Annotated in this window: 37 protein-coding genes, 1 tRNA gene and 1 pseudogene (2 of these 39 cut by a window edge); 7 read left to right on the plus strand and 32 right to left on the minus strand. The window is 41.8% G+C overall.

Annotated elements, in window-relative coordinates; translation table 11 throughout:
• The 11 genes from ACULLH_RS08265 to ACULLH_RS08315 form a co-directional block, all read right to left on the minus strand.
• On the minus strand, positions 1 to 5 hold the beginning of the coding sequence (locus ACULLH_RS08265) for a glycoside hydrolase family 17 protein (protein WP_454088271.1). It extends 883 nt beyond the left edge of the window; 5 of the gene's 888 nt are visible here — the first part of the coding sequence; the start codon lies at positions 3 to 5; its stop codon lies beyond the left edge, outside the window.
• Positions 6 to 39: 34 nt separating this feature from the next.
• Positions 40 to 1,467: an MFS transporter gene (locus ACULLH_RS08270; protein WP_454088272.1), complete on the minus strand. Its 1,428-nt coding sequence runs from the start codon at positions 1,465 to 1,467 to the stop codon at positions 40 to 42.
• A gap of 24 nt (positions 1,468 to 1,491) precedes the next feature.
• A complete protein-coding gene (locus ACULLH_RS08275; protein WP_454088273.1) occupies positions 1,492 to 2,487 on the minus strand; it encodes a glycoside hydrolase family 2 TIM barrel-domain containing protein in 996 nt (331 codons plus the stop codon).
• Between the two features lie 8 nt (positions 2,488 to 2,495).
• Entirely contained in the window at positions 2,496 to 3,800 is a 1,305-nt protein-coding gene (locus tag ACULLH_RS08280) for a glycosyl hydrolase family 17 protein (protein WP_454088274.1), read from the minus strand.
• The gene (locus tag ACULLH_RS08285) at positions 3,797 to 7,240 is read right to left on the minus strand and encodes a hypothetical protein (protein WP_454088275.1); all 3,444 of its coding nucleotides are present in this window, start codon (positions 7,238 to 7,240) and stop codon (positions 3,797 to 3,799) included. The genes ACULLH_RS08280 and ACULLH_RS08285 overlap by 4 nt, the downstream gene beginning before the upstream one ends.
• A 40-nt stretch (positions 7,241 to 7,280) precedes the next feature.
• A complete protein-coding gene (locus ACULLH_RS08290; protein ID WP_454088276.1) occupies positions 7,281 to 8,822 on the minus strand; it encodes a sugar porter family MFS transporter in 1,542 nt (513 codons plus the stop codon).
• 131 nt (positions 8,823 to 8,953) lie between these two features.
• On the minus strand, positions 8,954 to 10,645 hold the full coding sequence (locus tag ACULLH_RS08295) for a family 16 glycosylhydrolase (RefSeq protein WP_454088277.1): 1,692 nt from the start codon (positions 10,643 to 10,645) through the stop codon (positions 8,954 to 8,956).
• A gap of 11 nt (positions 10,646 to 10,656) precedes the next feature.
• Complete coding sequence (locus ACULLH_RS08300; protein ID WP_454088278.1) at positions 10,657 to 12,741, minus strand: hypothetical protein; 2,085 nt, start codon at positions 12,739 to 12,741, stop codon at positions 10,657 to 10,659.
• Positions 12,742 to 12,761: 20 nt separating this feature from the next.
• Positions 12,762 to 14,213, minus strand: a complete 1,452-nt coding sequence (locus ACULLH_RS08305; RefSeq protein ID WP_454088279.1) for a RagB/SusD family nutrient uptake outer membrane protein — start codon at positions 14,211 to 14,213, stop codon at positions 12,762 to 12,764.
• Positions 14,214 to 14,247: 34 nt separating this feature from the next.
• Positions 14,248 to 17,283: a SusC/RagA family TonB-linked outer membrane protein gene (locus ACULLH_RS08310; protein ID WP_454088280.1), complete on the minus strand. Its 3,036-nt coding sequence runs from the start codon at positions 17,281 to 17,283 to the stop codon at positions 14,248 to 14,250.
• Positions 17,284 to 17,605: 322 nt separating this feature from the next.
• Complete coding sequence (locus ACULLH_RS08315) at positions 17,606 to 20,422, minus strand: triple tyrosine motif-containing protein (RefSeq protein ID WP_454088281.1); 2,817 nt, start codon at positions 20,420 to 20,422, stop codon at positions 17,606 to 17,608.
• 630 nt (positions 20,423 to 21,052) lie between these two features.
• Between ACULLH_RS08315 and ACULLH_RS08320 the strand changes: the two genes are divergently transcribed.
• The 5 genes from ACULLH_RS08320 (at position 21,053) to ACULLH_RS08340 (ending at position 31,966) form a co-directional block, all read left to right on the plus strand.
• Positions 21,053 to 22,069, plus strand: a complete 1,017-nt coding sequence (locus ACULLH_RS08320; protein WP_454088282.1) for an interleukin-like EMT inducer domain-containing protein — start codon at positions 21,053 to 21,055, stop codon at positions 22,067 to 22,069.
• A 6-nt stretch (positions 22,070 to 22,075) separates the two neighbouring features.
• Complete coding sequence (locus ACULLH_RS08325) at positions 22,076 to 26,173, plus strand: hypothetical protein (RefSeq protein WP_454088283.1); 4,098 nt, start codon at positions 22,076 to 22,078, stop codon at positions 26,171 to 26,173.
• 19 nt (positions 26,174 to 26,192) lie between these two features.
• Complete coding sequence (locus ACULLH_RS08330; protein ID WP_454088284.1) at positions 26,193 to 29,927, plus strand: DUF6443 domain-containing protein; 3,735 nt, start codon at positions 26,193 to 26,195, stop codon at positions 29,925 to 29,927.
• Positions 29,928 to 29,944: 17 nt separating this feature from the next.
• Positions 29,945 to 30,385 (plus strand): hypothetical protein, encoded by a 441-nt coding sequence (locus tag ACULLH_RS08335; protein ID WP_454088285.1) that lies wholly within the window; start codon positions 29,945 to 29,947, stop codon positions 30,383 to 30,385.
• 1,017 nt (positions 30,386 to 31,402) lie between these two features.
• Complete coding sequence (locus tag ACULLH_RS08340; RefSeq protein ID WP_454088286.1) at positions 31,403 to 31,966, plus strand: tetratricopeptide repeat protein; 564 nt, start codon at positions 31,403 to 31,405, stop codon at positions 31,964 to 31,966.
• A 74-nt stretch (positions 31,967 to 32,040) separates the two neighbouring features.
• Here the strand turns inward: ACULLH_RS08340 and ACULLH_RS08345 are convergent, their stop codons facing one another.
• The 7 genes and pseudogenes from ACULLH_RS08345 to ACULLH_RS08375 form a co-directional block, all read right to left on the minus strand.
• Positions 32,041 to 33,045 carry a homocysteine S-methyltransferase family protein gene (locus ACULLH_RS08345; protein WP_454088287.1) on the minus strand — a complete coding sequence of 335 codons (1,005 nt, stop codon included), beginning with the start codon at positions 33,043 to 33,045 and terminating at the stop codon, positions 32,041 to 32,043.
• Positions 33,046 to 33,067: 22 nt separating this feature from the next.
• Complete coding sequence (locus ACULLH_RS08350; protein ID WP_454088288.1) at positions 33,068 to 34,099, minus strand: hypothetical protein; 1,032 nt, start codon at positions 34,097 to 34,099, stop codon at positions 33,068 to 33,070.
• Positions 34,100 to 34,110: 11 nt separating this feature from the next.
• A complete protein-coding gene (locus ACULLH_RS08355; protein ID WP_454088289.1) occupies positions 34,111 to 34,611 on the minus strand; it encodes a hypothetical protein in 501 nt (166 codons plus the stop codon).
• Positions 34,574 to 34,834: a hypothetical protein gene (locus ACULLH_RS08360; protein ID WP_454088290.1), complete on the minus strand. Its 261-nt coding sequence runs from the start codon at positions 34,832 to 34,834 to the stop codon at positions 34,574 to 34,576. Before ACULLH_RS08360 ends, ACULLH_RS08355 begins: the two co-directional genes overlap by 38 nt.
• A 16-nt stretch (positions 34,835 to 34,850) precedes the next feature.
• A pseudogene (locus ACULLH_RS08365) lies at positions 34,851 to 34,919 on the minus strand (hypothetical protein); the annotation flags it as partial.
• 9 nt (positions 34,920 to 34,928) lie between these two features.
• On the minus strand, positions 34,929 to 36,299 hold the full coding sequence (locus tag ACULLH_RS08370; protein ID WP_454088291.1) for a sterol desaturase family protein: 1,371 nt from the start codon (positions 36,297 to 36,299) through the stop codon (positions 34,929 to 34,931).
• A 195-nt stretch (positions 36,300 to 36,494) separates the two neighbouring features.
• Complete coding sequence (locus ACULLH_RS08375; RefSeq protein ID WP_454088292.1) at positions 36,495 to 39,602, minus strand: hybrid sensor histidine kinase/response regulator transcription factor; 3,108 nt, start codon at positions 39,600 to 39,602, stop codon at positions 36,495 to 36,497.
• 212 nt (positions 39,603 to 39,814) lie between these two features.
• On the opposite strand from ACULLH_RS08375, the gene ACULLH_RS08380 reads away from it, so the two are divergent.
• Complete coding sequence (locus ACULLH_RS08380; RefSeq protein WP_454088293.1) at positions 39,815 to 40,630, plus strand: phosphatase PAP2 family protein; 816 nt, start codon at positions 39,815 to 39,817, stop codon at positions 40,628 to 40,630.
• An 11-nt stretch (positions 40,631 to 40,641) separates the two neighbouring features.
• Here the strand turns inward: ACULLH_RS08380 and ACULLH_RS08385 are convergent, their stop codons facing one another.
• From ACULLH_RS08385 to ACULLH_RS08430, 10 genes are all read right to left on the minus strand, one after another.
• Complete coding sequence (locus ACULLH_RS08385; RefSeq protein ID WP_454088294.1) at positions 40,642 to 42,402, minus strand: efflux RND transporter periplasmic adaptor subunit; 1,761 nt, start codon at positions 42,400 to 42,402, stop codon at positions 40,642 to 40,644.
• Positions 42,399 to 43,115 (minus strand): PepSY domain-containing protein, encoded by a 717-nt coding sequence (locus tag ACULLH_RS08390; RefSeq protein ID WP_454088295.1) that lies wholly within the window; start codon positions 43,113 to 43,115, stop codon positions 42,399 to 42,401. Before ACULLH_RS08390 ends, ACULLH_RS08385 begins: the two co-directional genes overlap by 4 nt.
• Before the next feature lie 6 nt (positions 43,116 to 43,121).
• Positions 43,122 to 45,626: a heavy metal translocating P-type ATPase gene (locus tag ACULLH_RS08395; RefSeq protein WP_454088296.1), complete on the minus strand. Its 2,505-nt coding sequence runs from the start codon at positions 45,624 to 45,626 to the stop codon at positions 43,122 to 43,124.
• Between the two features lie 67 nt (positions 45,627 to 45,693).
• Positions 45,694 to 46,248 (minus strand): helix-turn-helix domain-containing protein, encoded by a 555-nt coding sequence (locus ACULLH_RS08400; protein WP_454088297.1) that lies wholly within the window; start codon positions 46,246 to 46,248, stop codon positions 45,694 to 45,696.
• Complete coding sequence (locus ACULLH_RS08405) at positions 46,238 to 47,014, minus strand: acetolactate decarboxylase (protein ID WP_454088298.1); 777 nt, start codon at positions 47,012 to 47,014, stop codon at positions 46,238 to 46,240. The genes ACULLH_RS08400 and ACULLH_RS08405 overlap by 11 nt, the downstream gene beginning before the upstream one ends.
• On the minus strand, positions 46,998 to 47,267 hold the full coding sequence (locus ACULLH_RS08410) for a heavy metal-binding domain-containing protein (protein WP_454088299.1): 270 nt from the start codon (positions 47,265 to 47,267) through the stop codon (positions 46,998 to 47,000). The genes ACULLH_RS08405 and ACULLH_RS08410 overlap by 17 nt, the downstream gene beginning before the upstream one ends.
• 11 nt (positions 47,268 to 47,278) lie before the next feature.
• The gene (locus ACULLH_RS08415; RefSeq protein ID WP_454088300.1) at positions 47,279 to 48,496 is read right to left on the minus strand and encodes a TolC family protein; all 1,218 of its coding nucleotides are present in this window, start codon (positions 48,494 to 48,496) and stop codon (positions 47,279 to 47,281) included.
• The gene (locus ACULLH_RS08420) at positions 48,493 to 52,257 is read right to left on the minus strand and encodes an efflux RND transporter permease subunit (protein ID WP_454088301.1); all 3,765 of its coding nucleotides are present in this window, start codon (positions 52,255 to 52,257) and stop codon (positions 48,493 to 48,495) included. The genes ACULLH_RS08415 and ACULLH_RS08420 overlap by 4 nt, the downstream gene beginning before the upstream one ends.
• 105 nt (positions 52,258 to 52,362) lie before the next feature.
• Positions 52,363 to 52,770, minus strand: coding sequence for an HYC_CC_PP family protein (locus ACULLH_RS08425; protein WP_454088302.1), 408 nt, complete (start codon positions 52,768 to 52,770; stop codon positions 52,363 to 52,365).
• Positions 52,771 to 52,885: 115 nt separating this feature from the next.
• Positions 52,886 to 52,959, minus strand: a tRNA-Pro gene (locus tag ACULLH_RS08430).
• A gap of 192 nt (positions 52,960 to 53,151) precedes the next feature.
• On the opposite strand from ACULLH_RS08430, the gene ACULLH_RS08435 reads away from it, so the two are divergent.
• Positions 53,152 to 54,621 carry a pyridoxal phosphate-dependent decarboxylase family protein gene (locus tag ACULLH_RS08435; protein WP_454088303.1) on the plus strand — a complete coding sequence of 490 codons (1,470 nt, stop codon included), beginning with the start codon at positions 53,152 to 53,154 and terminating at the stop codon, positions 54,619 to 54,621.
• Between the two features lie 27 nt (positions 54,622 to 54,648).
• Here ACULLH_RS08435 and ACULLH_RS08440 read toward each other — a convergent pair whose 3' ends face one another.
• The 4 genes from ACULLH_RS08440 to ACULLH_RS08455 all read right to left on the minus strand — a co-directional run.
• Positions 54,649 to 56,169, minus strand: coding sequence for a CRTAC1 family protein (locus ACULLH_RS08440; protein ID WP_454088304.1), 1,521 nt, complete (start codon positions 56,167 to 56,169; stop codon positions 54,649 to 54,651).
• On the minus strand, positions 56,166 to 57,047 hold the full coding sequence (locus tag ACULLH_RS08445; protein ID WP_454088305.1) for a phosphatase PAP2 family protein: 882 nt from the start codon (positions 57,045 to 57,047) through the stop codon (positions 56,166 to 56,168). The genes ACULLH_RS08440 and ACULLH_RS08445 overlap by 4 nt, the downstream gene beginning before the upstream one ends.
• A 102-nt stretch (positions 57,048 to 57,149) precedes the next feature.
• The gene (locus tag ACULLH_RS08450; RefSeq protein ID WP_454088306.1) at positions 57,150 to 57,473 is read right to left on the minus strand and encodes an ArsR/SmtB family transcription factor; all 324 of its coding nucleotides are present in this window, start codon (positions 57,471 to 57,473) and stop codon (positions 57,150 to 57,152) included.
• A gap of 87 nt (positions 57,474 to 57,560) precedes the next feature.
• Positions 57,561 to 57,671, minus strand: partial view of a hypothetical protein gene (locus tag ACULLH_RS08455; protein WP_454088307.1) — the final stretch only. The gene runs 186 nt beyond the window's last position; only the last 111 of its 297 coding nucleotides appear in the window; its start codon lies off the right edge, out of view — the gene reads right to left on this strand; its stop codon occupies positions 57,561 to 57,563.

Genomic DNA, 57,671 nt, shown 5'->3' on the forward strand with positions numbered 1-57,671 from the left:
GACATTTTTTACTTTCTAATTTGATGTGATGAATTTTTCTTACTCAGAGGCTTCATTCCGCGCTTCAAGCGCTTTCCTTATTTCTGCCGCACGCTCTTCGGTAACATCATAGTTTCTCATTACATATATGGCCACCAGTGTTCCCAAAATTGGAAATCCGGAATAGAACGCCCTTAAACCTGTAATTGCTCCTTCCGGTTGCGCAGCAGCTTCTGGGTCAAAACCTACGACCGTCATAATTGTTCCGGTCAATAATCCTGCTATAGCGAATCCAAACTTTACCATCCACCAATATATCGCTCCGAAAATACCTTCTCTACGAAGCCCTGTATTCAACTCATCCAAATCGATTACGTCGGCCGTCATGGACATCATCAGGGTAAATAGACTCCCGATTCCGAAAGAGAAGAAGGGCAGGGCGAAAATAAACATGTAAGGTTTTCCGGGAACGAACAAGAACCATAACATAATGTATCCGACAATAGAAATGGCTTGGGAAACGATAAAGGCTTTCTTTTTGCCCATTCTTTTGGACATCCCGGCAACTATTGGAATAACCAAGAAGGTGGTCACCAAAGCCCCAATACTACCAAAAAGCGTTGGCCATACACCAGCAGCACTGGCATCACCATTAAACAAATAATACACAACTATAAAAAATGAAAAACTCGCGATGGTATAGAATGTATTATAAATTAGGAATGTGGCAATACAGAGTTTTCTGAAAGGGACAGACTTAAATGCCTCTTTAAAACCATCTAAAATCTCTCTTAGACTACCTCCCATATTGCGAAGCGTTAGCGGTGCATAATTCTTTTCCAATGTGGATTCGCTCTTTAGAAATATCGCTGGAACCATGGCAAAAATCATACAGGTTATTCCAACCCAGATGGCCAACTCCCGGGTTGCTACATCGGCAGACTCAAACCAACCTTTGTCGTACATGATAACCCAAAACCATGGTGCAATCACCCATGCCCATTGTCCTATCCATTGAGCTACTGCCATAATATCCGTACGTTCATGAAAATCGTTGCTCATCTCATACCCCATGGCAACGTAAGGGACACTAAAAATGGTCAATCCCAAATAAAACACGAAAGACCAAAGCAGAAAATAAGTGAAGTTATAGTCAATCCCATTTTCTCGATACAGCTGCCACATTATCACGAATGAAACACCCATAATAATGGCTCCTATAAACACATACTGTCTTCGTCTTCCCCATTTTGACTTGGTATTGTCCGAAATGAAGCCCATAATAGGGTCCGTGATCGAATCAAATATCCTCGGAAGAAAAAACAAAACTCCCCACATCCAACCTGGGAAACCCAAATCTTGAACCAGTACCACCATAAAAATTCCCAGCACTGCAGGAAACATTTGGTTGGCGAGCATACCAATTCCAAAGGCTACCTTATCCCCAAAGGGAACTTTTCTAGTCGTTAAATTATCTGTACTGCTCATAATCGTTTGGTTTAATCGGTTATATTAATTGTACTTATGCTTCACCACATCAAAGGTTAATTTCTTGTTTCTTTCTATGTCCACGATTCCCCAATATTCCTCGTTGGGAGTTCCGTCATACGGTACGCCGGTACTATTGGGCGCCCAACCGCCTGGATCTTGTTCATTAGGATTTCCTGCTTTCCACCAACCATCGGTAAAGGAGAACAATGCGACACCTGAACAAACTTCACGATTATTGAAAACGGCTTCCAATATCTTTGCGTTGGCATCTGCCTGTGCTTTTTGATTTACCCCGGTTTCATATCCGTTTTTAGTAATGGTCATATAACTATCGCCACCTGCTTCAGACAGATACATGGGTTTATCACTTATCGATTTCCATTGCGCAAATATCTCGCCCGGGTCATCCCAGCGATATACGTTCATTCCCCAAACGTCAATATTCGGACAAGAAGCAACCGCAAGTGAGTCTGGAAGCTCCCCATGGGCGGTAGTCACCTGACGCGTATCATCCAGCTTATGAATTTTATTCGCGGAGTTGTTCAACACCTGATACCAGTTACGAATATCTCCATCGAACCACTTTGGGTGATAATTGTATTCATTGCCCAGCTCCCACATTAAAATTGCCTTATGGCTTTTATATTTTTTCACGTAATCAACAAAGGTTCCTGATTGAATATCATAATTGCCTCCTTGATTGTATCCAAACCCTATTATGACCTTTATTCCGGCCTTTTGAAAGTTATCCAATACCTCAACCTGCTGTATGGGTTCGTAAACCCTTACTGTATTGACCCCTGCCTCCTTCATTAAGACCAAGTCCTGTTCTAAGTCCGAAAAGTTTCTAACTGTGCTTCCCTTTGGGACAGGGTGATAGCAGATTCCTTTAATAAAATAAGGCTCTCCGTCAGCATAAATGGAACGATCAGGGGTGTCCGCATTATTTCCACCTCCAACACCCTTGCAGGCAAGCATTGAAATGGCAATTATGAGGAAGATCATTCTGTTGAACATGGTATTTATCAGTTTACAATTACTTCTTTTTTTATTGGAGGGGTCAGAACATCTTTCATCAATGCTTCTTTGTCTCCATCGTAGGTTTTGGTTATTGAATTGCCGTTTCGCTTTAAACCTTCAAAAATTCCCTGGTCAACCAAATCCCATAATGCATATTTGGCCTGCCCATCCAAAGTGAACAATCCAAAATGATTTTCAGATCCGCTTTGATTCTTTGCATCTTTCCATTTTTCATTAAAGGCTTCAAAATAAAAGCAAGAAATCCCTGCCGAGTTGGTCCACTCCCGCATATGTCTGTAGAACAGCGCTTCTTTGTATTCATCTGTTGCTCTGGAGCCCTCGGGCCCGTAATGACCATTGGAGACAGTGGCCCATCCGGTTTCTCCTATATGAATTGGCTTGTCAAGGCCTAAGGACTTCATATAATTTGAAACTCCTTGGTATTGGGAAACCGCATATTCCTTGGCACGCACCATTGCAGCTTCTATCTTCTTGGTTTCAGACAAGTTTTGCTCATCTTCGTTTATACCCCAAAATGCGGGATTATAATGGGTATCATGCATAGGATACGTGTGCATCGAAACATAATCCACAGCCCTCCATAACTTCTCCAAATCTTCCACATGATATTCTTGACTTCCCCCACCCCAAGATGCAAAATTATCCGAGCTTGTAATCCAAAGGTTTTTTGGCAATATCCCTTTTTTCTTAAGTTCTTGAAGATAGGTTACCCATTTTAGGATTACTCTGGGCTGCACATAGTAACTGGTAGCCCATTTAACCATGGCTTCATTGCCCACGGCGAGAACCTTTACGATATCCGGGTACTCCTGAGCCAACGCAACCGCTCTATCTATTTCTGCAGCATTTTTTTCGCTTTCAACATTGTGATCAGGTTCCAAACCGGTCCATGCATTTTTACAGTCAATCCAAGCTCCCAACATCACGTACATTTCAAATTGGGCATCTTCTTGCTTCAGTTCTCCTATGGCTTTCAACAAATTGGAGGCCTGTTGCAACTGTAGGTTGTAGGTTCTAACAATTTTGATTCCCATTGCAGATAGAATCTTCATGTCTTCCTTAAGTTCTTCAATAGTAGGTTGTATCTCACGGGTAATCTCCCTGTATCCACCATAAGAAATAGCCAAATAATTGGGATTGCCTAGAATGTCCTGTGCTGTCACTTCTTTTTGTATTTGGGATTTGTCTTCTTTACTGTTTTTCTTGTTTTCCTTACACGAATGAATAATGGATAAGACCATAAAGGCCAGTATAAATCGTATCCATGAATTCATCCAGTTCATTTTCATCTTAGGTTTTTGGCATTGATATTTACCCTTAGATGGTCTATCTCCCCAGTTCTTTTAAAAATTTTGTCACTTATTGCTTTATCTATTGACAAAAAGCCAAAATTTGATGTTGTGTGATTTTTATGAATAACAACAACTCCTTCCTCCTCGGACAGCCCATAAACTATAGGTACTTGACAATAGGTAAAGCAAAGTGAGTCCTTGCTAAGTTCCAATTGTTTCGGACTACCATCAAGATCTACATAGCTAAAAATCCTTGGTTCCTTTAAAAGCTCATTTTTACGTAACAGGTATGGTCTAAAGTGGAGTTTACCTTCTTTCACGAAGATTCCAAGTTCGCCAAGCCTACTTAAGATATCCTCTTTTACCTGACCTGTCATACCGGGTTGCTGTGCACCCTTTCCTGCTGGGGTATGGGAATATGGGTCGGTTGGAAATGCTCCATATAAGGATGGTGGTTTATGTACGCCAATGCCCTCATTGATTTCATAAAAATGCTCCATTAATCGACCAACTGTCTCAGCACTTTCCCCTTCTTCAACGGCTTTAACGCAGCACTCTTCAACGGCGAGTAAAAGTTTGGAAACCATATGCCAATAGATTGAGCCCAATCCTTCATAACCATAAAAGGTACCTGATCTTCCCGTAAAGGCTTTATGATCAAAAACATCCTCAAAAATCTGCAGTATGTTTTCTTTTTCAGAAGAAGCCAATTTGGCGTATTGTGTTTGGGCAAGTTTATCCAAAGCTATCTCTAGGTCACCGGCATTCTTAAAATTTCCATTAAAATGATAGTCCCCTGTAGCATCCTTCTCAATAATCAATGTATTGCGGTCCTTTAAAAGTTGAGGCAGTAGTTTTGTAGCGAGAACCGCTTCTTCCGGGATATTGTTCTTTTCCGAAAACAATGGTAATTGTTTGTTGGGGTACAACAAATAACTATACTGATCATCTCGGAACAGCTTACTAGCTTTTAAACCATCCAAAGTTTCAAGAGCTTCTTTGGACGACAAATATCTCGAGCTCAAAACGGCTACTTGACCTTCCAACATTTCGCTTAGATATGAGATTGAAACCTCATCATTACTTTCAACTGTCATTAAGTTATAAGCATGATATAGATTATCAACCCTTTTATTGGCCCTTAGGGAGTGTTCCAAATATTGAATTCCCAAATCGATAAACTGCTTCAGGTCTTCCAGTGAAATGTTTTCCTTCTCTCCGGAAAATGAACTTTCATAGATGTTCTCCCTAAAATTGCTTCCGGAATTTCCAAGACCATCCATAATCTGCCTGCGGGCCTTATCGTCAATTTTACCATCCAAATGGCCTTTATGCGCTTCCAGCGTTTTCCAAATTCCTTGGAAAAGTCCCGCCAGCTCGCTAGAAATGGCTACTTCCGAAGTGGTGGAATTGCCGAGCACTGTATTGAAGAAATTTAAAAATCGTCTTAAATAGTAGAGGGTAACCATGGATACCCCATTACCTACCAGCGCATTGTTGGCATCGTTCCATTCAGGACGTTGGGTGTTCATCCAAACCCCTCCTTCCGGGATGAAGTTTGACATTTTAGCCAATACAGTGGCCAATATCTTTTCTATGAAGTTAACCCTATAAATGTCACCACTTTGCTCCTGTAGAAGTGCCCCATCAGCTCCAATTTCCTCTCTTCGGTCTCTAATTTGCTTATCTGAATGATAATCAAACTCTATGGTGTCCTTAGGATTTTGCAGAATGCTTGCATAGTTTTTTATTCTGTACGGAACATTGGCATAAACAAACTGGTCCTGGGTAAAATAAGTTTCCATTTCTCCTGGGGAATGGTCCTGCATAAATTCCAGGAATTTTAGTAGGTATATGATCTGGTGATCCCCCCAATAACCAATGTAAGACCAAGGATCATCGGGTTCTATGATTTCCCAATCAAATCCATCTTTGGTAACCCTATATGGGTTATAACCATCAAAAGTACTGGCATTCAAAAACTTGCTTATCATACTTTCAATAAATTCGGGATATGAATGCGCCAGAGCTTCCCAGTTTTGGAATATATCCCGCCAATTCCCTTCATAGTCCAAAATTTTGGAACCGTCATTCTCGTTTCTTGTATTAATCGAGAATCTATTCCATGGCCTACTGGGATCTCCATGCCTTCTACTAAATTTCAAAGGCATGTATTCCAAACAAAGTCTTTTAAAGTCCTTATCGCCACTTTTTACAGCCAATTCTTTTAATGTGGCTAGCGAAAACGTCTCAGGAAGTTTTTGAGTTAGTCCCTTTGAAGTCTCGAAGACCCTTTTATTCGCTTTGGACAAATAATTGGAAAAATCCCAGTTCTCAATTTCATAGTTATTGTCGAAAATTCCACCTCGCATTATGTTATAAAGCGTGTTGGAAAAATGTCGCGTATCACGAAACCCATCCTCGGACATTTGCAATCCATCGGCAGCTCCCACCAATTGAATCAATCGTTGCGTGCCAAGCTCGACATCGGCCTCAACTTTTTGCTGGAGTTGTGCGTCCTTCTGTATTGCATCGGAAATCTTAACAATTGCTGAATGATTTTGATTGACGTTAGCCACAAACATCCATTTCTTTTCCTCTTTTGGAGGTACTTTCAATACTGTGTGCACAAAATATGCTCCTTTCTCTGCTTTTATATCCAATTCTTGCTGAAGGGGAATTCCTTTTCTAAAATTCGACAGTTGGAGTGATGATAGCAAGTGCATGGGGGTTTCCAAGCCCAGCGACCAAACGATATTGGCCTTTAGCGCTTCACTGGGTTCCGCCTTATCCACAATAATTGCGCTAAGGGCGTAGATTCCCAACCCTGAATCCTTAACGAGTTCACTTCTTTTATACGCATCGACCAAATTGCTCTGCTTGTTCTGAAGATCGCTTCCAACTCCATAAGGCAAAAGATTTTGCAAACCATCCAAGACAGAGATTTCCACATCACTATATCCATCATTCATCAAAGTACAATGTCTCACAAAACCATAAGTGTCACTGGAACTCCACTCATATCTGAAAGTTAATTCCAGATGATGATTGATCTCTTCAAATATGATCTTGTTTCCATGCACATTTTTGTACAGGTTCCGGCTGATCCAATGTACTCCTTGCAATCTATCCGAAAAGGGCTCCCAGAGCTGGGATTTGTCTCCTTGATCAACCCTAAACAAGGTTTTACAACCGGTTGTCTCTATAGCTTCGGTAATCTTATCATCTGTATAATATGGAAAAAGAGCGTATTCGGAATTTTTTCTTCCGGCGGTTAGTCCGCCATTGCTAGAAATGAACATCCAGTGGTTGGAGTCACTCACAATACTCATAAAAAATGGGCGAAGCGCATCGCTATTGGAAATTTTAAAATAGTACTCATTCCCTATTTTAACATGTTCCATTTCCTTTGTACCGTTCTCTTTTATTTCTTGCATTGTCGATTCTTGAATCATCTTAAGCGTTATTCTTCAAAATTTAAGTCCGTATCAAAGACTGTTCTACTTCTTCCAGCGTTTTACCTTTTGTTTCAACAACATATTTGTATACAAAGAAGAATGCCAGCAACGATAGCAATGCATAGATTGCAAATGTTATTGTAGGGCCCAAATTGGACAGTTCCCAAGGAAAAATCTGGGTTACCGAAAAACTAACCAATGAGTTGAAAAAACCAACCACCGATATGGCTATTCCTTTGATCTTACTTGGAAATATTTCTGAAATCAAGGTCCACATCACTGGCCCCAGTGAAATGGCAAATGCCGCAACGTATAGCAGAATTGCCACCAAAACCAATGTGGCATTTATATCAATGAAATTGGTAATCTCATTTCTCTTGAAATTTAAAAACTGCTCCGCATCGAGTTTTTCCTTTACCGCTTGAAACAGTTCCGATTGACCCGAATAGGACTTTCCTTCCATGGACTGCAGCGCCTGATGAATTTGCGGGTCACTTATTTTTTTTAGGGAGTCTCCATTAAAGTTATAGGTAGCATTATTGAAAGCCAAGGTTGCCATGAGCAATGCTATGGTCATAAAACCAGTGCCTATAAGCAACAAGGGTTTACGACCAAGGCGGTCTATCAACCAGATGGCCACCAATGTGAATGCTAGATTGGTCAATCCTACAACAATTGCCTGTAAAAAGGAAGAATCGGTGGTGCCCCCGGCTTGCTCAAATATAGTAGGAGCATAGTAAAAAATAGCATTTATTCCTGTTATCTGTTGAAAGAAGGCTATCCCCAAAGCGATGATCATTATTGTGGCATACTTGTTTTTGAACAAATCGGATAACTGTCCCTTGCTTTCTTTTTTCTCCAGTCCTCTTTGAATTTCCGCTACGGTTATTTCGGCATATTCTTCTCCCCCGATTTTTTGTAAAATCTTCCGGGCCAACTTCACTTTGTTCAATTTCAGAATTAACCATCGTGGGCTCCTGGGGACAGAAAACAAGGAACCAAAATAAATTAATGCAGGAATGGCTTCAACCCCAAGCATCCATCTCCAACTTTCCGCTCCGTAATTCACCAAAAAATAATTGGAAAAATAGGCCACTGAAATCCCGATTACAATGTTCAATTGATTGAAGGAAACAAGGCTGCCCCTTAATTTGGGAGGGGCTATCTCGGCAATGTAAATCGGAGCGATCAAAATAGCGCCACCGATTCCGACACCACCAATAATTCTGGCTATGATAAATTCCAAGTACCCTGTTGCCAAAGCAGACCAGGTCGCGGAAATCGCAAAAAGTGCTGCGACAACAATCAGTATCCTTTTTCTGCCGAATCTATCAGCTAGGGGTCCGGCCATCAGATTTCCGGCCATAGCACCAAAAATGACACAACCCACTGCAAATCCAAGCATGGCATCGGTCATTTCAAAATACGATGTGATTCCTTTTACGGCCCCTGAAATAACAGCACTGTCAAAACCAAGTAAAAAGCCTCCCAATGCAACAATGAGGCTGATCAGGATTGTATACGACCTGTTCATTTTTAACGGAGCTTGTTCAGTACTCATTTTTCTTGTTTTTGGTTGATTTAAATATTGATAGCTAACAAGTTATAATTTTTATGAGATAAAAAAGACCAGTATTAAATAACTGGTCTTTTTACAATCCAAAACATACCAATTAATTACAACCTACTCTATTATTGATATACCCTTATATAGTCCACCTCCATGGATGAAGATGTAAATCCTGCGTCGATATTTCCTCCGAAATTACCTCCCATGGCCACGTTCATTATAAGGAAAAAGTCTTTGTCAAATGGACGGTTGGCGTCATTGGACAAGGTTCCAAATTCCACGTCATCGACCAAGAATGTAATTTCCGTTTCCGTCCATATTACACTGTAGACATGAAAATCATCAGATGCCCCGCTAACAGTGGTTTCCACACTTCTAGCATTACCAGCAAAATTGAGGGGATCATGGGTACTTCCAAATACCTGGTCTTGCATATTACCGACATGCTCCATAATGTCTATTTCGCCGGCTGCCGGCCAAATGTTGGTCTCAAAGTCCGCTCCCAACATCCAAATAGCTGGCCACGTACCTCCACCAGTCGGTAATTTTGCTCTTGCATCCACCCTTCCGTATTGGAATTCAAAATTTTGATAGGTTTGAATTCTTGAAGATGTGTAGTCGCTGCCGTTAAAATTTTCGGCCAGCGCAGTGATTTTCAATACCCCATTTTCAATAATAATATTTTCTGGACGATCCGTATAATATTGGGATTCTCCGTTGCCCCATCCATTATCACCTGTGCCTAAATCGTAATTCCATACAGCTGGGTCTGGAGCTCCGTCCACATCAAATTCCTGGGACCAAATTAAATTGTCAAACGTCGTTCCCGAGCCTCCACCGCTATTCTCTTGTTCATCAACGGGAGTAGTGGAAAATTTCAGATACCAAGCCAAGTTTGAATCATTTCCATCTATGGCACGAACATGCATTGAATTGTTGGTAATATCCAAAATTTCATAAGAAGACGTGCTTATATAGTATCCCATGAATGCATCATTGGTAAAATTCATAACAGTTCCTCTAGAACTAAAAGCGGGATCGGGTACAAGAGACCAATCCACCGACGTTGGTGCCAACGAAACACTGCTTACACCTGAAGTATCAAAATCGAAGCATGCATCTTCTCCTGCTGCACCTCCAACAATACCTTGATGCCCCACATTAAAAAATGTAGCTCCTTTGTTATCTTGCTCATAGGTCAATTGTGTACCAGAAGCATTTAATGTAAACGTTAATTCATCATCACAAAAACAACTACTAATGGCTTCACCACATTTTTCAAAAGGACTGGCAGAAAAGAAAGCCGGAAACCAAAACTGATCTGGTAAAAAAGCTAAAGTAGCTCCCACACCTAAATGACCCGGTTCAACAGCTGCTAAATACCATGTTTTGGAAGAGGCGGTGACCACTTCCCCATCATCATTTAGGTCTCCTCCAGTAAGCAACTCCATCGCTTCAAAATCCGAAAAATCACTTTCTACGGATACTTGAAATGAAGCAGAAGAGCTAACCCCGCCTGTACCTGAGGCTACCACAGCGTAATTATAGGTATTTAAACCAACCAATGTAAATCTTTTGGTGACCGTACCGTTGGAGGATACCTGAACATCTCCATCACTGAACTTAAAAGTGTAAGTGATCGCATTATCTGCAGTAGCGGTAAAAACCACAATTCCTGAACCATCCGTACTTACCTGTGTAGTAACCGATAAGTTAGAGGGTACCACTATGACGTCCAGCATGGGTTCTTCTTCTTGACAACCAAGAAGAATCAGTGCCAACAGTGATCCAATATATAATTTAACTGCTCTCATATTTTATGGTATTAGTCTTTAACCAATTTGTACTGCCAGAAGACTCCAGCTCCTGCCTCAATTACCACATTCATCGTGGTATCGTTATCAGATAGTGTAATGCTATAGGTTATATCATCTGGTACAGCTACATTGGGCAGTTCCCCTGCGTTGACCGCTTTTGGCAATCCAATATAGGCGCCTGCTCCATCAATAACCAATGTTCCGGCTCCTGAATCATAACTGAAGGTCGCCGAAGCTGTACCATCGTGCGGAGCGACCGGGGTCCCACAAGCATCAGAGCCTCCTTGCCAGCCTTCTATCCAAGTATCAGCTCCAAGTACATTAGTAAAGGATCCATCGCCTCCAAAAACGTAGGTGTCATCAAAATAACAAGCCCTATCGATCACGCCTTGGTCATCAATAGCGAACCAACTGGTATCTCCTGGAGCTGGACCAACCCCTAACGAGCCGGCTTCTGGTGCCATTCTCCAGGTCCCTTCCAATGGAGAAGGCTCATCTTTGATTAATTTGTATTGCCAGAATACCCCTGAACCTGATTCAATGACCACATTCATAGTATTGTTGTTATCGGCCAAGGTAATGTTGTACGTGATTGATGTAGGAACGGCTACATTTGGTAATTCACCTGCATTAACAGCCTTGGGAAGTCCCAAATAAGATCCAGTTCCGTCAATGGTCAATGTGCCCGCACCCTGATCATAAACAAATGTCGCTGCGCCTGAGCCATCATGCGGTGCAACGGGGGCTCCACAAGCATCAGAACCTCCTTGCCATCCTTCTATCCAGGTATCAGCGCCAAGTACATTCATGAAAGAACCATCACCACCAAAGACATAGGTATCATCAAAATAACAAGCCCTATCGATCACCCCTTGGTCATCAATAGCAAACCAGCTTATATCTCCTGGTGCCGGACCAACGCCAAGCGAGCCAGCTTCAGGTGCCATTCTCCAAGTTCCAGCAAGTGAAACCGGCGGAACACTTTTAATCAATTTATATTGCCAGAATACTCCTGAACCTGATTCAATGACCACATTCATGGTCTCATTGTTATCCGTCAAGGAAACTGTATACGTTATGGAAGCAGGAACAGCTACATTGGGAAGCTCTCCTTCGTTAACTGCTTTTGGTAGTCCGATATAGGCCCCTGTACCATTAATGGTAACCGTACCCGCAACTCCATCCACAGCATAGGTTGCAGCAGCAGAACCGTCATGGGGAGCAACTGGGGCACCGCATGCATCAGCACCACCTTGCCATCCTTCTATCCAAGATTCTGCACCCAATGCATTCACGAAAGTTCCATCTCCATTAAACGTATAGGTGTCATCAAAATAACATGCTCTTGCCGTAACACCTGCTTCGTCAATTGCGAACCAACTAGTGTCTCCGGGTGCCGGACCAACCCCTAAAGAACCTGCCTCAGGTGCCATAACCCATGTCCCAACCAAATCTTCTGCTACCAAAGTAACAGGCTCCTGAACGTTTATGGTCTGAATGGATTCAATTGTGGCTGCTCCTACACCGCGTGCAATAACTTTTACCTCATAATCCCCTGCCTCTGCATAGGTGTGATTTACGGTTTCACCATTCATAATCGTTGTGGCTTCCTCATTTTCGACGTCTCCAAAGAACACGTCGAATACTGTAGTATTATTTGCTGTTGGCGCAACGGTTATTTCCAGCGAATTTGTTGTAGAAACCGTAACATCCACGGCCAAATCGCTAGGTGGAGTGAACGATATGTTCACAATTCTACTTAGTTCACTAGTTAAGCCTGTGGCTCCGACTCCAATAATTTTCAAAACAAATTCTCCTTCTGCATAAACATGCGTTACAGTTTCTCCAGGAGCTACTTCCGTTGCGGATTCATTTTCCACATCTCCAAAGAAGACTTGGAACACAGAGGCTCCTTCTCCAGTTGGGGTTATCGATACAGTCCCCGTATCATCATCAGAGATGTCAAAAACAGCACTTAAGTTAGTTGGTGCCGATACATCCTGAAATGCGAACGATTGATCATCATCCTCTTCACAAGAATTGAATACGCCAAGTACTACGAAGAGTACCAATAGATGTTTAAAATATTTCATTTTTCAAAGTTTAGTTTTTATTAATACCCAGGATTTTGCTGCCAACGGTTACCCGCTAACTCTATTTCTATGGATGGAATTGGAAACAACTCGTGCTTTCCTGTTTGGAAACCATCAATTTCTGCTCCCGCCCGTCCAGTTCTTACCAAATCAAAGAAGTGATGTCCTTCTCCTACCAATTCTACCCTTCTTTCTTGATAAATTGTAGTGGTCAACGCGTTCCCGGTACCAGTGGCATCTGTGAGACCCGCTCTATTTCTGACCCTATTCAAGTAAAGTAAAGCCCTTGTATCATCTATTCCGCCACGATTCAGCGCCTCCGCCGCCATCAACAGAACATCAGCGAAGCGAATAGCTCTATAGTTGTTAGGGTTGGTCAAATTGGCATCGCCGGTATTTAAATCTCCTTGACGAGCGATATATTTTCTGTTGTAGTATCCTGTATGTTCAAAACCTTCAAAGTAGGAAACTCCCGCATTGGTTGCTGCCCATGCCTCAATGTCCAATATTGCAACATCACGACGAAGATCTCCCGCTTCAAAAGCGTCAAAAACTTCTTGTGCGGGCACATTAAAGCTGAATCCAGATTCGAATACCGGACCTGTATAATTTCTGATACCATTAAACCCAACAGCAACGTTACCTTCACTACATTGCAGACAATCAAAACCAGCACCTTCCAAATCTGTATACTGTACTTCAAATACCGATTCTATGTTGTTTTCATTATCGTTTTCAAACATGGTGGTGTAATCGGCCAAAAGCTCATAGGTTCCAGAATTGATAACTTCCTCCAAAACCGTAGCGGCTTCCTGAAATTTACCCTGAAACAAATAGGCTTTACCCAGCAAGGCTTGCGCGGCCCCTCTGGTAGCTCTACCCACTTCCGATTGGGTCAGCGGCAAATTGGATGCAGCGAAAATTAAATCCGCTTCGATTTGCGCATAGACTTCTGAGGACGGGGTACGGTCAATAGTATTTTGATCTCCGAACAATAGACGTTGGTCCACAGCCAAGGGAACATCCCCAAACCATTTTACCAATTCGAAGTAGTAGTAGGCACGTAGAAAAGTTGCTTCAGCCAAAACGGCATCTTTATTGGGGAAATCAGTCTTGTCCCTAAATTCAAGTATGTAATTAGCTCGGTTGACCCCAGCAAACATCCAATTCCATATATCCCTCAATTGTTGATTAACCGGTGTATGCGTCATATCATCCACTTCCTGGATACCTGGGACATCGGTGGCACTTTCGCCCCCGGCCAGCGTATTGTCGGAAGCAATCTCACCCAACATTACGTTCAAATAGGTGGAATGCAACATGTCATAGGCCGATATTAAGGCACTTTGGTAATCCTCTTCTGAATTGAAAAAGCTCTCGGTATCCTCATTAAATGAGTCCACGTTCACAAAATCATCCGTGCATGCCCATACAGTGAGGCTGGAAAGCAGGACAAAAAGAATTCTTTTCATAGGTTTTAAATTATTATTGCTCATTTTCATCCTTTTAAAATTTTAGGTTTACTCCCAACAAATATGTTCTTGGAACCGGATAGAATCCTTGGTCTATTCCGGCACCAATTGGAGCACCGGAAGAGGCGCTTGGGTCATACCCTTTGTATTCGGTAAAAGTGTAAATGTTATTGGCTGAAACATATACCCTTAATTTATCGGCGCCAAAGCGATCCATAAACTCTTGCGAAAATGTGTAGCCAAGCTGGGCGTTTTGGATTCTTACGAATGAACCATCCTCTACATAAAAATCAGAAAATAGGGTGTTGGATGTAGCTCCTGTGGTTGCCCTAGGGTATTCATTTGTAGTACCCTCTCCCGTCCATCGGTTTAAGGTGAAGACCGACCTGTTTACAAGAGGTTGGTTTCTCTCATAATTTCTAACAATTTCGTTTCCAATTGAAGCAAATGCATATGCTCCAAAGTCAATGTTTTTGTAATTGATGGACAGATTCAATCCCATAGTGGCATCAGGAATTGGGTTTCCTATGTCAACCCTGTCGTTCGAATCAATTAGGCCATCTCCATTTTGATCTACAAATCTTATATCTCCGGGAGCGGCATTGGCTTGGGTCGCATGATTATCAACCTCAGCTTGATTTTGAAAAATTCCGTTGGTTTCCAGTCCAAAGAAGTATCCTATGGGCTTTCCTGCTTCCATTCTAGCTGGAGGATCTTGTCCAACCCCGAATGCACCCCCTTGGAGGAATCCGGCCTCATTGTTAACCTCGGTAACTTCATTTTCGATTAGCGTGACATTGTAGTTTATTCCCAAGGAAAAATCTTCCGACGGACGATAACTATATCCAATCGCAAATTCTAATCCGCTATTTTCTACCGTACCGCCATTTACAATAGGTGCTTGGGCCCCAGGAGCTGAAGCTCCCAAAATTCCCGATACTTGAGGTTGTAGAAGAAGTCCTTCGGTCGTTTTGTTGAAGTAATCCGCCGTGATATCAATGGCATCATTAAACAGCCTAAGGTCTAAACCAATATCGTAGGTTTTCTGCTCTTCCCATTGAATGGCAGGGTTGGGTAAAACCCCAACAGCTTGACCAAATACCAATTGGTCGTTCAAAACATAGGCTCCTTCTCCACTTAATACTCCCCTAAAGCCATTGGATGGAATTCTATCATTACCCAAAATTCCGTAACTACCTCTCAGTTTGATAAAGTTGAAAGTTTTGCTATCGCTCAAAAAGTTTTCGTCTGAAACTATCCATCCTATGGAACCAGAAGGGAAATAACCAAATCGGTTGTTTGGCCCAAATTTTGTCGAACCATCACGTCTGATAACTCCGGACAGTAAATATTTTCCCTTGTAATCGTATTGCACTCTTGCAAAGTATGATAGCAATCGCTCATCAAACCTTCCGCTCAAGCCGCTGTCAACCAGTCCATTTCTTCTATCGACAGTATTCGCGATATCGGCTTCTGGAAAGCTGACCTCGTTTTCGAAGAACCCTTGGGTGGTTCCCGAGAAGATTCCCATGGTTTTAAAAACTGATGTTCCCAGGGTAGCCTGCAGATTGTGGTTCTCACCAAACAGTTTTTTATAATTGATGAATGCATCGAAAGTGTAGTCCCTGAAAATATCCTTGTTTACAGACAAAGAGTTTCTCCCAATGTTGTTGAATACCTTACCTGAACCAAAGAACACGGTTGGCAAAAAATTTCTTCCCTGAACTTCAGAATAATTGAATTGAAGACTTGTCTCTACCGTGAAATCCTCTAAAAAGTTGTAGTTCAACGCGATTTTTCCGCTCAACCGGTCTACGTCCGTGGAATTAAATGTATTATCTACCTGGGCCAGTGGATTTATAACCTCGTTTCCAAGTCCTTCGGCTAAAGTAAAATCCCCATTAGCGTCGGTAACCGCAAAAGTCGGTGCATTATTCAATGCATTAAAGAGTACCGATCCAATTGCGTTTTCAGAGAGGGTTTTTCTTTCTGTACCGGTGTACAGCAAGTTGGTGGTCAATTTCAAGTTTTCCAACAAGTCCGTATTGTAATTGATCCTGGTGGTGTATCGTTTAAAGTTGGCCTTGTTACCGCCAACAATTCCATCTTGGGTGAGCAACGAAGCTCCAAAAGAATAGGTGGATTTTTCACTTCCACCGTTGACTGTTATATTATGATTGAATATTGGCGCTGTTTTAAAAACCTCATCTTGCCAATTGGTTCCAACACCCAATTCTGAAATATTAGGAAATGGATTGGGTTGGCCGTTTGCTGCAAAAGCTTCATTAATAATTACCGCATACTCTGTTGCGTTGAGCACAGGTATAGTTCTCGAAGTCTCTTGAAATCCACCGAAGAAATCGTAGTTAAATTGAAGTTCAGAATTTTTTCTACCGGTTTTAGTGGTTATCAAAACCACTCCGTTCGCTGCACGAACCCCGTAAATACCAGCGGTAGCATCTTTAAGCACGTTTATACTCTCAATATCACCAGGGTTAAGAACACTTAGGTCCTCTATTACGTTTCCATCAACCAGTATTAAAGGTCTGTTGTCTCCATTGGTGGAAATTCCGCGAATTCGGATACTAGACCCACTACCTGGTGATCCAGATTCAGCGGTGATATTGACCCCAGCAACCTGTCCTTGCAAAGCTTGTTCAATCCTAGTTGGATTAAGCTCCTCAATGGTTTCCGCTCCCACAACAGTGACAGCACCGGTAATCTCCTTTTTGGTCTGCGTTCCATATCCAATCACGACAACTTCATCCAACGCACTCACATCTTCCTGCATATTAATAGTCAAAGCATTTTGACTGCTAATGGTTACCTCTTGAGTGCGAAAGCTTATGTATGAAAAAACCAAAACATCGCCTATGGAAACATTCGTCAAAGTGAAATTTCCATCAAAATCGGTGGTGGTTCCATTAGATGTGTTTTTAAGAATGACATTTACGCCAGGCAAGGGTTCATTCAAGGCCTGATCGTATACTGTTCCTGAAACAGTAAAACTCTGGGCAGTTAACAAAGAGGTACATAATGTTAAAACCAGAAAAGAAAAGACATGCTTCATTTGAGTTAATTTTGAAGCTGCAATCTAATCTCCAATAATTGAGAATCCTTAAAAATAACCTCAACAAAAAATCTACGTTTTCAAAAAAATCGATAAAAAATTGACAATTTGGCATTAATACCCTGTTTTTACTGGTGGTTCGTTAGAAAATGAAACTGCATATTTTTTTAGATTTTATTAAGAAAAATACGTTTTGTATAGGTGATGTTGAGGTAAATTAAGGCTATGTTGTATTGCGTTGAAGCTTACATGTCTCCTGTAATCTGCTTTTTTCGTCAAAAAGCACATTTAATGTTGTAGTAAACCCTCTGTTACCGGAAAATTATAGACTTAAAATATAGTTGGTAAGATTGTCATCATGGGATAGGTTCATCTTCTTACGAAGTCGGTATCTTTTGATTTCAACACTTCGGGGTGAAATATTGAACATGGGGGCTATTTCTTTAGAAGATAAGTTTAGACGCAAATAGGCGCACAAGCGAATATCATTAGGTGATAAATTTGGATGTTCCTTTTTGAGTTTCTTCAAAAACTTTCTATCTGCATTATTAAAAGCTTCTTTAAAAAGTTCCCAATCATCATTTTGGTTGAGATTTTTATCAATAATGTGAATAATGGATTTGACGGAATTCTTGTCTTCCGTACTCTCCAATAGTTGCTCCCGAACCTTTGACAGCAGTTCGTTTTTTTTGATAATACTCATGGTAGAGGCGGCAAGTTCATTGCTCTTGCTCTTAAATTGTTCTTGGAGTTGTTCATTTTTTATTTTGACAATCTCCTTTTCGTTCTGTGCTTTTGCCAATTCCATTTCACGTTGATTTCTTTCTATCAATTTTTGCTGGCGTTTGTGGTAATAGCGTCTGTATGCCCCATGAATCGCCAATACCCCTAGAATTGATAGTAAAACATATACGGCCAACATTAAATTTGTTAAATACCAGGGACGGGCAACTGTAAAGGGAAATGAAACAACATTGTTGGATAATTTGTTCCCGATTTTGGACCTTACCTTGAAGTCGAAATCCCCATACCTAAGGTTTTCAAAAGTAACCGACGGAGTTGTAGACCAATCGCTCCAATGGTCATATTGACCTTCCAACATGTATTGGTACTCCACTGCTGTGTATTTATCATACTCTGGAACACTGTATGAAAAACGAATGTTGTTTTCACTATTTCCAAATAACGGCACAGAATCAAGTGCCGCACTTTCAAGCTGATTCCCAAAAGTATAATTGTCGACCCCAACCAAATGAATGACATGCTCCCTGGGTCCAAGTTTTTTCAAATCTAAGGTCACATAGCCATCAGAGGATCCGATTAAATAAACTTCGTCACCAATATTTGTGATGTTCTCAAAACCGGAAACTCCCAGATTGTTTCTCAGACGAACTGGAATTGACACTGAGGTTAATTTATATCCATCATCAAATTTGGAAGGAGCAGCGAACATTACTTCCTGTTCTGCAAAACGCCATAATCTTTGGCCGGTTACATCAGCCATTAAAATGCTCAAGGCATTGCGTCCTTCAATATGAAACAAATCCGTAAGCTGTCTGTCCACATCGAATTGTTTCTTATTTGAATCAGCCTTAAATACTGCATGAATGGTGGCATAGATAATTTCATCATCAAACTTTACCAGACTCGAAGCTATTCCCTTGCCTTCTTCCACCGATAAAATTTCGGCCCCCCGAAACTGATCCTTAAGTTTAAGTTTAAAGACTCCTTTATATTCATGGTTGACGTATAACTCTCCTTTTTCTGAGAATTCAAAAAATCTACTCGAATTGCTAAAGCCTTTTACAACATTGCGATATTGCCATTTCTCATTAACTTTCTCTAAAATACTTAGCCCTCCGTAGTTCCCCTGTATCAGATAATTATCTTGTCCATTTATTGGTTTGATATCCCAGGTACCAGGAAAATTTGCAATCAGCTCGACTTCATCTTCCTGAATCAAATATGTGCCATTATGATGTCCACAAAACAAATCGCCCTGTATTTCTGTAAGTTTCCAAACTTGACCTTCCGTGCCCTCAATCATTTTGAAGTTGGGCGTATTATTTAAGTTGGTCCAAAACAGTCCTTGGTTGGTGCCCAAATACAATTTGTTATCAAAAACTATGGAAGCATAAACAACTCCCAACTTTCCTTCCTTATCTATGTATTCGTTGAATTGGGAATCAAGATTTATGACACTCAGTCCTTTATCATGACCCAACCAAAGATTGGAATCTTGATCTTCAAATATTGAAAGAATGGTGTTATTGTTCAGCCCTTGCTGCTGATCTATCCTAAGGAGCAATCTTCCATCCTTCGACAGTTGGTAAACCCCGTTGGAAATTGTACCCAAAACTATACTTCCATCCTCTAATTGTAGACTACTGTAAATTGTAAAAGCGCTTAAATCGGACTGAGCTTGGATATCATAAGGTAGCAATTCACCACTTACATTAGATTGGTAAAATGTCGCGTCATCTGTCAAATAAACCAATCTATTTTCAATTTCAAAAAGCCCCACCAATGTTTTGCTTCTTACGTGGCGGTCGTCAATTACAAGAGTCGGAGCGCCATCCGTAATTTTATACAATCCTTGGTTTTTTGTCTGAAAATAGACTCCGCTCTGTAGATTGAAAATCTGTGCTTTCTCCGTTTCAGCTTCAATTATTTTGAAAGTCTTGTTCCTCAAACTGTAAACATATATACGATTCAGTGACTGAAACAATATCCAGTCCTCTATGGCAACGATGTTCCAAAACTCCTCATCCTCAACAAGGGGTTCCGATAACTGATCTTTGAGTGAAGTATAGATTAACTTTCCTTTGGAATTCTTGGTCCAATAGCCAAATTCCATATAACATCCCATATAGATTTTGTCGCCCACAGCGGTAACATTTCGTATCACAGAACCGTTCGGGGTGGCATATTTATTCCAATGAATACCATCAAACTCAATAAGACTATGATTGTTGGCTATGTATATAAATCCATCAGAAGATTGAGTAATCGCCCAATTCTGGTTTTCTCCATAATAATCTGCAGGTGAAAAGGTTTGAATAGGTGGAAGCTCCTGTGAACTAATATAGCTGCTCGAAGCAATCAAAACTAAAAGTAAAATCCGTAGAGTTCTCTGCACTAAAATCCAGTTAAAGATTTTTATAAAGACATAATTGGAATCAAAAATAAAATTCCAACACATTTAAAATACGTAAAATCATTTTATCTAGAAGATTTGTAACCAAGGTTCATGTATGATTGCACCATAACCATAACCGCTATCAAGAAAAAATGGAATTGGCTTGAAGAACAGAACAGCTATTTACCAAGCTCAGGATAAAATTAACAACTCATAGAAGATACTTCTTTTTAGCTTAAAACAAACAAGTTATCAACAAATCATCATTTCCATAAACTTTTAGTTTCCAATGGTTTGTATTTACAATTGGTTCTCCCCTATCGGGAAATACTTTTCCGTAACAAAATTGAAAAAAAACCAATCAATTTATTACCTAATTTTCCTACAAAAGAATATAATCTATAACACGACTACCAATGACAACCACAATCTTATCACAACACCCATTTGACTATTCGTTCCTTTCAAAATTTCCGAAAAGTCCATAAACCTTGACGCTTCACCCTCCTGACGGTTTAAGGGAAACCTTCGCCTAACGATTTCATCCCTTACCAATCAAATGCTTAGGTACTTCATTAAGGGATAGCACTGATGTACAGACAATTTTATCGAATAATCATGAAAAATAAAATGAAAAAACTGATTGCTCTATTGTTTATGTTGAACCTGTTTCAACTAAATGCGCAGACAAGCGTCTATGTAAAAGGTACCGGATACAACTATTCTACTTCCAGAGTTGTAAAACTTGGAAGCAATTTTGTGGTTAATAGTGCTGGAAGGGGGCTTTGCCTAACGGTAATTAATGCTTCAACCCATCAGCATGTTTCTTCGGTGGTGTACGACACGTATGGCAATGCTACTGCTTCAGATAATCTGGCCTCTGCCCTCAACAATCTTAAACGTTCGCAAATAGGAATTTTAACCTCTTACGATGCTTGGGAAAACAATGTGACCACAGCCTTGCAAAATGCTGCACGTAGACTGGGGCTTTATAAACTTGGAGGTGGACTAAGTTCAGGCTCTCGAAGACCTTATGCTGCCATCTTCAGAGGGTCGGGAACCTCTACCGCCAACACAGTGCCAAATCATATCGCTTATGAGGTAATGCAATCAAGGGATTCGAATGCTGAAAGTGCGATTATTGCAACATGGCTAATTGAGGATGCATTTGTTGGAAATAACATTACCAATGCATTGGTAAGTGGCGATGGAGAAGATATCGGAGCCCCGCTCATAGTTAATCATTTAGGGTATGTGGGAATTGGCACCTATGCACCCGATTCCAAACTCACGGTAAAAGGTAACATACATACCGAGGAAGTAAAGGTAGACCTTTCAGTTCCTGGTCCTGATTATGTCTTCAAGGAAGATTACGACCTAAAATCCTTAAAAGAAGTTCAGGATTACATTAAAGAACATGGTCACTTACCCAACATTCCTTCAGCTCAAGAAATGGAAGTCAATGGGATACAACTCGGTGAAATGAACATGAAACTCCTTGAGAAGATAGAGGAACTGACCCTCTATACCCTTTCCCAAGAGAAACAGCTAAAAGCCCAACAAAGCGAAATAAACAGGCTCACAAAACAGGAAGAGCGCATACAACATTTGGAAAAACAATTACAACAACTCCTGCACAAAAACTAAGTCAACATGAGATATACCTTCTTATTTTTTATTTGCACGACACTATGCTTTTCGCAACAGCTACCGGACGTCAGTGATTTGGTCAGCGTCCCTAATTCCCCAGAGGCTGAGGCCTTTGAAAGTTATGGTAACATCCCAATATCCTATTATGTGGGTAGGCCCAATGTCTCGGTACCCATATACATGATACAAGGAAAGGAAATGTCCGTCCCAGTATCACTGACCTACGAATCTTCAGGCATTAAGGTACAATCTATTGCCACAAGTGCGGGAACGGGATGGAACCTAAACGCCGGCGGAATGGTAACCCGTCAAATGAACGATATGCCGGATGATATGATATCAGGTAAGCCCACCCATGAAATTGGGGATTCAAATATCGTATCCATGAACAGTTATTTGAACAGCCTCAGAGATCCAACGCTTGGCTACTATATCAGCTTTGAGAATTATGAGCATTCCCACCAGGATATTGTAAATTTTCTTGCCCGAAAAGCTGACCAGGCCTCGGGTGATGCCGATTTAATGCCCGACACCTTCAGTTTCTATGCCCCAGGACTTTCTGGTTCCATAGTAATAGATTACGGAACAGGTAATGCCATCAGCATTGATGACCCTGATGTTTCAGCTAACTACACCAAAGCTGGAAATGGCGCTATCACGGCTTGGACCATCACTGCAGCCAACGGTACGGTATATTATTTCAACAAACCGGAAGAAACAACCACTACCAATCAGAACGACCAAACATGGGTGTATAACTCAGCTTGGCATTTGACCAAGATAGAATCGCCCAATAAAAAGGACGTGTTCGATTTTACCTTTATAGATCAGCCCTATTGGGATCAATTTCAACCATATCATAATCGAGAAACCAGACAAAATAGACTATCGGCATGTGGGCAAACAAATTATGATCCCTCCTTGCCTGCAAATACTTTTACGGTCAACGGGGTAAATAATGATTATAAAATCAAGCAGCCGATTCCAAGCACCATTAAACACAATACCATTGAGATCATTCAATTTTCACATTCAGGAGAGCGATCGGATTTGGGAGGTAGGAATAAGCTATCAAACATCTACGTTAAATATGGTGCGGATATTTTACGCCAATTCAGTTTAAACCATTCCTATTTTACGGCATCTTCCAATCCCACCCAGGAAGACGAGTATCGATTGCGTTTGGACAGCATTGATATCTATGGCAACTATAACCTCCCAGGACCTGCCCAACAAAGCCCGCAAAGCTATGCTTTTGATTATTATGGTACCGGAACCTTGCCGGGGCGTAATTCCAAAGCCATCGACTATTTGGGGTATTATAATGGGGTAACAGCAAACACAACCCTTGTCCCCCAATACACCGATGAATTTGGGAATACTTTTTCCGGAGCTGACCGAAGTTCCAATTTCAATTTCCTGCACCTGGGCATGCTCAAAGAGATACATTATCCCACAGGAGGATCTACTGAGTTTACATTTGATAAAGTGAACGAATATATCACCACTTTAGAACCTACTTCATTTGGTGAAGGTCTGGGGTCAGTGAGCAGTGGCACGGACCCAAATGCAGACCCCAACGAATTTGATTGTGATGACGGTTTTTGGCATTGGCCCCATACTTCTACGGTTTCCTTTACTGTGGATAGTAGCGAAGCCACCTATGCATCCCAAAGCAAGTACTGGTTTCAGGTAAGCTCCAGCGGAAATTATAGCCAAACAGGGAGGGTCTTTTTTATGGCTATTTATCAATCTACCTCGACAAAAGATTTTTGCGATATACAGACCATGATACAAAACCAGGATCCCAATTTAAAGCACCACTCGTTTGCTGCTCCCTTAAATGGAAGTGACATCATTATGACCAGCACGCAGTCCAGCTATTTACCCCCTGGAGATTACAAGGTCTACCTGGCCAACAGTTTATTGGGTAAGAGCTACAGTTTTCAACGCTCAGGCAAAAAAGATGTCGAAGTAAGCCACCCTGTATCTTCGAATGCCATTTTATCAAAAATTGTGGATAAGACCAACACGGGTGAAACTGTAATTCGCCGCTTGGACTATGAAGAACAGGTCTTACAACAAAAAATACAATTCACCGCAATCAAACACACCGATGACAACAGTAGTGGAGCTAGCTGTACCGAATATGAAACCTTGGAGCGCTATTCCACCAACCTCTACCAAAAGACACCCTATGATGTTACTTACACCAAGGTAAAGGAGACTAGGGAAGACGCCCAAGGCAATACCATTGGCAGCACCCAATATGAATTCTACAACCAAGGATTTTATACCCTAAATCAGGTAAGTCCATATCCCATTGCTGGCGTATACGTGCCCAAACCTGGACAACCCTACTTAAAAAATTATCCGCTCAACGGCCAATTGAAGAAAATGACCCAATATGATAAGGATGGGCGCATTATTACCGATGAGGAGAACATATATGACTTTGAGGCTTCCGTGGTAACGACCGGAACCCATTTTTATGGGGAGTCTTCAAAACTTGATATCTGCACCGTTGGAATAGTGGGAGAAATCGACACCAGCAAGGAAAAACTAATCTATGTCACTTCAACCAATAGTCCGAGCAGGGCCTGTGCCACCCAGAATGGATTCACGGTAATCAATAGTTGGCAAAATGTTATCCCAAATTCCGATGATAATGTCCGTTTTCATTCCTTTAAAACACAACTAAAGGAAAAAAATGAGCTGAGTTATTTGTATACAGGTACCAATCCTTTTCCCACTTCTTCGATAACCCAGCAGACCACATATACCTATGGAAGTGCCCATAACATGCCCATCAGTGTAAAAACTGTGGCAAGTAATAGCAACGACTTGGTCACCAATACCCAATATCCTGGCGATTTGACCAGTCCATCCACAGCTGAACAGGCACTCATCACCCAACATCGTAAAACGGAACCCATTGAAGTGGAGACTTTTGAAGATTTGGATGATGATGGTACTTTGGAAACCAACGAACAACTCAGCACCCAATACACACTTTACAAGGATTGGGGCAACGGATTGGTTTTACCTGAGTACATTCAAGCGGCCAAGGGAACAGAAACCCTGGAAAATCGAATACAGTTCGACTATGACAACGGCAGTGGTAACATTAAGGAAGCCAATAAAGAAGATGGCAGTCCAATCACCTATATCTGGGGATACAACGAACAGTTCCCTATTGCCAAAATTGAAAATGCCTCATACAGTCAGATATCTTCGCAGGTGTCCAATTTACAGACCCTTTCCAATGCCGATGATGACACCACAATAGGTACCACAGGAAATGAGGGAGCCCTTCGTTTAGCACTTACAAGCTTGCGAAACTCGGTACCCGACGCTTTAGTGACCACATACACCTACGATCCCTTGATAGGGGTTACAAGTACAACGGACCCCAGCGGTTACACCAGTTACTACGTATATGATCATTTTGGTCGATTGAAATACATCAAGAACAAAGATGGAGAGGTATTGGGAGAAAACCGATATAATTATCGTGTTGAACCGATAGATGCTCAAACCTCTGCTTCATTAACTAGTGTCACCAGTGGGCAAACCGTTACGCTGACCACAACGGCCACAGGCGGTACGGGTAACTTTCAATACAATTGGACCGTAAGCAATGGTACCATCAATGACACCTTTACCAATACCACAGGGATATTAGACGTAATCACAACGGACGATCATGCGCCTTCTTTTACGGTGGACTGCCAAGTGCTGGACACCCAAACCAATGAGTCTTCTACCACCCAGACCAACATCGATGTTACCGTTCCACAAGCACTTACGGTCAATGGAATGTATATCTCACCGGGTGGGGTCACCAAATCAGTGGGTGACAGTGTTACCTATAGCGTGGATGTCTCCGGTGGGTCGGGCAATTATGACTTCGAATGGACCAAGACCTCCAATCAAACAACATCGAGTTACGGGGGTAATTCAGACTCGACCACCAAAACGGTGGTGAACGGGGATTGTCCAAGTTTTGCCGTAAGCTGCAAGGTAACCGACACGGTGACCAATGAGACCATTACCAAAGGAACATTTATTCTCGTAACCAGTGGCTGCCCACAACAATAACCTGTAAACCCAAAAAGACATGAAAACAATAGTAATTTATATATTGATATTGACAAGTGTGGCAAGTACTTGGGCACAGGTGCAGCCAACAGCTACCGAGAACTACATCCACAGTATAACCTATAAGAAGGCCTATCTGGAATCCCAATTGGGCTCGGCTACCAACGATGATAAAATAGAGACCGTACAGTATTTTGATGGATTGGGAAGGCCTCTTCAGTCCATTGGTGTGAGACAGGGAGGTAAAACCAGTTCCGGGGGTGATGCAGATCTGGTCACCCCGTTTGTTTATGATGTATACGGACGTCAGGTACGGGAATATCTTCCGCTACCCGTGGGCGACAATAATGGTCGCTATATCAATTCGGCCACTACCGATGTCCAAACGTACTATCACGGAGCTTTTAATGATGATTTTCCAACCTTAAATGTTTCGTCCAGTAATCCCTTCTCGACAAGGGAACTCGAAGCCTCTCCCTTAAATCGGGTATTGAAACAGGCTGCCCCTGGGGAAGCATGGAGATTGGGGGGAAATCACGAGATTGAGTTCGATTACCAAACCAATAGCGCCTCAGAAGTAAAAAAGTACCAGGCTACTATAGCACTGGTAAACGGGGTTTATGTGCCCTCTTTGTCCTTGGAGGGAGATTATGCCGCCGGTGAGCTTTACAAGACCATTACCTTGGACGAGAACCATAGCTCTGGAACCGACCATACCACCGAAGAGTTTACGGATAAACGTGGGAGGGTAATCCTAAAGCGTACGTATAACGCTGGAGCGCATGATACCTATTACGTCTATGACCATTTTGGCAATCTCACTTATGTGATTCCACCAAAGGCTGTGGATGGCTTGGATGCATCATTCTTTGCGACTGTGGAAGAAGAAGAATCAACGGCCACGGTGGCCAATCAAGCTACGCTTACTGTGGAGGCCACCAAGCTGGTCACCCTGAAAGATGGTTTCCATGCACAATCAGGAAGTACCTTTACGGCTAGGATCAATACGGCTCCTACTGTTTTACAGGATAAACTCGACGGACTCTCCTATCAATATGTTTATGACCACAGAAATAGGTTGATAGAAAAAAAGATTCCAGGCAAGGGATGGGAATATATTGTTTATGACAAACTGGACAGGCCAGCCCTCACCCAAGATGCCAACCAACGCGCAAAATCGCCTGATGAATGGCTCTTTACCAAGTACGATGCCTTGGGTCGTGTGGCCTATACCGGTATTTTTAAGTCGAACGACAGCCGGAATCAATTGCAAGGGCAGTTCAATGCAAAATCGAGTGCCACGGACAATTATGAGGAAAAGGTGAGTTCAGGTACCGGTTTTGGCGGCACCTATTATACCAATTCCGATTATCCGACCGCCATCACTACCACGGACGTGCTGACGGTAAACTATTATGACGATTATAGCTTTGATACGGATGGACTCAACCTGCCCAGCAGTAATGCCTACGCCCATGCGGTACTCAATTACAACAATACCAATAAAAAGGATACCAAGGGATTGCCCACCGGAAGCAAGGTGCGCACCTTGGGGGATACCGATTGGACCACCACGGTAAACGGTTATGACGAGCACCGACGTGTGATCTGGACGGGAATGCAGAACGATTATTTAAGCACCACAGATTATGTGGAAAGCAAACTGGACGACATTACTGGATGGATATTGGAAACCAAGACCCGACACATTAAATCGAGTAGTACCCTGACCACTATTGAAAAGTTTGGCTATGACCATTCCGGGAAGCTGACCTCTCATACCCACAAGGTGAATAGCCAAGCGGAGCAGCGTATCGCCGTGAACGAATATGATGATATAGGGCAATTGGTCAGAAAAAAGGTAGGCGGAGCTGCAAGTAGTTCCAACGAGCTGCAGGTGGTGGACTATGAATACAACATTAGGGGTTGGCTCAAACAAATAAATAACCCCAACGCTTTGGGTAGTATGGACCTGTTTGGGTTTAAGATCAACTATAACACGGCTGACCATAGTGGTTCCCCACTCTACAATGGTAACATTGCCGAAACGGAGTGGAAAACGGCCAATGATAACGTATTGCGCTGGTACCGCTATACCTACGATGCCCTTAATCGCATCACAACCGGAATCAGCAGTGATGGAAAGTTTGATTTGGGCAGTACCTCCATACCCATTACCTACGATAAAAACGGGAATATTGAACGATTGTACCGTAAAGGACATCGCGTGGCCAGTCCGACCATAAGTAACAGTAGCCATTATGGGGTGATGGACAATCTGGATTATAATTACGAAACCAACTCCAACAGGCTACAGAGCGTCCAAGAGCTATCGGGAGGTCATAGCACCTATGGGTTTAAAAATGGTTCCACGGCCAGTACCGAGTACACCTATGATGCCAATGGTAATATGCTTACCGATGCCAACAAGGGTATTACGGCCACGGTGTATAACCATTTGAACCTACCTATCTCCGTAACTTTATCTGGCGGTACAATTTCGTATATGTATGATGCTACGGGCATCAAATTAAAAAAGACCACAGGAGGTTCTGTGACAGACTATGCCGGTAACTATGTGTACCAAGCGGGCAGCCTACAGTTCTTTAATCATGCCGAAGGTTATGTGTACAAAGATGGTAGCACCTACAAGTATGTATACCAATATAAGGATCATTTGGGCAATATTAGGTTAAGTTATGAAGACGGTAACGGTAACGGTGCTGTGAACCAAAGCGAAATTGTAGAGGAAAACAACTACTACCCTTTTGGTTTGAAACACCAAGGATATAACAATGCTACCTCTTCGTTGGGGAATAGTGTGGCAAAACGGTGGAAGTATAATGGAAAAGAACTTGAGGAAGGCCATGGTTTGGACTGGTACGAAATGGATGTGAGACAATATAATCCGGCCATTGCAAGATGGACAAGTATTGATCCTGTGGTTCACCATTCGATGTCACCTTATAATGCTTTCGATAATAATCCGGCATACTGGGCGGATCCAAGTGGTGCAAACTCAGTTCAGGATTTAGCATATGCTATGTTTACAAATAGTGGTGCGGGGGCAACAACTTTTACAAACAATGGAAATGGCACTTTCAGTCGAACAGAAAGGGATGAAAATCCTGAAGATGGAAGTGAAACGGATTGCTGTGGCAAATTAAAAAAGGCCCTTTCAGATTTTGCTGATCAGACTTACGGAAAGATTTTATTTGACACCGATGTAACTGGTGAATTATGGTACGGTGAAGATAATTTCACTTACCACATACAAGGTGATAATGAATTTTACCGTATTAGGAGAAATAGTTATGAAAGGGTGGATGAACTCCCTGCGAGTAATCAAGCGATTCAAATCATGCTTCCTCAAAAAATGGCAGCAAAGGGAGGAACAATGCTTATGGGAGCAAAAGCTTCGGTTAAACAAACTATGGTTTATCTGTCAAAACAGGGAGGTAAGGTAATTTACGTAGGAATAACTAATAACTTTGCAAGAAGAGCAGCACAACATTTGAGAGGTCCCAATAAACTAAAAATCGACCCAATTCATGATTCTTTACAAAGTCTTTCAAGAAATGATGCTAGAGCAGTAGAGCAGGTTTTGATAGAGTATTTTGGACTAGGTGGAAAAAGAGGACAAACAGGGCAATTATTAAATCGTATTAATAGTATCTCTGAAAATAATAAAAGGTATGGGGCAGCTCTGAAAAAGGGGAAACAATTATTAGAAGCTGCAGGGTTTACATTTTAACAAGAAAATAATAAAGAATGATAATTGGCGATATTATTGAATTAGAAGAAGAAGGAAAAAAAGTTTATTTACAATACGTAAGGGAAGCTAAAAATGAAACTTTATTAGAAAAAATGAGGGTTTTCTATGAAGTTTATGATAATCGCCCTATTGATATTGAATCAATAATAAAAGATGACTTTTTCTTTTTAGATTTTCCATACCGTTATGGTATCAAAGAAAAAGGTGTTAACCTTATTGGAAACATACCTTTACCCAATGACTTCATGATTCCAAAACAATTTAGAACGGAAAACGTGTTTGGTTCTGGATGGAGAATCATAAATGAAGGTGGTAAATCTGAAGTTTTTGAAGAGCTTAACCATGAGCAGAAAAAACTCTCTCCATATGGAATGTGGAATATTCCAGAAATCTTTGAAAATTTAAAAAACGGATGGCGGCTAGAAAATTGGATATAAAATTGCGGTAATGAAACAATCCTGTTGATTTGCTAGCATGTCCCTTTAAAAATTTAAAATTCAGTGGGCGAGCTACCTACGCTACCGCTAGTCTTCGACTAGTGGCGTACCGAGTAGACAACACGATTCAAAGGAAAGAGCCACAGCAAAAGTTGTGGCTTTTTAAATTTGAAATGTCCGGAGAATGATACCAAAGGGTTTTGGACGTATTTTAGTCCTACCAGTTGCACCTGTACTGAGCCTGCCGAAATAAACTGGCGGTAGCTTAGGGGTTGGTTTTGTTGAATTTAGCAACTTTAGCCAATTAATTGCATATTTGCACTGCAAATGAGAAACACAAACGTACATATCAAACCAGGAGCGCTGTTCAGTCAGGGTGACTATCGCTGGATAATGAAATTATCCTCGCGTAAGGGACGTGATGTGTTTAGTTTAGATGGATTTTTATGTTGATTTAAAACAAGTCTTGATACAAAACAGAAGCGTCCAACAACATTGGGCGCTTTTTTTATGGAAAATTTTAAACGAATGCGAGAAAAGTAAAACTACATAATAAAGAATAATTGAAAGGTAAAGTCCCGATAGCCATCGGGAAGGGACAGGCGATTGTAAAATATTCAAAATCTGCTGAAAAGCGGACAGGGAATCTATTATCTAAAATTACTATAACTAATTGATTATCAATAAATTAAATTCAAATTTTTCTTGTGTAATCCAAAAATAGATTTCATCTTTGCACCGTCGAATAACAACGACAACATAGAATACGAATTATAAAAACGAAGCTATGCTTTTATATCAAAGTTGTTTTAAAAGCCGATTGATTGGGGAACAATCAATACCTATGCTTCGGTTCTTTCCATAGGAGTTTTAAACTCTAAAAAGATCCGAAGCATTCAACAAGAGTGTTTCGGATTTTTTATACCCATTTTTCTGGTATAGACATTCCGAGACTTAACCCGAAACCCGCATAGTTGGGCAGCATGGCTGTATCCAAAATGCATAAACTAAAACGTCATGGAAAGGACAAACTATAACATATACTTGTTCAAAGCATTGGAGGCATATCCTTACGAATTGGAAAAGACAATTGAAGCTTTGAACTATGCATTGTCTTATGAGCCGCAGAATGCTGTAGCTCTTTTGTTGATGGCAAGGGTCCACAGTGAGCAATTAGGTGATTATGGGACTGCAAAGGAATATTATGAAGAGGCTTTGGCTTCGGACATGAATAATCCGAACATATATCCATATTACGCATATACGTTGTTCTTGAACGAGGATTATGAAGAAGCTGAAAAGTTGCTTGATTATGCGCTGAAAGTCCCAGCTACAGACAAAGCCTTAATGCATTATTACTCAGGTCTTATGAAAGAGGCCCAAAAGAAATACCAAGATGCTATCAAAGCGATGAAAGTAGCACGTGAGCAAACGTTCAACGAAGGTTTTGACGAGTTTTTGGGGAGGCAAATCCAAAGGATTGAAAAAAAACTTTCCCAACAAACTAAAGAAAAGCGACATGAAGCTACCCAGGAAAAACCGAAAAAAACCGGGGTGCTTCGAAGGTTGAATTTGCTCTAGTTTTGTGGATACGCCATATTTGGCGGATGTTAAATGCGCCAGCAAAAGCTGGCGCATTTTCTTTGGTTCAAACCCTAGCAACTACATTTGGGTGCTTTCTCGGCTGCTACGATCAAAGTTTCACACATAGGAACAAGGACACCCTCTTCAGTAAAAAGAGATTTATTGTTTGTCCTTAATGCACTATAAATTTCCCTAATATGGGATATGTCCGTTCCACAACAGCCCCCAAAAACCCTTAGATTCGGTAGCAATTCTTGAAGTCTCGTGTGCAATTGGCCCAACTCTGTTTCATTTCCCCTGTCAAGTTCTGTGGCTTCGTCCAATTCTGCATGACTTTTACAAGATGCATTGGCCCGAAGTCCATGAATTCTGTTTTTCCAGATCGCATCGGTTTCAAATAGGTGAATAAAATGGGTTGGATGCGCGCAATTGATCATATAATACAACGGGTAGCTATCGGTAATCCAGTCCAGTTTCGTAATTACTTCTTCCAAATTTTCTCCGCTTGGCAACCTTCCATCTACCTCAACTGTAAAAGATACTACCACGGGTGCCTCATATAATTGTGCCGCTTTTACAATCCCCAAAGCTTCTTCCGAATATGTCATGGTTATCGCTGTAACCATATCTACTTGGGCCTCTTTAAAGGCTTTTACTTGCAGTTCGTGGTATTTCGCTGCTTCGGAATAGGTCATCACATCATGAACCTTATAACCATCGCCCCTCGGCCCCAGTTGACCACTGATCTTTATTTCCGGAACTGAAGTTTTATAAGTTCCCCTTAATTCTTCCATAAATGCTATGGCCTTTTTATTGGATACGATAAGTTGTTCTTCAGTATATCCCAATTGCCTGCCCCAATCTAAATTGGCCCTCCAAGTGGGACTCTCCAAAATAAATCCTGTGCCGTTGTTTTTGGATAGTTCCAAATAATCCCTATAATATTTTTCCAAAATCACCCTGCCTGAATCAGTTTCCACCAATGGAAAGGCGGCAAAATGTTCCAAATCGATATTGTGGTTGAAGATGATATCGGTTTCCAAACCGCCATCTGTTAGTATAATATTTGTTTTCATAATTGATTTCTTCTTTTGTTATTTATTCTTCCTTTGATTTGGGTTCCAATTCCGATTCGAGCAGTTCAACCAGTGTAGCCGAGCCTTGCCCAAATAGTTGACCACCCCATTCTTCAGGTGGTGAAATTTTGGATAATAGAATGGCCAGCCCCAAACCTTCGTCTTGCGACCATTTTCCCCTTCGGGTTCCTTCCAGAGCTTGCTGTGGACTAAGTTTTCCACCTTCCGGATGGCTCAACCAGGCATACATATTGTACTCTCCTACTCCTTCCATGGTAAGAAATAAATTATCCAACCTTTTTAGGATTGAGAGCGAATCGGTAAAATGCTGGTCATGCCGCTTGTTTATCATTGAGAGAATCTTTGAAGCCTCAATTGTAATTTCACCGGAATCAGCTTCCAATGCCTTGTAAATCATTGAGACTTCCTTTTTAAACTGTTCCACGTAGATTGAATTTTCAGCCATGTAATCTTCCACAATATTGTCCGTAAGGACGTGGGCAAACTGATGATTAGCCTCAATCTTGGAAACCGCTTTGCCAAATGTGCCCATTTGCTGTGTATGGGAGAATTCATGGACAAAAATTCCTGTCAAAAAGGATGCATAGGACAGATTTCTACTGTCTACCCCAGCATTTTTCCAAAAAGTGGGTAACGGCATAATGAAAAAAGTATCACTCTTTTGATTATCAAGCGGCCCGGCAAAGCTCATAATACCAACGGGTATTTCTGCCCCATCCGGTAATGTGATCATACCATTATGCGCTTTGTATTTCCATGCCAAATCTTGGGAAAATAAAGTGGGTCCATCAAAATCATGTCCTTCAGCAATGGTCACTCTAGAGGTTGAATAGACCATCTTATCGTCAAAGAAAATGAAGTCCACTGGCTGATACGTGGGTAACTTATAGATGTCTTGACTAACCAATTCCCACGCTCCAAACCAGGAATCAAGCACAGAAACTTCAGGATTAGGCCCTATCGTTTGCTGATTTTTATCCTTGCAAGCCGTTGCCGTCAAAAACAGCAATGCAATTATCGTTATTCTTCTCATGATATATGTTTTTAGATGTTCTCCAGAATGCTGGAAAGTTGTTTTTTTAGCTCCTCTGGTGTTTTTCCGCGATTATCAATCGTAAAATCCGTAGCTAGATTTTTGGTTCTTACCGCTTCATTGATCGCTAGGAGTTGTTCTTCACTCATCTTAATATGAATGGACTGATCTCTGGATTTTAAGCGTTCCAAACAATCATCCGGGTTAGCAGCTACCCCAATTGTAACTACATGAAAGTCAGCCTGAAGACTGTCCAACATATGGTCAAAATACATGGTTAAGCCGGTGGATTCAAAAACTAGGGTTCCATGTTCCTGTATCGCCAACCGAATACCCTTTTCAATCGTATCAAAGACTTCCTTGACGTAGGTGTCGTCCAATGAGGTCCTCCCCTTTTTGATGCTTTTGGCCCAATCCTCAACTCGGATAAATTTCAAACCAAAATGCGCTTCCATGAGTTCGCCGATAAAAGATTTACCGCTTCCCTTCTGCCCTATCAATAGAAATATCATAGTATTTTGATTTACATTCATTAGTTCCCTTATTCCTTAGGGTGAGATACGCCAAATAACCAACCAGCACTAAATTTACAGCATTCCATGTGTGCATCACATAGGGTAAAATAGTATCAAGGGGAACTATGGTTGACCCATCAGCTTTAATCAATAAAACCAATAACACACAGAAAACCAAATCAATAGCTAAAGTGAACATACAAACAACTGTTCTTTCCATTTAAGAGCCCAACAATCTATTGTTGAATGATTTTACGGATTCTATGGTTTTGGGAATCAGTGACAAAAACTTCTCCACTTTCATCTCTTAATTGTCAATCAGGAATATTGTAAAATGCCTTTACCTCCTCGTAATTGCCATAATCCAGTGAAGATTTACCCGAAATATTGATGGTAGGAGGTATAATTACATATCTAAACTTATTGCCCCGTGCTGGAGATATTTGATATTCATTTAGGTCACCTGAATGCGCCTTTGCCTTGATTAGGATATCACCGACTGATGCCGACCCACTTCCAAAACCATAAGTGAATTGGGCGCCCCTAAAATCCAGTATGGGCAAAAGATAGGTACTACTGTCCCCAAAACCGCTGAAATACACCAGTATGACATGGGTGCTTTTTATACTGAAAGCTCGTGGCACATTGGATGGGAAATCAATGTTCATATACTTGGTTGATGCCGATGTACCAGTAAAATTGGCTGAAATCCAATTGCTGTACATTACTTCTGCATTACCATCTTTACCATCGGCGCCATCTTGGCCTGGTTCTCCTTGAGTGCCCTGCTCTCCTTGCAGTCCCTGTTCGCCCACAGGCCCTTGTGGCCCTTCAATTTCATCTTTACTGCATCCAATCGAAATGGATATAAATAAAAGGAGTCCCACCACCTTTTTTACATGTTGTACAGCTTCCCGTTTAACCTTTTTCTTCTTTCTTTCCTTGATTAAATCCTTGAAGCAAAGCATATCCAATACCTTGGCCGATGCACCATAAAATAAACCGGTTCTATGTTCATAGTTTGTAGGGTTTTTAAAAGTGCCGAAAAGAATATCAAAAATGGGCAGATCGGAATAGTTGTATTTGTGTATTCCTTGTGCATGGTGAACCGTATGGCTTTCCGGCCTTTGGATAATATATCCCAACCAAGGTGCCGTTTTAATGTTGGCATGTTGGAACATTCCCATAAAGTTGGTCACCAATAAGGTCACCGTTATGGCCTGTGGGGATAAGCCTACCAAAAGGGCAAAACAAATACTTCCCAAGACCGTCCAACCAATCATATCCATAGGACTGAAGTAGAACGCACCATAGGTGTCCAATCGTTCTGCACTGTGGTGCATCTGATGAAAGGTTCTCCATAAAAAGTCGGAATTGTGCAAGGCACGATGCCATACATATACCCCAAACTCGTACAAACACACTCCCACCAGACCTCCAATCAGGGTTGTCAAATTGGTTAGGTCGAACAAACGGTAGGGTTCTAAATAAGGATCAATGAACAAAGGCAAATACGATGAAAGAAAGAAGAAAAAGGCAAAAGCAGCCATTCCCCTAAACTTCCAGTATTTTACCTGTGGTAATTTTTGGGCCGGAAAAACCGCTTCCCAAATCATTAGTAAAGCATACATGGCCAATACGGCTATGGATACTGGGTCCGTTAAAATTTCCCAAGGCGTTATCATAATTATAGATTTAAAGATTAACACCGCAAACGTATTATCGAATGGCATCTGGACCCAACCATTATTGTGCCATTAAAACATTGATTTGTTGCATGGTAATCACTTGTTTTTTAACGACTTATCAGATGTAATGGAAATGTTGCAAATGATGCAACAGAAGTTGCAAACGGACTAATTAGAGGTAATTCGGAGAAGCTATTTTTTTTGGGAAATGCTACTGGGCAACGCACCAAATTCCTCTTGAAAACACTTGGAAAAATAGGATGGATTTTGAAAGCCTACACTATAGGCAATTTCCGCTACGGTTCCGCTCTGTTGTTGAAGCATATCCATGGCGCGATGAAGTTTGAAGGTTCTGATAAACTCTATTGGGGTCTGACTGGTGATCGCCTTTATCTTTCGGAACAGCTGTGAACGGCTCAAGGCAACGGCATCCGCAAGTTCAACAACGCCGAAATGCTCATTGGCCATCTCAATTTCCAAGACTTCGGTGACCTTTTTCATAAAATCTTGGTCAATTGAGTTTAGCGTAAGCTTTTTGGGCTTTAGTATATCCCCGGTTCCAAAATGTTGCTGCATTTTTTTTCTGACTGCCAGTAAATTTTCTATCCGAACCAGGAGTTCTTCATTGTTGAAGGGTTTGGTCAAATAATCATCCGCCATACTTTTTAATCCCTCAATCTTATCTTCTTTGGATGATCTTGCGGTCAGTAATATAATGGGGATGTGACTTGTACGCACGTCTTCTTTTAGGGTTTTACTCACTTCCAGCCCATCTTTTTTAGGCATCATCAAGTCACTTATGATAATGTCGGGAATATCTTCTAAAGCAAGGGCAATTCCCTGCTCACCATCAACAGCTTCCTTGATTTGATATCGATTGGCCAAAATACTTTTCATATAGGTTCGAAGATCGGCATTATCCTCTATGATTAGTAAAATGGGTAATTCGTCAGTGTCGACATTGGGAATTTCATCTTCGACATGGGATTCGGACAACTTCTGTTCCGTGAATTCCTTAACCGTTGGTGTAATGGCCACAATTTCGTTTTCCGATAAATGGTTTTTACCTTTTGGCAAGGTGACGGTAAAGACACTTCCTTTTTCCAACTCACTTTCTACACGAATAGCGCCCTTGTGCAATTCAACCAGCTCTTTAACGAGCGATAGACCAATTCCCGTGCCTACAGCACTATCCGAGGTGGTATTGGAGGCTTGATAAAACCGATTGAAGATATGTTGCAGCTCTTCTTGTGGAATGCCATGGCCCGAATCCGTAACCGATATGGCTAAATTGTTTTCCGTTTCCTCAACATCCACAGCGACCTTTCCACCTTCAGGTGTAAACTTCAATGCATTGGACAGTAGATTCACAATGACTTCTTCCAGTTTTTCATGATCTACATAAAGAAAGCTGGATTGTTGTTGTACGTTCAGGGCCAATTCCACATCCTTAAGGGCGGCCATGGATTGAAAGGAATTTACCCAACCTTGCAGCAGGGGGACTATATTGATGTAAGACGCCTTCAACGTAATCTTGCCGCTTTCAATCTTTGAAAGATCTAATAGTTGATTGATCAGTTTTAATAAACGTTTCCCATTTCTTTCAATCATTTTTACCGTGGGCCGAGTTTCCACATCAACAGTTTGCTTCAATTGTCCCAAAGGACCTAAAATGAGCGTCAATGGTGTCCGGAATTCGTGTGAAATGTTATTGAAAAACCTTGTTTTAAGTTGGTTGACTTCCTCAAGCTGTTGTCTTTGTTTTTCTTTCACCAACAACAATTCTTGATTTTTTTTACTTCGAAACCTAAAAAATTGGAATACAAAACCCGCGATGATCAAAGCTAAAAGCGCCCCTAGCGCATAAATGTTCTGCCATAACTTTCGGGATTTGTTCTCTTGCTGCAAGGCATCAATTTCCTGCTCTTGCTTTGCAGTATCGTATTTGATCTGCATTTCGGCCAGCTCACGGTTTTTACGATTTATAGTAACGCTGTCCTGGACTGTTTTGTACTGTTTAAAATACTCCAGCGATTTCCTATAATCCCCGCGTCTTTCAGCTAATTGGGACAAGTTCTTATAAGTACTCCCCAAGCCATTGTAATTCCCCTCCTCCTGTTTTTGGATCAATGCCCTGTTCAAATACACATTCGCGCTATCCAAAGAGTTTTGGCTTAGATGGATTTCTCCGATCTTTTCACTGATGTAGGGCATTAAAGGTTGCCGGTCATTGGAGCCGCTTAAAGTCCTCGCCCTATGAAAGTACTCGAGTCCGTTTGCAAAATCTTCCTGAACTTGATAGACCTCCCCTATATTTACCAAAGATTGCACAACCCCTCTATCATTTCCCAATTCTTTTCGAAGCTTAAGGGCTTCGTTGTGATAGACCACGGAGCTGTCCATTTTTTTTAGATCCAGAAAAACAATGCCCAGATTGTTATAGATAATGGAGGCCACCCGCTTGTCACCGTATTTTTTGTTGGCGGCCAAACTTTGTCTGTAATAGTCCAGGGCCGTGTCGAAATTGCCATTTTCCTCATTCAGGACACCCAAAGAAATATTCACTTTGGCCAACCCTCGTTGATCGCCAATCTGTTCTTTAAGTTGCCTGCTTTGGTCCAATAATCGTAAGGCCTCGCCCCTATCCGTGGACAGGTGAGCTAAACCCATTCTAAAAAAGCTGTTCGAAATTCCTTTTTTATCATTCAGGTCTTCTTGGACATCAAGGGCTTTTCTATAGTGCTCCAAAGCTTTTTTGTCATCCCCAAAGATGTAATGAAAGTGGCCCATTTCATGGGAGCTTTGCGCAATTCCAGCATCATCGTCCAGATGGGTAAATATGGCTATGCTTTTGTCCAACACTTCCACCGCCTTGTCCTTTTCCCCTTGATAAGTATAAGCCACTCCTTTGGCCAAATAGGATTTTGCCAGTCCGGCTTCATCACCATTTTCCCCATAAAGAGAAATGGCCTTTTCCAAGGTCTCATAAGCTTCATCGTAGTTCCCTTGATTGGATGAGATTTTACCCCTTAGGTAATACGCCGTGGCATGTTCAGCTGGATAATTGGAAATGGCAGGATCCGCGAGAATTTCGTCCACTAGGACGCTAACATCTTTTAAGGAATCATCCAAATTACGCTCTATTAGCGCATTGGCCGTACTGAAGTACTTTTCACCACTTAGTTGATGTAATTCTTGCCCAAAATCTCCGTCTTGGGCTATGGCAGTCATCAAAGCACCCAGAAACAAGGTGTAAAAAAGGTTGATGTTAGTACGAGGCATGATTTTGGTTCTCCTCATACAATGTACAATTTTTTGGCATTCGGAGTAGCTCGAAATGCTTTACCAAAGGTATCTGTGGATATTTGAAAATGTAATCGAAGTGGTCCTAAGAATAAACCGGCGTGCTTGATCCAATATTGCCAGCTGCAAAATAGGATTCAAATTAGCCATGTTCAGGTTGTGCGCAATTGTATAACTTTAACGTGAATCATTATGGAAGGTTTTGTTTAATGATTAGTAACTTCATAAACCAAATAACCGATATCAGAAACGCGTATTTCTTATGTAAGTGGCCTTTCAAGGTTGGTGCCAAGCGTGTGGCCTTTTTTTTGGTTTTCACTTGGTCCACTACCATTTGTTCCGGGCAAAACGAAGCGGATCTTGATTCCTTGTCTGTGGATCCAAATATTCCTGTACAACCTACCCTTTTTAAAAAACTACTGATTCCCGGACTACTAACCGGAACCGCGTTAATCATTAACAATAGTTCTTTTGAAAGGGAGCTGCAAACCAATGTAAACCGGAATCTTTCCACCAATATTGATGACTACACTAGGTTTGCTCCAATTGCTGGAATGTACTTGGCCGATGGCTTGGGTGCACAAGCCGAAAACCATTGGTTTGACCAGACTAAAAATGCAGTATTCTCACTACTGCTTACCCAAGTGATCACCACAGGATTAAAGATTAATATTGATAAAGAACGACCTAACGGAGCAAATAATGAAGCGCTTCCCTCCGGGCATACCTCATTGGCCTTTGCAAGTGCAACGGTACTTTATGAAGAATTCAAAAATACCGAACCCTTATTGGCGTATTCAGGGTATACCTTCGCGTTGGCTACGGCCTATCTTCGAATGGCCAAGAACAAACACTGGTTCTCAGATGTAATCCTGGGTTCTGCGGTTGGACTAGCAGTTACAAAACTTGTATACCACTTTGATCATCTCTTTACCTGGAATCCTTTTAAGAAGGCAGAAAATATGGTCATCGCCCCCAAATTAGATCTTGAGGGTACTGGCTTTTATTTGGCGATAAGGTTTTGACGCATTGTAGCCTATTTTAGTACTTCAACAATACTCCCGCATTTCAGCATCGCATCACCGTAATATGGATTTCGAATTTGGTCTTCGGCACTTAACCAAACGGCTCCTTTATTATTGTTAGCCATAGGGCATTTTTGAACATAGAGTGTATCTTCCAGCGAATCCAGATCGCTAGCAATGGCGACCATATTTTCGTTCAGGATTACAAAATGGGCCCGTTGGTTTTCCAAATCTTCTTTTTTGGCGATTGCTTCCAACATTTCAATACTTTTATTTACGTGTGCTTTTTCCAAAGCCCCTATATCAGACAAATCGAGCTTTTTCAATATTTCCAAAGTTGCATTGGCGTCCATAGAAGTTTTGGATGCATCACTTGCTACCAACGCATCCTTTAACTTCAAATAGGACGGCAAGAGTGTTCTAAAGTCACTCTTAAAACCATTCGAAAATTCCATTTTCATCATTTCTGCCGAACTGTCTGAATCCATATCTTCTTGCATTCCCATATGGCCTTCATGACCCGTCATCGTCTTGCCGCCAGTTTTGTTCATCATACTTTTTTTACCCTGCAATTGTGCCGCGGCATCTACTGTGAAAGTACCATTGGTCACAATTTCTTCACCAGATTCAAGGCCGTGGGTGATCTCAATATTTTCTCCATTTCTGGCACCCAACATTACCTCGCGCATTTCAAAGATGGGGTCATCCCTGTTTACCTTTACATATACCAAGGAGCGTTCCCCTGTCCACATTACAGCACTTGAGGGTACGAACAAGGTTGTTTCGTTGGTAGCTTTGCTACTCTCAATTTTGCCTGTAACGAACATACCGGGTTTAAACAAATCTTTTTGATTCCTGAGCGTGGCGCGCACAGTTACCGTTCTGGTGGCATTATCCAGAACGGGATCAATGAAGGTTATTTGACCATCAAAAGTTTTATTGGGGTAACCATTGGTAGCTATGTTGATTTTCTGTCCTTTTTTAAATTGGGACAATTGGTTCTCGTAGGCATCAAACTCTGCCCAAACAGTGCTTAAATTACTAACCTTGGCAATGGGTTGACCTTTTTTTAGATAGTCCCCTTCTGAGCTCATTACTTCTGAGACAGTTCCAGAAACTGTTGCATACACCGGAAAGTTCTCCTTTACCTTACCGGAATCTTCGATGCTGTTGATTTGATCGTTTGATAATTTCCAAAGTTTTAGCTTATTGCGCACCGCATTGTACAATTGAGGTTGTGTACTTTTTAATGAAGATGCTGTCAACAATTCTTGTTGTGCGGCCACCAGTTCAGGCGAATAGATTGTTGCCAATAATTGCCCTTTTCGTATCTCTTGACCCTCATAATTTACATTCAGCCTTTCAATCCTGCCATCAAAATAGCTGGCCTGCACGGCCATTGCTTCCTCATTAACAGCTATCTTACCTGATAAAGCAATCACGTTATCAGCATTACCTTCAGCATTTCCCACCACGGTGGTACGTATGTTTGCCAAAGCCATTGCATTTGCCGTCATTTTGAACTGCTCAGGGGATAATCCATCCGCCCCAGCCTCGGCAGGAATCAAATCCATTCCACAAATTGGACAATCTCCAGGTTCGGGTTGCATAATTTGCGGATGCATGGAGCAGGTCCACATTTGGCCAACTTCCGAACCATGATCATGTTCCGTCATTTCGTTGGTATCCTTCCCGGAATTTCCAAATAGAAGGTATCCTACTCCCAAGCCAATAATGGCCGCGATTCCGATATAAATGATACTTTTTTTCATCTCTCTTTTTTTAAACGTTTTTTAATTTTTATAACTGAAGGTGAACTTATATACCAAAGCACAAATCCACTGAGAACAGTTATCAGTCCCAATAATGAAAAAGCTCTAAGTACGATGGTATTGAAATTATCCCTGCCTTCGTAATCCATAGTATGGGTCATCCACAGAAAATCAAAAATTCGCCAATCCCTATGGCGAACGGTTTGGAACTTTCCATCAATGGCTGACACATAAGCCTTTAGGTTTTCATCGGTTTCATAGGTAATCACATAGGCTGGCAAAAGCTTTTCTCTATATTCATGATGTTTTCCTGTTTTTTCTATCAGGGAAACATTGGAAATTTCCAGCCCGTTCCTCATGTAGTTTCCGGCAACGTAGAGAGCCTCTTCTTCATTGATTGATGACTTCAGTGTTCCATCCAAAGCATTGAACAATCGGTTCTTGTTTATCCAATAGTAGGGTTCGCCTTTGATATCCCTGATTTCAATCGACATGATTCCTTCTTTGATGTTTAATTGAGAAGGAGCCATTAAATCCGAAAACGCCTGGGGCTGGTATTCCATGTTCTTAAAATGGTCACCATGGATTTCATCAATATTCGTCCAGCTAAAGTAAAGACCACTGATAGTCCAAAACAAAAACTGAATCCCCAAAAAGACACCTAGGTATCTATGTGATTTTCGAATCCATTTTGCCGTTTGCCTGTTTATCATACTTAACTAAATTTTTACTTGTTTTAAACGCAATGCATTTGCTATTACAGATACTGAACTAAAACTCATTGCGAGGGCTGCAATCATAGGAGACAGCAATATTCCGAAGACGGGATATAAAACACCTGCTGCAACTGGCACTCCCAAGGTGTTGTATATCAAAGCAAAAAATAGGTTTTGCTTGATATTTTTCATTACGGAATCACTAAGGTCTCTAGCTTTGACAATACCATGAAGGTCCCCTTTTACCAGAGTAATGGCCGCACTTTCTATAGCCACATCAGTACCAGTGCCCATTGCTATACCCACATCGCTTTTAGCTAGGGCTGGCGCATCGTTGATGCCATCACCAGCCATTGCCACCACTTTGCCATCAGATTGCAGTCGTTCTACCTCTCTTAGCTTATCTTCGGGCAACATACTCGCTTTGAAGTCGGCCAGGTTGAGCTCATTTGCCACCGCTTTAGCCGTTTCATGGTTGTCTCCGGTGAGCATGATCACGGCCACTCCTTTATTTTGCAATTCTCTTATGGCCTTCGCGCTGGTTTTTTTGATCTTATCTCCAATGACCACATAGCCAACAACCCTCCTGTCAGCTGATAAGTATGAAACCGTTTTTCCTTGCTGCTGATATTCCTTGGCCTCCATTTTCATACTATCGGAAACAGTTGCGTTGGCATATTTCATCATTTTAGGATTACCAAGTGCCAACAACTTTCCATCCACTGTTCCCTCAACTCCTTTTCCGGTCACCGCAATGAATTGTTCAGCTTTTTTTGCTTTTGCACCTTTTTCTTTACCATAAACCACGGTTGCCTCGGCCAATGGATGTTCGCTATTGCTATTAAGAGCAACAATCATTTCAAGAATATCGTTCTCATTGAGGTCTTTGCAGAATGAGCCCACTTTTTCAACCGTTGGCTTTCCTTCGGTGATGGTTCCTGTCTTGTCGACAATCAATGTGTCCACCTTGTCCATTTTTTCCAATGCCTCGGCATTTTTGATGAGCACTCCATTTTGGGCACCTTTTCCTACTCCCACCATAACAGACATGGGCGTAGCCAATCCCAATGCACAAGGGCAAGCAATGATCAGGACAGCGATGGCATTCACCAAAGCATAGACATAAGCCGGCTCTGGGCCCCAAATGGCCCAAACGGCAGAGGTCACTACAGCAATTAGCACAACAATGGGAACAAAATAAGCGGAAACGGTATCCGCCAATTTTTGAATGGGTGCCCGACTACGGCTTGCATCGTTTACCATAGTGATGATTTGAGAAAGTAGTGTGTCACTCCCTACTTTCTCTGCTTTCATCAAAAAAGACTGGTTACCATTGATAGTTCCACTACTAACTTTGTCCCCTTCGGTTTTATTTACCGGAATAGGTTCCCCTGTAATCATCGATTCGTCTATGGTTCCGTATCCTTCAGTGATAGCTCCATCCACGGGAATTTTATCCCCTGGCTTTACTTTTAAGATATCCCCTATCTCTATGGCATCGATACTCACTTCAAACTCATCACCATCTACTACCTTAACCGCTTTGTTCGGGGCCAGTTTTAAAAGTTCCTTTACCGCAGAGTTGGTCTTGCTATGCGCCCTAGCTTCCAACAATTGCCCCAACAGTACCAAGGTCAAAATTACCGTTGCCGCTTCAAAGTAAACGTGTACGGTTCCATGTTCCGTTTTGAACTGCTCCGGAAACATATCGGGCAAGAACATCCCGACTATGCTAAAAATCCACGCAACTCCTGCCCCAATACCAATGAGCGTAAACATATTCAAGTTCCAGGTCTTGATACTCCGATAAGCACGTTCAAAAAACATCCAAGTGGCATAGAACACCACTGGGATTGAAAGTATGAACTGTGCCCAGTTCCAATATTTCTGTCCGAAAAGTTTGTACAACGGATTGTTCGGAACCATCTCGCTCATTGCGATGAGAAAAATGGGCAGGGTAAAGGCCACCGCAATCCAAAACTTTTTGAGCAATTTACGATAGGTCTTTTCCTCGCCGGAGAGATCTGGTTCCACGGGCACCAAGTCCATTCCACAGATAGGGCAGCTGCCGGGTTCGTCCTTAACAACCTCTGGATGCATCGGACAGGTCCATTTGCCACCGACTGAGCCCGTATTCAAACTTTGTTCCTCTACCAAATCCATACCACAAACAGGGCAGTCACCAGCTGTATCATAGGTCTTAGCTCCTTCGCAGTCCATCGGGCAATAAAACGTTCCTGTTCCTTTGCCTTTTGGTTTCATTTTATCATCCTTTTTAGGATGGTGATGGTGTTCTCCTGGTAGATGGATGCTATAGTTGCCCCCCTCTTTCTCCAATACCCGCTGAAACGTATTTATCTCGATATGGCGATTCATTTCGATAGTCGCTTCCATTTTTTTCAAATCAACCGCTGCGCGGGTCACGCCATCAACCATTTTGAGTGTTTTCTCGACGTGATTTCGACAACCATTACAGGTCATTCCATGTATGTGATAGATGTGTTTCATAATATTGAATTAATCATCAAAACTACCTATTGCCATTTCCAAAGTTTTGCATAATTATGGGTCTGATTTATACAATTTGGTCCAACGGTTTTCTGTTCCATTCCCGTGCTTTTTGATATGTCCCCATTGACATTCCCGTTGCCGATTTGAACTGCCTTGCCAAATGGCTACTACTGGTATAGCCCAATTGATAGGCTATTTCTGAAAATGTCCTGTCCCCCATTTGAATCAGTTCCTTCACTTTTTCAATTTTCAAGCCGATAAAGTACTTTTCAATGGTAATCCCTTCATGGGCACTGAACAATTTACTCAGTACGGAATAATCCCTGTTCATCTTGTCAACAAGATATTCCGAGAGATTTTGATTCAAATCTTGGGTTTGCAGTCCAATAATCAAGTGGTTTTTGATTTGGGTAATCACTTGTTCTTTCTGATCTACTACCAGTTCAAAACCGTTGCTGGTCAAAATCTCCCGAACTCTGTTCATTTCAATTTCCGAACCCTCCTCAAATTGAACTTCTCCCAATGCAATATGGACCACCCGAAATCCATTTTTGTCCAACTCGGATTTCAAAACCGATTTGCACCGGTCGCAAACCATATTTTTAACCTTAATCCTCATTGTATGGCAATTTTAAAACTATTCCCTTTCCCAATTTCACATCATCCACATGCCCTGCCAATGAACCATCATCAGTCTTAAAATGCATGTGCACATGGGTCGTATGATGTGTAAATACAGCTTTATGATGTAGGGAAAAGAATCCGATTATGGTCACCTTCCCTTCTTTTAATGCTCCGTTTAACCCCGAAGTTTTGTGTTTCTGGTGTGTGTGCTCCATATCCCCCTCAGTCCAGTCCACGACATGCCAGGACAGCGAAGAAACCTTCCCCTCCAATAAAAATGGAAACGGTTTTTCCGGTGAAATTCCCTTTTCTGACGCAGTTTGCTGGATAAAGTCTTCCAATGCCTTTTTTGTATCCAAACCGGAAGGAATCTCAATAATTTCCCACTTAGGCACCTGAGCATATACCAACAGAGCCGCTTTTTGGTCAAACGAAGAATCCATAACCACCGAACTATCTTTAACAGAAGTGTTATAGGACTTACCATCAAAAATTTGCAGCTCCCCCTTGAGGTTTTCAAGGACACCAAGTGCATAAAGATTTGGCTTCGACCTCAGACTGTCCAAATCTGCAGTTGCCCTTAAATTTCCTGACATAATAGATCGCAAAGCACCGGTATGTCTTACTTCAAAACCGTTACTGTCTTTCCTTCCTTTACAACCGCTTATGCTAAGCATTGAAAAAGCTAGACCTAAAATCAAAAGTATATTAAGATACTTGTGCATTGCAATCCATGAATTTTGATTAATGCGTATGTCCATCTTTTTGGTGTTCTGCATTGGCCACATAGTCCATACCACATTTAGGGCAAGTGCCTTCGGTATCGCTGCCACTACCTTCGCAATGCATTGGGCACACATAAGCTGATGTATATTCCTTACCCAGTTTTTCGGCAGTTTCAATTTGCTCGGTACTGGTTTCGGTGCTTTGCGCTGTTTTGCCCTTACATGCTACTGAAAGAAATAGTGTTGCAAGAAAGGTGATCGCTAAAAATGTTTTGATTCTCGTGTTCATTGTTGTTAGGTTTACTTGTTTATTAAATAATTGATGAGTGCAGATTGTATGTAATACTGCTGCACCGATTGAATTTGATTGAGTTGAAATTTTAATTGCAGTTCTTGAATATCCAGCACATCATTGAAATCAATGGTACCGGTCTCATAATTCTTTATTAGGATTTGCTCCGCATCCTTGGCCTGACTTAAATTTTTGGCCTGGGTGTTAAAAGCAATGCGGGATTCATTGCGGATTGAAATGGCTTTTGCCAAAGCCGACTCCAGGACATTCAATCTTTCCTGCTTTTGAAATTCAATTTCTTGTTTACGTAGTTCGTTCTGTTTGGTTCTGGAATCGTAGCGCTTGTTGAAAATTGGAATAGAAAGCGATACCATCGGCATCACGATATCCTTCCCGTTATCGCTGAAAGTCATATCGGGCCGTTCCTGTACAGGCACATAATCAAGCCCAAACCCTAGCATGGGTGAACTCTCTTTTTGATTGAGCAATTCTGCCTGGGTCACCGACTCATACATTTTATCAAAACGTAAGAGTTCAGGATTTAACTGTAAGCTATCAGTAATCATAATATCAGTTTCAGGGATGTCCATAGCTTTAACCACATCTATCGCCAAACTGGCTTTTCTATTCAATAATGCATTGAAGGTGGCTTGCTCAGCCATAAATTGCTCATGCAATATCAATTTTTGTTGCTGCAATTCGTTCTGGCGAATTTGCAATCGCAGCACATCCACTGCACTTGCCTTGCCCACTTCCACTGAGGTCAATGCCAATGTTTCATAGGTTTTGAGTAATTGGATGTTCTTGTCCAACACATCTTGCTTAGCATTTAGGCTGGACAGCTTGTAATAGGACTGTGTAACGGACAAGGCCAACTTTCGTTTGGCAACAACATAATCCACATAGTCTGTTTCAGCCATAGCTGTGGCATACTTTTGACGCGTGGAAACCGCACCAAACCAGGGCAGCATTTGTCTGGCCGAAAATCGGGCTACTTGCGCTCCTGTTCTTGTTTCTGGTTCACTTACAAAATACCCAGCTCCAAATTCGGTATTGGGAAGCCAATTGGCTTCGTTCACCTTCTCTTGGGCAATGTTATAACGTATTTCATAGGCCTGAATATTTGGATTGTTTGCCTGGGCCTCATTGATATAGGACTGCAACCCTTGTGCATTTCCCAAAGCGGAAACAAACAAAATGCCGATTATGATATTTACTTTTTTCATTTGTTTGCTTTTTTGAGTTGAACTTCTTTTCGCCAACTGAACAATACCGGAACAACAAAAAGGGTAATAAGGGCAATGAGCATTCCTCCAAAACTTGGAATGGCCATGGGTATCATAATATCACTTCCCCGCCCTGTGGAAGTCAGAATGGGCAGTAGGGCCAATATGGTGGTTGCGGTAGTCATCAAACATGGGCGAATACGTTTCTCACCTGCTTCGATGACAGCTTCGTGCACTCCTTTTAAATCATTGGGCTTGTTTCTGTCAAAGGTTTGGGTAAGATATGTGGCCATGACCACGCCATCGTCTGTGGCAATTCCAAATAATGCAATGAAGCCAACCCAAACGGCAACACTCAGATTGATGGAATGCATCTGAAAGAGCTCTCGCCAGTTTTCACCAAAAAGATTGAAATTGAAAAACCAATCCTGTCCATAGAACCAAATCATGATAAACCCACCTGCAAAGGCAACCGCAATCCCTGAAAATACCATCAGCGAAGTGGCCACGCTTTTAAACTGGAAATACAGAATCAAAAATATGATCACGAGGGCCAATGGCACAACAACAGACAAAGTTCTTTCGGCCCGCAACTGATTTTCATAGGTTCCCGTAAAAGCATAGTTGATTCCCTTGGGTACCGTAAGTTCTCCACTATCAATTTCGGCTTGAATAGCGGCTTGGGCGTTCTCCACCACATTCACTTCGGCAAACCCATCCAATTTGTCAAATAATACATAGCCCACCAAAAATGTGTCCTCACTTTTAATGACCTGGGGACCTTGTTCGTATCGAATATTTACCAGTTCACTGAGTGGCACCGGACTTCCTTTGGACACCGGCACATAGATATTTTTCAAATCATCGGGATTGTTCCGCAATTCCCTGGGATAGCGCACACGAACCGCATAGCGTTCCCGTCCTTCCACCGTTTGTGTCAATGGCATTCCACCAACAGCGATTGAAATAACTCTTTGTACTGCTTCGACGGTGACCCCGTAGCGCGCCAATTTTTCTCTGTCAATATCGATGAGTAAATAGGGTTTCCCTACGATACGGTCAGCAAAGACCGCCTGTTCCTTGACACCTTCAGCTGTTTTTAGAATGTCTTCCAATTGCAGACCAAACGCTTCGATTTCTTTCAAATCTTGGCCTTTTACCTTGATGCCCATTGGTGCGCGCATACCGGTTTGGAGCATGACCAAACGGGTTTCGATGGGTTGTAATTTGGGTGCAGAGGTCACGCCTGGAAGCTTTGTCACTCTTACGATTTCATTCCAAATATCATCCGGGGATTTAATTTCCGGTCGCCAGTTTCGATAGTACTCTCCATCATTATCTTCGATGAGTAAATTTCTGTCGATACTGGAGAAAGTCCTCTCGATTCCACTCGAACTGACAGATATATTCGGATTGGTTACTGTTTTTCCATTTTTCAACACGAAAGAACCCTCCTCATCAGTTCTAAAACGTTGGGGCTTGCCATCAATGTTCAATTCGTATTCCGCACGATATTGTATCATGTTTTCATACATAGAAAGCGGCGCAGGGTCCAGGGCGGATTCCGTCCTACCTGATTTCCCAACCACCGTTTCGATTTCAGGGATACTGGCAACCGCCATGTCCAGCTGCTGCAATACCCGTTTGTTCGCTTCTACCCCAGAATGCGGTAAGGATGTTGGCATTAAAAGAAATGAACCTTCATTGAGCGCAGGCATAAACTCCTTGCCTGTATTTCTCATTATCAAAATACCTAGAACCAATATCACTGTAGGTATTGATAGGAACAGCATTTTATGCTGTAACGCCCATTGAAGGATTCTTGTATAGTACCTTCGGAATGCCCAAAAAGTTCCCAATAACCCAAAACAGATTACACTTACAAAAAGTAGGTTCATGAAAATGCTTCGGTCAAAACCTAGAGGTCTCCAATAGGAAGCTAAAAGGAATACTATTGCCGTAGTGGAAATAATGATGTTCAGACGGGTCGCCTGTTTTCCTGAAAGCGTATATCCATTGAACATGCGTGAAGCTAGTTCCGGATTCTTCAAAGGTCTTATGGTTCCAAAAGCCATCAATACCAATCCAATCCAATACCCATAGACTACGGCCACAAGACCCGTAATAATAAGAGCAGCGCTAAAAACATAACCTATGATACTTTTGCTTCTTTTCCTTCTGAAGAAAAAGGCAGCAAAAGGGGGTATCAAAAAGAGTGCTACAATTATTGAGGCCGTTAGGGCCATGGTCTTAGTAAATGCCAAGGGCCTGAATAGCTTTCCCTCTGCCCCAATCATAGTAAATACCGGTATAAAACTGATAATAGTGGTCAATACTGCAGTCAGGATCGCTCCTGAAACTTCCGCCGTTGCGTTATACACCACATTATTGATGGCAAGTTGTTGGTTGTCGTCCCTCTCTTCATTTTCATCAAGATGTCTAATGATGTTTTCTGACAATATCACTCCAACGTCTACCATTGTGCCTATTGCTATGGCAATTCCTGAAAGGGCAACGATATTGGCATCCACTCCAAAAAGCTTCATGGAGATGAATACCATCAGCACTGCGACCGGCAAAAGACCTGAAATCAGGATAGAGGCACGCAGGTTGAACACCATTACGATGATTACCAAGACCGTAATTAGAATTTCAAGGGTCAAAGCTTCATTGAGTGTTCCCAATGTCTCTTGGATTAATTCGGTTCGGTCATAAAAGGGAACAATGGTCAATTGAGAGGTACGCCCATCCACCAATTCTTTTGTGGGAAGTCCTGAAGAAAGCTCAGCTATCTTTTCCTTTACATTGTTAATGACATCCAATGGATTTGCACCGTATCGGGCAACCACTACGCCTCCTACCACTTCGGCACCTTCTTTGTCCAGCATTCCACGTCGTGTTGCTGGACCCAAATGCACACGGGCCACGTCCTTGATACGAATTGAGGTATAGTTTTCAGCATCTACAACGGCATTCTCAATGTCCGCTATAGATTTTACATAACCCAATCCGCGGACCAGGTACTCTGCCTGATTGATCTCCAAGGTCTGGGCCCCAATATCTTGATTGGACTGCTTAACGGCCTTCACCACATCACCTAACTGGATGTTGTACTGACGCATCAGTTCGGGATCCACGTCAATTTGATATTCCTGGACATAACCACCAATTGAGGCTACCTCTGAAACACCGCTTGCCGAGGATAGCGCGTATTTCACATAATAGTCTTGAATGCTACGCAGTTCGTGCAAGTCCCATCCACCAGTAACATTACCATCTTCATCGCGGCCCTCCAAGGTGTACCAGAAAATCTGTCCCAATCCTGTGGCATCAGGACCAAGGGATGGATTCACACCGTTAGGCAATAACCCAGCGGGTAGGGAGTTCAATTTTTCTAGAATTCGGCTTCTTGACCAATAGAATTCCACATCCTCCTCAAAAATGACGTAGATACTGGAAAATCCGAACATGGAGGAACTTCGGATGGTTTTGACCCCAGGAATTCCAAGAAGGGAGGTGGTCAAAGGATAGGTAATCTGATCTTCAATATCCTGTGGGGAGCGACCGTCCCATTTGGTAAAGACAATCTGTTGGTTCTCTCCTATATCCGGAATGGCATCGACTGCCACTGGATCACTTGGTAGAAAACCGATGTCCCATTTAAAGGGAGCATGTACAATACCCCACCCTACAAATAGGACCAGTAACAGAACCGCTACCAGTTTATTTTCGATTAAGAATTTTATCGCTTTATTCAGCATTGTTTTGATGTATTAGATATTTACAGGAGATGTGCTAAATAGTATAAACAGCACATTGAGCCCAAAACAGAAACCTGTAAGGGATTACTTCGAATATCTAGTACATCAAATCAAAAAAGTCTCGTAAAGAACTTGATAGTCCTTATCGAGCAAGGGGGGCGGGTGCCCAATAAAAGAAGTTGTAACCGTATCCACATCTTGGAACAAGTTGATGTAGGAATAAGTAAAGCTAACTAAGAAAACCTGTTGCTTAAGGTCCAGGTCGAAAAAAGAGGTTTTTAAATCTTCCTGACCTTGCATGGTAAATGAAACTTCATCGCAACAGGACTTTTCAAATTCTGTTTGCATGCCATCGGAATCAATCTCCATACCGCATGTTTTCGCATTTGCGAAGAATGCCACATCCACCACTTTACCCATACATAGGTGCTTATCCACGGTCCATGAAACCGTTGACAACAAGACCAACAGGGCCAAAAGTGATGACAGAATTTGACGTAAAATGTCCTTCATTTCACTACAAAACTACAAAATGTTAACAATTATTGCTTTGTTTAACAGAAGTTTAGACTTCCATAACCCTAAAACAAAAAAAGTGATTCGCTTATACAAACCACTTTTCATTAAGTCGGGATGACTGGATTCGAACCAGCGACCACACGCACCCCATGCGTGTACGCTACCAGACTGCGCCACATCCCGGGATTGACCTTCGGTCAACAATTTACAATACCCAATTTCCAATTTCGTCCACTGCAATAAGCAGTCTGGGTGCCAGACGGAATCCGTACTGAATGAAGCTGAAAACAACATCCTAAAAATGGATTGCAAATATAAACCAATACTTGTTATAAAAAAGGAATTCGTTGCATCTAAAATGGATAGAATTATGTTATGAATAATTATATATCGTATATTAGCGATATACATTATATAATGAGCTTTATTCAAAATTCATCAATCATTACCGAAGCACTAAAGGCTTTTATTGAAACCTCTCTGGCCGGCGAAGGACAAGTAATCAATCAACACCCTCTTAATGAAGTAATTGAACAGCTGAATCTCAATAATTTGGCTCAACAGGGAGGACTTCAAGGCGAAGTACTGGAAAGGTTCATTACTAATTATTTAGCGCTTCACACCCGCTTGCATCACCCAGGTTATCTAGGGCATCAATGTGCTCCTCCCCATTATGCAGCTTCCTTGGCAGCCATGGTGAATGCTTTTACCAATAATGTCCCAGCAGTATACGAAATGGGTCCAGCTTCGGCGACTATCGAACATTTTATGATCAATTGGATGCTAAAGCATGTAGGTTGGACACCTATTCCCAACCGAAAAACAGACATTACAACCCATGGCGGTGGGGTTTTTGTGAATGGTGGATCCATAGCTAACCTGACCGCCTTGGTCATTGCCCGAAGCAGTGCTGTTCCAACAATTTGGGAAACTGGTCATACCCCTGAACTGGCCCTGCTTCTTCCTTCGGAATGTCACTATTCCCTGACCAAGGCTGCGGGTGTAGTCGGATTTGGGAAAGCTTCCATTTTTTTTGTTGAAGTTGACCAAAATGGTGCCATCAAGCCTGACAGATTAGTTCAAACACTGAACAAGGTAAAATCGGCAGGCAAACAGCCGGTAGCTTTGGTTGCCAATGCCTGCAGCACATCTGTAGGCATCTATGATCCCTTGGATGAAATCGCGGATTTTTGTGAGGCGAATAAACTCTGGATGCATGTTGATGGGGCACACGGGGCCAGTGCCCTGATTTCCAATACACACAAGCATTTGCTTAAAGGTGTTGCTCGTGCCGACTCATTGTTATGGGACGCCCATAAGTTGTTGCAAACTCCATCACTATGCGCTGCGCTGCTGGTTAAGCAACATAAGAACCTTTATCATGGTATTCATGTTGGTGATAACGCGAGTTACCTATTTCATGAAAAAAACCAACTCGGTTACGATTCGCTGAAATGGACTTTGGAAACTACAAAGTCCGGGCTTGGAGAAAAACTTTTCTTTGTGCTCGCCTCCATAGGTGAAAAAGGGTTGGTAGATTATATCGACAGCAGATATGAACTTACTTTAAAAATCCATAGTTATTTGAATGGTTTACCCGATTTTGAATGCCCCGTTGTTCCCCAAAGCAATATTCTGTGCTTCAAATATCAAGGAGATGACCAACTTCAAATCGAGATTCGAAAACAGCTCCTGAAAAAAGGTGATTTTTACCTAACCTCTACCCTTTTTAATGGAGTCAGATATCTGCGCCTGGTCTTTATGAGCCAACAAACGGCGTTTTCCGATATTGAACGACTTGTTGCATCAATCCGGGTCATTGCCAAAAAGGAAAAGGTGCTTTAAACTGTTTACTTGGATATTGATTCGATATCACTGAATAGTTTCAATATCCCCTCCCTCTATAGCCAAATAGTGTTTATTGATTTCTATGGATTCATGTAGATCTGTTTGACCGTTGGGCCAAACAATCCGAAGCGAATCGATTTTAAGTAGCTCTCCAAGTCCGAAATGCAACTCGTAATCATCCTGACTTCCATAACCCGTAACCGGATACATCCAGCGGTATTGTGTGAGGTCTCCAGAAAATAGCATCACTTTGGAACCTATACCAAAGGTATTTGCATTCAAACCTTTCAAGCGTAGGGACATCCAATGCTGTCCTGTTGTTGTGTTTTTATAGAATCGATTTATCTGGTCCGCGCTGCCCCAATTGGCAACAAAAATATCCAAGTCACCATCCCTATCGAAATCGGCATGTGCCATTCCAGCCGAGGTATCGGCATGTTTTACAATGATTTCGGAATGATCCTTTACAAATTCGCCATTGCCATTATTTAGATATAGGAAGTTGAACATATCGGGCCTGTAAGTGCCGTTAGCCACAAATAAATCCAAGTCTCCATCATTGTCATAATCTCCCCACGAATGTCCCTTTGAAGCCCCTCCGGTTTCGGTGGTGATAATCCCTTTGGTAAGCGTTGTAAAATTTCCGTCGCCATCATTCTGGTAGAGAAAATTTCGTTTATCAAAATTTGCAAGGAAAAGGTCTAGATCTCCATCCCTATCATAATCAGCCCAAGATACGCCATAGGAATATCCAATATCCACCACCATATGCCCTTCTTTGGCCGCCTCAAATTCCCAGTCTCCTTTATTTACGTAGTATTCATTCCCTGTTCTGGCATTGGCTATATAAAACTCGGGCAATCCATCATTATTGGCATCACCACAAGCACATGCCCTACCCCTTCCACTACCGCTGGAAAGTAGATGATCTCCTCGTTTTTGAAAATCCCCATTTCCCAAGTTTTCAAATGCCAAGTTGGTTCCGCTTCCACTTGCCACTACGACGACATCCAAATCGCCATCTCCTTCAATATCAGCCCAACATGCCATTGAAGCTCCTATTCCCTCTGCGGTCAAAGGACTATCTGTTATTCTTTTGAAACCCAAATTATCCATATTTTCAAACAGAAAATTCGCCTCAGTTCCCCTGCTCACAACATATAGGTCCAAATCACCATCATTGTCATAATCCACCCAGTTGGCTCCTTGCGAATTTCCTCCGTGTTTAACGGTTTCTGAAATGGCTCCAATATCACCGCCTCCTTCTGTCATTTTTTTGAATGTCCCATCCCCATTGTTTCGATAGATAGCATTCCATTGACCGTTTGAATTGGTGACGTAAAGGTCTGGGTCTCCATCCGCATCATAATCGCCCCAGGCCACACCCCTTGAAAGTCCACCATCTGTGGCAATTCTACCTTCCAAGATTTCGACAAATATGTCATTGGGCTTTTCCTTGACGGATTTGTCCGAATTCGCATTTTCGCAACCAAGCAATGAGCTGGTCAAGCTGAAAATCATTAAGAGAAAAAACGTGTTATTCATCTTTGTGTCCATTCTTTCTTAGCTAAGTTGTATTCCTTTTTAAATTTAGGATTGTTCCACATGGATGACAACATGTTATGGGCCAATATTCTAGCGGCTTCCTCATCACTGGGATAGTGTATTCCCATGATTTCCCTGGATTCTCCGACCTCGTAGGCCTTTTCAAGGAATTCCTTTCTTTTTTCGGGCACCAATTCACTCCAAATAAATGCATGAATATAGGCCCACAAGGTATGCCCACTCGCGAAAGAAGGAGAAGAGATTCTGGCCAATGGCCTTAGTTTGGGTTCCAAATGATAAGGGCGTGCACGAAGCAAGTGGTATTTGGCGGTAAACTCCATAATTCGCATGTCCTTAGTGATTCCCTTGAGCAGAATAGCCGTTGCCGGATACATTTCAGCATTGCAGTCCTCACCCAAAACACTTCTGCCTATGTAAAACAGGTGCCTCAAGTTTTGTTCGTAACGTCCGTGGTTGTCCAGCACATCGATATGGGGCCAATATCCAATTGGGGCCAACACATCCCTTGAACGGCTTTCTTGCGCTGAAGTTCTTTTTTCCTGCCATTCCAATAAAAAATCCAACTCGGCCCTGGTCTGGGCTGAACTATTGGCTGGAAATTGAATGGAATTTTTAAGTGTTTCCACCTGTTGATCCGTAAGATAGTTTGGACTGACCATGGTATAAATCAAAGTCCCACTGCGGTATTCTGAAGAGGGATAGCTAATCTTATCCAAATCGGTATTTTGGCCACTTGGCAAAGCGCTCAGGGATTTCAAAGTTTTGTAATGATCTTTAGCGGGTTCTAACCGATGAATGTTCTGGGATATGCCGAGAGAGCATACAAACAAGAATGAAAAAAGTAGATGTTTTGTCATAGGATGTATATTTTAAATCGTTTATTAACGATAAACGAATTTATATAAAATACATTTCCAGCCTTGACATTTAACAATAAATTGACAGAAATGAAGGTCCGGTTACAGATCTAAATAGTTCCTGTATTCTTCCAAAAGTTCCTTGTTCAAGTAGTACAAAGTAAACTTCTCCTTGCTTTCGGTGATAAACAGACCGGATTCTTTTAAGATTTTAACATGCTGGGAAACAGTAGATTGCGAATAGTCAAACATTTGCACCAAATCTTTGTTGCAGGTTATATTGTCAACTCCCCTTCCATAATTTTTTGTGCTGAGGTAACGGACCAAGGCAACCCGTAGCGGATGGGCAAGCGCATTGGCAATCGTGGCCATCTTATGATCCGTTTCGGTAATGTATTTGCTTGAGGTCTGGGTTCTAATCCTCATTTGTTAAAATCGTTTATAACAAATATACAACTCTAAGCGGTACTCAAAGAGCACTTGGCTATCACTAAAACTGAACAACAAGGGGCTTTAAATCCCTAATAGAAACTCTCTAATTTCCAAGTAAAAGGCTTCACGAGCTTCAGCAGAATCATTTAGTGGATTCATAAGGAAATAGCCAATCGTGTGTTTTTGGCAGAA

This window comes from Flagellimonas sp. 2504JD4-2 (assembly GCF_053642935.1).

Excerpts from the sequence above, each read along its gene's own strand:
- ACULLH_RS08300 (WP_454088278.1), bottom strand. The coding sequence starts at position 12,741 with ATGAAATATTTTAAACATCTATTGGTACTCTTCGTAGTACTTGGCGTA.
- ACULLH_RS08400 (WP_454088297.1), bottom strand. The coding sequence starts at position 46,248 with ATGAGGATTAAGGTTAAAAATATGGTTTGCGACCGGTGCAAATCGGTT.
- ACULLH_RS08410 (WP_454088299.1), bottom strand. The coding sequence starts at position 47,267 with ATGAACACGAGAATCAAAACATTTTTAGCGATCACCTTTCTTGCAACA.
- ACULLH_RS08340 (WP_454088286.1), top strand. The coding sequence starts at position 31,403 with ATGGAAAGGACAAACTATAACATATACTTGTTCAAAGCATTGGAGGCA.
- ACULLH_RS08360 (WP_454088290.1), bottom strand. The coding sequence starts at position 34,834 with ATGGAAAGAACAGTTGTTTGTATGTTCACTTTAGCTATTGATTTGGTT.
- ACULLH_RS08355 (WP_454088289.1), bottom strand. The coding sequence starts at position 34,611 with ATGATATTTCTATTGATAGGGCAGAAGGGAAGCGGTAAATCTTTTATC.
- ACULLH_RS08305 (WP_454088279.1), bottom strand. The coding sequence starts at position 14,213 with ATGAAAAGAATTCTTTTTGTCCTGCTTTCCAGCCTCACTGTATGGGCA.
- ACULLH_RS08420 (WP_454088301.1), bottom strand. The coding sequence starts at position 52,257 with ATGCTGAATAAAGCGATAAAATTCTTAATCGAAAATAAACTGGTAGCG.
- ACULLH_RS08415 (WP_454088300.1), bottom strand. The coding sequence starts at position 48,496 with ATGAAAAAAGTAAATATCATAATCGGCATTTTGTTTGTTTCCGCTTTG.
- ACULLH_RS08280 (WP_454088274.1), bottom strand. The coding sequence starts at position 3,800 with ATGAAAATGAACTGGATGAATTCATGGATACGATTTATACTGGCCTTT.
- ACULLH_RS08440 (WP_454088304.1), bottom strand. The coding sequence starts at position 56,169 with ATGAATAACACGTTTTTTCTCTTAATGATTTTCAGCTTGACCAGCTCA.
- ACULLH_RS08325 (WP_454088283.1), top strand. The coding sequence starts at position 22,076 with ATGAGATATACCTTCTTATTTTTTATTTGCACGACACTATGCTTTTCG.
- ACULLH_RS08390 (WP_454088295.1), bottom strand. The coding sequence starts at position 43,115 with ATGATAAACAGGCAAACGGCAAAATGGATTCGAAAATCACATAGATAC.
- ACULLH_RS08275 (WP_454088273.1), bottom strand. The coding sequence starts at position 2,487 with ATGTTCAACAGAATGATCTTCCTCATAATTGCCATTTCAATGCTTGCC.
- ACULLH_RS08375 (WP_454088292.1), bottom strand. The coding sequence starts at position 39,602 with ATGAGGAGAACCAAAATCATGCCTCGTACTAACATCAACCTTTTTTAC.
- ACULLH_RS08380 (WP_454088293.1), top strand. The coding sequence starts at position 39,815 with ATGATTAGTAACTTCATAAACCAAATAACCGATATCAGAAACGCGTAT.
- ACULLH_RS08295 (WP_454088277.1), bottom strand. The coding sequence starts at position 10,645 with ATGAGAGCAGTTAAATTATATATTGGATCACTGTTGGCACTGATTCTT.
- ACULLH_RS08370 (WP_454088291.1), bottom strand. The coding sequence starts at position 36,299 with ATGATAACGCCTTGGGAAATTTTAACGGACCCAGTATCCATAGCCGTA.
- ACULLH_RS08335 (WP_454088285.1), top strand. The coding sequence starts at position 29,945 with ATGATAATTGGCGATATTATTGAATTAGAAGAAGAAGGAAAAAAAGTT.
- ACULLH_RS08405 (WP_454088298.1), bottom strand. The coding sequence starts at position 47,014 with ATGGACATACGCATTAATCAAAATTCATGGATTGCAATGCACAAGTAT.
- ACULLH_RS08285 (WP_454088275.1), bottom strand. The coding sequence starts at position 7,240 with ATGCAAGAAATAAAAGAGAACGGTACAAAGGAAATGGAACATGTTAAA.
- ACULLH_RS08345 (WP_454088287.1), bottom strand. The coding sequence starts at position 33,045 with ATGAAAACAAATATTATACTAACAGATGGCGGTTTGGAAACCGATATC.
- ACULLH_RS08450 (WP_454088306.1), bottom strand. The coding sequence starts at position 57,473 with ATGAGGATTAGAACCCAGACCTCAAGCAAATACATTACCGAAACGGAT.
- ACULLH_RS08385 (WP_454088294.1), bottom strand. The coding sequence starts at position 42,402 with ATGAAAAAAAGTATCATTTATATCGGAATCGCGGCCATTATTGGCTTG.
- ACULLH_RS08330 (WP_454088284.1), top strand. The coding sequence starts at position 26,193 with ATGAAAACAATAGTAATTTATATATTGATATTGACAAGTGTGGCAAGT.
- ACULLH_RS08320 (WP_454088282.1), top strand. The coding sequence starts at position 21,053 with ATGAAAAAACTGATTGCTCTATTGTTTATGTTGAACCTGTTTCAACTA.
- ACULLH_RS08350 (WP_454088288.1), bottom strand. The coding sequence starts at position 34,099 with ATGAGAAGAATAACGATAATTGCATTGCTGTTTTTGACGGCAACGGCT.
- ACULLH_RS08435 (WP_454088303.1), top strand. The coding sequence starts at position 53,152 with ATGAATAATTATATATCGTATATTAGCGATATACATTATATAATGAGC.
- ACULLH_RS08445 (WP_454088305.1), bottom strand. The coding sequence starts at position 57,047 with ATGACAAAACATCTACTTTTTTCATTCTTGTTTGTATGCTCTCTCGGC.
- ACULLH_RS08290 (WP_454088276.1), bottom strand. The coding sequence starts at position 8,822 with ATGAGTACTGAACAAGCTCCGTTAAAAATGAACAGGTCGTATACAATC.
- ACULLH_RS08270 (WP_454088272.1), bottom strand. The coding sequence starts at position 1,467 with ATGAGCAGTACAGATAATTTAACGACTAGAAAAGTTCCCTTTGGGGAT.
- ACULLH_RS08395 (WP_454088296.1), bottom strand. The coding sequence starts at position 45,626 with ATGAAACACATCTATCACATACATGGAATGACCTGTAATGGTTGTCGA.
- ACULLH_RS08310 (WP_454088280.1), bottom strand. The coding sequence starts at position 17,283 with ATGAAGCATGTCTTTTCTTTTCTGGTTTTAACATTATGTACCTCTTTG.
- ACULLH_RS08425 (WP_454088302.1), bottom strand. The coding sequence starts at position 52,770 with ATGAAGGACATTTTACGTCAAATTCTGTCATCACTTTTGGCCCTGTTG.